This window comes from Cryobacterium sp. TMT2-18-2 (assembly GCF_004402245.1).
Taxonomy (GTDB): Bacteria; Actinomycetota; Actinomycetes; order Actinomycetales; family Microbacteriaceae; genus Cryobacterium; species Cryobacterium sandaracinum.
Genome location: NZ_SOFU01000018.1, coordinates 1 through 57,671, shown reverse-complemented (window position 1 = coordinate 57,671; position 57,671 = coordinate 1). Strand labels below are relative to the sequence as shown.

General features: G+C 70.1%; 51 protein-coding genes (1 of these 51 running past the window's edge). 21 read left to right on the top strand and 30 right to left on the bottom strand.

The features are described from left to right. Window positions 1–1,070 carry the 5' portion of a peptide MFS transporter gene (locus E3O22_RS05910; RefSeq protein ID WP_134394408.1) on the bottom strand. 397 nt of this gene lie to the left of the window's left edge, so 1,070 of the gene's 1,467 nt are visible here — the first part of the coding sequence; its start codon is at window positions 1,068–1,070; its stop codon lies off the left edge, out of view. Between the two features lie 115 nt (window positions 1,071–1,185). On the opposite strand from E3O22_RS05910, the gene E3O22_RS05905 reads away from it, so the two are divergent. The 4 genes from E3O22_RS05905 (at window position 1,186) to E3O22_RS05890 (ending at window position 4,850) form a co-directional block, all read left to right on the top strand. Further along, window positions 1,186–1,581: a sortase gene (locus E3O22_RS05905; RefSeq protein ID WP_134394409.1), complete on the top strand. Its 396-nt coding sequence runs from the start codon at window positions 1,186–1,188 to the stop codon at window positions 1,579–1,581. A gap of 96 nt (window positions 1,582–1,677) precedes the next feature. Continuing rightward, complete coding sequence (locus tag E3O22_RS05900) at window positions 1,678–2,649, top strand: glycerophosphodiester phosphodiesterase family protein (protein WP_347232321.1); 972 nt, start codon at window positions 1,678–1,680, stop codon at window positions 2,647–2,649. Between the two features lie 124 nt (window positions 2,650–2,773). Further along, entirely contained in the window at window positions 2,774–3,574 is an 801-nt protein-coding gene (locus tag E3O22_RS05895; RefSeq protein ID WP_134394411.1) for a FadR/GntR family transcriptional regulator, read from the top strand. A gap of 16 nt (window positions 3,575–3,590) precedes the next feature. Continuing rightward, on the top strand, window positions 3,591–4,850 hold the full coding sequence (locus E3O22_RS05890) for an alpha-hydroxy acid oxidase (protein ID WP_134394412.1): 1,260 nt from the start codon (window positions 3,591–3,593) through the stop codon (window positions 4,848–4,850). A gap of 108 nt (window positions 4,851–4,958) precedes the next feature. Here E3O22_RS05890 and rocD read toward each other — a convergent pair whose 3' ends face one another. Beyond that, window positions 4,959–6,203 (bottom strand): ornithine--oxo-acid transaminase, encoded by a 1,245-nt coding sequence (rocD, locus tag E3O22_RS05885; RefSeq protein WP_166784578.1) that lies wholly within the window; start codon window positions 6,201–6,203, stop codon window positions 4,959–4,961. Between the two features lie 20 nt (window positions 6,204–6,223). Further along, window positions 6,224–7,102: a dimethylargininase gene (gene ddaH / locus E3O22_RS05880; protein WP_134394413.1), complete on the bottom strand. Its 879-nt coding sequence runs from the start codon at window positions 7,100–7,102 to the stop codon at window positions 6,224–6,226. Window positions 7,103–7,449: 347 nt separating this feature from the next. Between ddaH and E3O22_RS05875 the strand changes: the two genes are divergently transcribed. Next, window positions 7,450–7,887, top strand: coding sequence for an Lrp/AsnC family transcriptional regulator (locus E3O22_RS05875; RefSeq protein ID WP_104099917.1), 438 nt, complete (start codon window positions 7,450–7,452; stop codon window positions 7,885–7,887). Between the two features lie 62 nt (window positions 7,888–7,949). On the opposite strand, the gene E3O22_RS05870 is transcribed toward E3O22_RS05875, so the two are convergent. The 5 genes from E3O22_RS05870 to E3O22_RS05850 form a co-directional block, all read right to left on the bottom strand. After that, window positions 7,950–8,693 carry an ABC transporter permease gene (locus E3O22_RS05870; RefSeq protein WP_134394451.1) on the bottom strand — a complete coding sequence of 248 codons (744 nt, stop codon included), beginning with the start codon at window positions 8,691–8,693 and terminating at the stop codon, window positions 7,950–7,952. Between the two features lie 176 nt (window positions 8,694–8,869). After that, window positions 8,870–9,838, bottom strand: coding sequence for an NAD(P)-dependent oxidoreductase (locus E3O22_RS05865; protein WP_134394414.1), 969 nt, complete (start codon window positions 9,836–9,838; stop codon window positions 8,870–8,872). A gap of 103 nt (window positions 9,839–9,941) precedes the next feature. After that, on the bottom strand, window positions 9,942–12,692 hold the full coding sequence (locus E3O22_RS05860; RefSeq protein ID WP_241976534.1) for an alpha/beta fold hydrolase: 2,751 nt from the start codon (window positions 12,690–12,692) through the stop codon (window positions 9,942–9,944). Further along, on the bottom strand, window positions 12,689–13,711 hold the full coding sequence (locus E3O22_RS05855; protein ID WP_134394415.1) for a 3-oxoacyl-ACP synthase III: 1,023 nt from the start codon (window positions 13,709–13,711) through the stop codon (window positions 12,689–12,691). Before E3O22_RS05855 ends, E3O22_RS05860 begins: the two co-directional genes overlap by 4 nt. A gap of 173 nt (window positions 13,712–13,884) precedes the next feature. Then, a complete protein-coding gene (locus E3O22_RS05850) occupies window positions 13,885–17,505 on the bottom strand; it encodes a bifunctional proline dehydrogenase/L-glutamate gamma-semialdehyde dehydrogenase (protein ID WP_134394416.1) in 3,621 nt (1,206 codons plus the stop codon). Window positions 17,506–17,646: 141 nt separating this feature from the next. Here E3O22_RS05850 and E3O22_RS05845 point away from each other — a divergent pair, with 141 nt between their 5' ends. The 3 genes from E3O22_RS05845 to E3O22_RS05835 all read left to right on the top strand — a co-directional run bounded on the left by E3O22_RS05845 (window position 17,647) and on the right by E3O22_RS05835 (window position 20,960). Further along, on the top strand, window positions 17,647–18,654 hold the full coding sequence (locus E3O22_RS05845) for a LysR family transcriptional regulator (protein ID WP_134394417.1): 1,008 nt from the start codon (window positions 17,647–17,649) through the stop codon (window positions 18,652–18,654). Between the two features lie 71 nt (window positions 18,655–18,725). Next, on the top strand, window positions 18,726–20,348 hold the full coding sequence (locus E3O22_RS05840; RefSeq protein ID WP_134394418.1) for an NAD(P)/FAD-dependent oxidoreductase: 1,623 nt from the start codon (window positions 18,726–18,728) through the stop codon (window positions 20,346–20,348). 99 nt (window positions 20,349–20,447) lie between these two features. Next, window positions 20,448–20,960 (top strand): hypothetical protein, encoded by a 513-nt coding sequence (locus E3O22_RS05835; RefSeq protein ID WP_134394419.1) that lies wholly within the window; start codon window positions 20,448–20,450, stop codon window positions 20,958–20,960. A 96-nt stretch (window positions 20,961–21,056) separates the two neighbouring features. Here E3O22_RS05835 and E3O22_RS05830 read toward each other — a convergent pair whose 3' ends face one another. Next, window positions 21,057–21,620 (bottom strand): thioesterase family protein, encoded by a 564-nt coding sequence (locus E3O22_RS05830; protein ID WP_134394420.1) that lies wholly within the window; start codon window positions 21,618–21,620, stop codon window positions 21,057–21,059. Between the two features lie 203 nt (window positions 21,621–21,823). Here E3O22_RS05830 and E3O22_RS05825 point away from each other — a divergent pair, with 203 nt between their 5' ends. Continuing rightward, on the top strand, window positions 21,824–22,462 hold the full coding sequence (locus E3O22_RS05825; protein ID WP_134394421.1) for a LysE family translocator: 639 nt from the start codon (window positions 21,824–21,826) through the stop codon (window positions 22,460–22,462). Window positions 22,463–22,584: 122 nt separating this feature from the next. Here E3O22_RS05825 and E3O22_RS05820 read toward each other — a convergent pair whose 3' ends face one another. After that, the gene (locus E3O22_RS05820) at window positions 22,585–23,031 is read right to left on the bottom strand and encodes an alpha/beta hydrolase (protein ID WP_134394422.1); all 447 of its coding nucleotides are present in this window, start codon (window positions 23,029–23,031) and stop codon (window positions 22,585–22,587) included. A gap of 168 nt (window positions 23,032–23,199) precedes the next feature. On the opposite strand from E3O22_RS05820, the gene E3O22_RS05815 reads away from it, so the two are divergent. Further along, window positions 23,200–24,171: an aldo/keto reductase gene (locus tag E3O22_RS05815; RefSeq protein ID WP_134394423.1), complete on the top strand. Its 972-nt coding sequence runs from the start codon at window positions 23,200–23,202 to the stop codon at window positions 24,169–24,171. Between the two features lie 118 nt (window positions 24,172–24,289). Next, entirely contained in the window at window positions 24,290–25,150 is an 861-nt protein-coding gene (locus E3O22_RS05810) for an aldo/keto reductase (protein ID WP_134394424.1), read from the top strand. Window positions 25,151–25,183: 33 nt separating this feature from the next. Here the strand turns inward: E3O22_RS05810 and E3O22_RS05805 are convergent, their stop codons facing one another. Next, entirely contained in the window at window positions 25,184–25,672 is a 489-nt protein-coding gene (locus tag E3O22_RS05805) for a YbhB/YbcL family Raf kinase inhibitor-like protein (RefSeq protein ID WP_134394453.1), read from the bottom strand. Between the two features lie 209 nt (window positions 25,673–25,881). Here E3O22_RS05805 and E3O22_RS05800 point away from each other — a divergent pair, with 209 nt between their 5' ends. From E3O22_RS05800 to E3O22_RS05780, 5 genes are all read left to right on the top strand, one after another. Then, a complete protein-coding gene (locus E3O22_RS05800) occupies window positions 25,882–26,808 on the top strand; it encodes a rhodanese-related sulfurtransferase (protein ID WP_134394425.1) in 927 nt (308 codons plus the stop codon). Window positions 26,809–26,900: 92 nt separating this feature from the next. Beyond that, the gene (locus tag E3O22_RS05795; protein WP_134394426.1) at window positions 26,901–28,115 is read left to right on the top strand and encodes a cysteine desulfurase-like protein; all 1,215 of its coding nucleotides are present in this window, start codon (window positions 26,901–26,903) and stop codon (window positions 28,113–28,115) included. Window positions 28,116–28,199: 84 nt separating this feature from the next. After that, entirely contained in the window at window positions 28,200–29,120 is a 921-nt protein-coding gene (locus tag E3O22_RS05790; RefSeq protein ID WP_134394427.1) for an ABC transporter ATP-binding protein, read from the top strand. Then, complete coding sequence (locus tag E3O22_RS05785; protein WP_134394428.1) at window positions 29,117–29,959, top strand: ABC transporter permease; 843 nt, start codon at window positions 29,117–29,119, stop codon at window positions 29,957–29,959. Before E3O22_RS05790 ends, E3O22_RS05785 begins: the two co-directional genes overlap by 4 nt. 34 nt (window positions 29,960–29,993) lie before the next feature. Continuing rightward, window positions 29,994–31,010, top strand: a complete 1,017-nt coding sequence (locus E3O22_RS05780) for an MDR family oxidoreductase (RefSeq protein ID WP_134394429.1) — start codon at window positions 29,994–29,996, stop codon at window positions 31,008–31,010. Between the two features lie 43 nt (window positions 31,011–31,053). On the opposite strand, the gene E3O22_RS05775 is transcribed toward E3O22_RS05780, so the two are convergent. From E3O22_RS05775 to hemE, 12 genes are all read right to left on the bottom strand, one after another. After that, window positions 31,054–31,404 carry a hypothetical protein gene (locus E3O22_RS05775; protein WP_134394430.1) on the bottom strand — a complete coding sequence of 117 codons (351 nt, stop codon included), beginning with the start codon at window positions 31,402–31,404 and terminating at the stop codon, window positions 31,054–31,056. A gap of 88 nt (window positions 31,405–31,492) precedes the next feature. Continuing rightward, entirely contained in the window at window positions 31,493–32,821 is a 1,329-nt protein-coding gene (gene hemL, locus E3O22_RS05770; RefSeq protein WP_134394454.1) for a glutamate-1-semialdehyde 2,1-aminomutase, read from the bottom strand. Then, complete coding sequence (hemB, locus tag E3O22_RS05765; protein WP_369828346.1) at window positions 32,821–33,807, bottom strand: porphobilinogen synthase; 987 nt, start codon at window positions 33,805–33,807, stop codon at window positions 32,821–32,823. Before hemB ends, hemL begins: the two co-directional genes overlap by 1 nt. 43 nt (window positions 33,808–33,850) lie before the next feature. Continuing rightward, complete coding sequence (locus E3O22_RS05760) at window positions 33,851–34,642, bottom strand: uroporphyrinogen-III synthase (RefSeq protein WP_134394455.1); 792 nt, start codon at window positions 34,640–34,642, stop codon at window positions 33,851–33,853. Continuing rightward, on the bottom strand, window positions 34,642–35,595 hold the full coding sequence (gene hemC, locus E3O22_RS05755) for a hydroxymethylbilane synthase (RefSeq protein WP_134394431.1): 954 nt from the start codon (window positions 35,593–35,595) through the stop codon (window positions 34,642–34,644). The genes E3O22_RS05760 and hemC overlap by 1 nt, the downstream gene beginning before the upstream one ends. Continuing rightward, on the bottom strand, window positions 35,592–36,686 hold the full coding sequence (locus E3O22_RS05750; protein WP_134394432.1) for a ferrochelatase: 1,095 nt from the start codon (window positions 36,684–36,686) through the stop codon (window positions 35,592–35,594). Before E3O22_RS05750 ends, hemC begins: the two co-directional genes overlap by 4 nt. Further along, window positions 36,686–37,372, bottom strand: a complete 687-nt coding sequence (gene hemQ, locus E3O22_RS05745; protein ID WP_241976533.1) for a hydrogen peroxide-dependent heme synthase — start codon at window positions 37,370–37,372, stop codon at window positions 36,686–36,688. Before hemQ ends, E3O22_RS05750 begins: the two co-directional genes overlap by 1 nt. A gap of 147 nt (window positions 37,373–37,519) precedes the next feature. Beyond that, complete coding sequence (locus tag E3O22_RS05740) at window positions 37,520–37,843, bottom strand: DUF3618 domain-containing protein (protein WP_134394434.1); 324 nt, start codon at window positions 37,841–37,843, stop codon at window positions 37,520–37,522. Beyond that, on the bottom strand, window positions 37,833–38,249 hold the full coding sequence (locus tag E3O22_RS05735; RefSeq protein WP_166784576.1) for a phage holin family protein: 417 nt from the start codon (window positions 38,247–38,249) through the stop codon (window positions 37,833–37,835). The genes E3O22_RS05740 and E3O22_RS05735 overlap by 11 nt, the downstream gene beginning before the upstream one ends. Before the next feature lie 31 nt (window positions 38,250–38,280). Next, window positions 38,281–38,610 (bottom strand): hypothetical protein, encoded by a 330-nt coding sequence (locus tag E3O22_RS15865; protein WP_166784575.1) that lies wholly within the window; start codon window positions 38,608–38,610, stop codon window positions 38,281–38,283. Window positions 38,611–38,698: 88 nt separating this feature from the next. Then, window positions 38,699–40,192, bottom strand: coding sequence for a protoporphyrinogen oxidase (gene hemG / locus E3O22_RS05730; RefSeq protein ID WP_134394436.1), 1,494 nt, complete (start codon window positions 40,190–40,192; stop codon window positions 38,699–38,701). A 28-nt stretch (window positions 40,193–40,220) separates the two neighbouring features. Next, the gene (gene hemE, locus E3O22_RS05725; RefSeq protein ID WP_134394437.1) at window positions 40,221–41,411 is read right to left on the bottom strand and encodes a uroporphyrinogen decarboxylase; all 1,191 of its coding nucleotides are present in this window, start codon (window positions 41,409–41,411) and stop codon (window positions 40,221–40,223) included. 71 nt (window positions 41,412–41,482) lie between these two features. On the opposite strand from hemE, the gene E3O22_RS05720 reads away from it, so the two are divergent. Continuing rightward, window positions 41,483–42,847 (top strand): glutamyl-tRNA reductase, encoded by a 1,365-nt coding sequence (locus tag E3O22_RS05720; protein WP_134394438.1) that lies wholly within the window; start codon window positions 41,483–41,485, stop codon window positions 42,845–42,847. A gap of 58 nt (window positions 42,848–42,905) precedes the next feature. Next, the gene (locus tag E3O22_RS05715; RefSeq protein ID WP_134394439.1) at window positions 42,906–43,970 is read left to right on the top strand and encodes an alcohol dehydrogenase catalytic domain-containing protein; all 1,065 of its coding nucleotides are present in this window, start codon (window positions 42,906–42,908) and stop codon (window positions 43,968–43,970) included. Window positions 43,971–44,182: 212 nt separating this feature from the next. On the opposite strand, the gene E3O22_RS05710 is transcribed toward E3O22_RS05715, so the two are convergent. Next, window positions 44,183–45,568, bottom strand: a complete 1,386-nt coding sequence (locus E3O22_RS05710; protein ID WP_134394440.1) for a glycine--tRNA ligase — start codon at window positions 45,566–45,568, stop codon at window positions 44,183–44,185. 164 nt (window positions 45,569–45,732) lie between these two features. Between E3O22_RS05710 and E3O22_RS05705 the strand changes: the two genes are divergently transcribed. Both E3O22_RS05705 and E3O22_RS05700 read left to right on the top strand, forming a co-directional pair. Then, window positions 45,733–48,027: a carbon starvation CstA family protein gene (locus E3O22_RS05705; RefSeq protein WP_134394441.1), complete on the top strand. Its 2,295-nt coding sequence runs from the start codon at window positions 45,733–45,735 to the stop codon at window positions 48,025–48,027. Continuing rightward, complete coding sequence (locus tag E3O22_RS05700) at window positions 48,024–48,257, top strand: YbdD/YjiX family protein (protein ID WP_134394442.1); 234 nt, start codon at window positions 48,024–48,026, stop codon at window positions 48,255–48,257. The genes E3O22_RS05705 and E3O22_RS05700 overlap by 4 nt, the downstream gene beginning before the upstream one ends. A gap of 90 nt (window positions 48,258–48,347) precedes the next feature. On the opposite strand, the gene E3O22_RS05695 is transcribed toward E3O22_RS05700, so the two are convergent. The 5 genes from E3O22_RS05695 to E3O22_RS05675 all read right to left on the bottom strand — a co-directional run bounded on the left by E3O22_RS05695 (window position 48,348) and on the right by E3O22_RS05675 (window position 55,017). After that, window positions 48,348–49,256 carry a serine hydrolase gene (locus E3O22_RS05695; protein ID WP_134394443.1) on the bottom strand — a complete coding sequence of 303 codons (909 nt, stop codon included), beginning with the start codon at window positions 49,254–49,256 and terminating at the stop codon, window positions 48,348–48,350. Window positions 49,257–49,325: 69 nt separating this feature from the next. After that, window positions 49,326–51,290: a M13 family metallopeptidase gene (locus E3O22_RS05690; protein WP_134394444.1), complete on the bottom strand. Its 1,965-nt coding sequence runs from the start codon at window positions 51,288–51,290 to the stop codon at window positions 49,326–49,328. Between the two features lie 66 nt (window positions 51,291–51,356). Continuing rightward, window positions 51,357–52,997 (bottom strand): ABC transporter permease, encoded by a 1,641-nt coding sequence (locus E3O22_RS05685; protein WP_134394445.1) that lies wholly within the window; start codon window positions 52,995–52,997, stop codon window positions 51,357–51,359. 31 nt (window positions 52,998–53,028) lie between these two features. Further along, on the bottom strand, window positions 53,029–54,030 hold the full coding sequence (locus E3O22_RS05680; RefSeq protein WP_134394446.1) for an ABC transporter ATP-binding protein: 1,002 nt from the start codon (window positions 54,028–54,030) through the stop codon (window positions 53,029–53,031). Window positions 54,031–54,135: 105 nt separating this feature from the next. After that, a complete protein-coding gene (locus E3O22_RS05675; protein ID WP_134397080.1) occupies window positions 54,136–55,017 on the bottom strand; it encodes a DUF222 domain-containing protein in 882 nt (293 codons plus the stop codon). Window positions 55,018–55,341: 324 nt separating this feature from the next. Between E3O22_RS05675 and E3O22_RS05670 the strand changes: the two genes are divergently transcribed. Then, window positions 55,342–56,673 carry an MATE family efflux transporter gene (locus E3O22_RS05670; RefSeq protein ID WP_241976537.1) on the top strand — a complete coding sequence of 444 codons (1,332 nt, stop codon included), beginning with the start codon at window positions 55,342–55,344 and terminating at the stop codon, window positions 56,671–56,673. Between the two features lie 117 nt (window positions 56,674–56,790). Here E3O22_RS05670 and E3O22_RS05665 read toward each other — a convergent pair whose 3' ends face one another. Then, entirely contained in the window at window positions 56,791–57,147 is a 357-nt protein-coding gene (locus E3O22_RS05665; protein WP_134396073.1) for an iron-sulfur cluster assembly accessory protein, read from the bottom strand. Window positions 57,148–57,671 lie beyond the last annotated feature (524 nt).

Here is a 57,671-nt window from a genome sequence, read left to right as displayed (position 1 = left end):
TGGCGGGAACCCCAGCGCGTCCACAGCGCGGCGAAGGCACCCGAGAGCAGGATGATGAAGACCGGGTTGAACGACTGCACCCACGAGACCGGCAGCTCCCAGCCGAACACGTCGCGGTTGAGCCGTTCGTCGGTGTAGATGGTCACCACCGTGAACTGCTGCTGGGAGAGGGACCAGAACGCGGCACTGGCCACGAACAGCGGCATGAACGCGTAGACGCGTCTGCGCTCGAGGGCGGTGATCTGACGGTTGCGCAGGATGACCACGAAGTAGCAGACCGTGGCGATCAGAGTCAGCGCGATAACAATGGTGACCAGGCCGGATGCCGTGATCACACCGAGCAGGACCAGCACCACGATCACGGCGGCCGTTGCGATCGCGGCCCAGAGGTAGCTGGCGTGGCGCGACGCCGGCAGCGGGTTCGGCACCTCGTGCACGATGGCCGGCAGGCGCTTGCGGCCGAAGGAGTACTGCACCAGGCCGATCGCCATCCCCACGGCGGCGAGCCCGAACCCGTAGTGAAAGCCGAGGGTCGTCTGCAGCAGGCCGGTCAGGACCGGCCCGAAGAAGGCACCCAGGTTGATGCCGAGGTAGAAGAGCGAGAAGCCCGCGTCGAGCCGAGGGTCGTCCTTGGCGTAGAGCGCGCCCACGACGCTGGTCGCATTGGCCTTGAGCCCGCCGCTGCCCAGCGCGATCAGGATGAGCCCGGTCGCCACGCCGCCGAGGCCCGGCAGGAGCGCGAGCGCCACATGCCCTACCGCGATCACGATGGCGCTGAAGAAGAGCACCCGCTCCGAGCCCACCAGGCGGTCGGCCACCCAGGCTCCCAGGATGGTCGACAGGTAAACGCCGCCGCCGTAGGCCCCCACGATGCCTGCCGCGGTGGCCTGCGGGATTCCGAGGCCGCCGTCGGCCGCGGAGTAGTACAAATAGAGCAGCAGGATGCCCTGCATCCCGTAGAACGAAAACCGCTCCCACATCTCGACGCCGAACACGTTGGCAAGGGCGCGAGGCTGTCCGAGGAAGCTTCGGTCGTCACGGGTGGGGGATTGTTCAACAACCGAGCTCATTGCTTGACCTTACCGTGTGCCCCCAGACCTGGGGGCATCGGCCGGGTCGCGGCATCCGGCCCGGTGGCGCGGTACGATTTTGCCCGTACCGTTACGACGACCGGGAAGGGGCATCGTGGACACCTACTCGCTCGTTTCCCTTCTCAGCGAGGTGCTGACCCTGGTCGGCCTGGCCGTCGGCGGGGCACTCTTCGCGGCCGGTCTCGTCGCGCGCGGCGTGAAGGGTCGCTGGGTGCTGACGGATGGCGTCATCGCGTCCTCCCGGGCCGGAACGGTCATCCGCTGGTTCGACCGTGACGGCGAGGTGCACGAGTGCCCGGCGAACACACACGAGACGCACGGGCTCGCGCCCGGCGACGACGTGCCGGTCTGGTTCAGCCTCCGCACCCCCTCCCGGTGCCGCACCCACACCCCGGAGGCCGAGGGTAGGGCGCTGCGCCTGACCGGCCTGATCCTGCTCGGCATCGGCGCCGCGTCCGGCGTGCTCGGCATCGTGCTGCTCTTCATCTGAGATCCTCTGCGTTCGCACGGAGCCCGCCGCCGTGACCAGGCCCGTTCATGTTGAGTACAGGCGACCTCTCCACCCCGGCCACCTCCGGTTCGTAGCGTGGAAAACCGGGGGCAGACTGCCGCCGGTTCACGCAACACCAGGGGGAACACGCAATGCGCACAATCCTGCTCTCGGTGGCCGCCGCCGCCATCCTCGCCGGGGCCGTCACCGGGACGTTCGGAGCCTCGCCGGCCCGGGCCGCTCCCTCCGATCCGGGCACGCCGGCCGCCACAACCGCCGATCCGCCAGGTGGTGGTGTGGCACGACGACGTGATGACGTCCAGCAAATGCGCCGACACCGCGCCCGCGTTCCCCGGCGACCCGGCCTTTCCCTATGCCGACGACCGGGTGCGCGACCTGAGCCTGGCCGAGATCCGCACCCTGGACTGCGGCTACCAGCAGTTGCCGGGTTTCCCTGAACAGGCGAACACCCCCGGTAGCCGGATCGCGACGCTGGGCGAGGTGTACCAGCTGGTGCGCGACTACGACGCCCGCAAAGTGCACCTCAATGTCGAAACCAAGGTGGAGGTCTCCGGTCCTGACGGAGCCGAGGAGATGGCGGCCCTCACCCGCGCCGTCGTCGGTGAGATCGAGGCTTCCGGCATGGCGGATCGGTCAGTCCTGCAGAGCTTCGACTGGGCGTCACTGAACCTCACCCGGCAAATCGCCCCGGACCTGACCCTGGGGGCCCTGTCGAGCGGGGATTCCTGGCTGGGCGTCGGGCAGCCCGGATCCAGCCCGAACCTGGGCGGCATCGACATCGACTCCTACAACGGCTCCCTGGCCCAAGCGGCTGCGGCCCTGGGCTATGACATTGTCTCCCCCGCTTTCGCATCGGTCACGCCCGCTATGATCGCCGACGCCCACGGCCTCGGCCTCCCGGTCGTCCCGTGGACGGTGAACGAGACCGCGGACTTGACCAGCCTGATGGAGGAGGGAGTGGACGGCATCATCACCGACTACCCCGACCGCCTCCGCACGGTCCTCGAGGAGCGCGGCCTGAAGGTGCCGGCGGCGTACACCCGGTGACGGATGCGCCCCGGGCGCTGGTGCGCACCGGGCGCGTCGTGTAGCGTGTGGTCAGACCACACCGTCCGACGCGTGATCCCCCGCCGGGCACACCGCATGCCACCCCAACGTCGAGGAGGACCCCGTGAGCATCGAACGCCGTGCCTGGGAAGTCGTGTTGCAGAGCATCGAGCGGGATCTCCTCAGTGGGCGACTAAGCCCGGGTGACCATCTTCCGCCCGAGCGGGCCCTCGCCGCAGAGCTGGGCGTCGGACGGTCCAGCGTGCGTGAGGCCATCCGGGTGCTCGAAGTACTCGGGCTGCTTCGCACGTCCGCCGGGTCGGGGCCCACGGCGGGTGCGATCATCGTGGCCCTGCCCGGCGGCGGCATGTCGGCGCTGATGCGTCTGCAGGTGGCGGCGCAGGGGTTTCCCGTCGCTGACGTGGTCAAGACCCGGCTGGTCCTCGAGGCCTCGGTCGTGACCGAGCTGGCGGAGGCATCCGCCCAGGCCAGTTCCACCATGGACGCCAACGCCTCCCTGCACCCCGACCTGACGACGCCCGAGCTGCTGCTCTGCGCCATGGAGTCTCCCGCGCTGACCGAGGGGGAATTCCTGGCCCTCGACGCCGCGTTCCACCTGGCCCTGGCCACCGCATCGGGTAACCAGGTCGTGACCGCCACGATGGCGGGGCTGCGCAGTGCCATCGAGGGCTATGTGCGGGCGGGGGCGACCAGCCTCGCTTCCTGGCCCGACACCTCCGCCCGGCTCCGCGCCGAACACCGCGCGATCCTCGGCGCGATCGTGGCCGGCGATCCCCCGGCCGCCCGCAGGCTCGTACAGTCCCATATCGCGGGTTACTACGCGGAAACCCACCTCGCCAACCACCTGCCCGACCTCTTCGCCAACGACCACACGGATGCCAACGGGCACCCGGTGGCCCGATAGAAAGGACCCTTCGACCATGGTTCAACGACGCATCCCGAAGATCAAAGACCTTGCCCCGCTGATGCACTTCAAGACCCCCGAGCTGAACGCGAAGAAGCGCCGCCTCGAGGGCGCGCTCACCATCTACGACCTCCGCGACATCGCCAAGAAGCGCACCCCCAAGGCCGCGTTCGACTACACCGACGGCGCCGCCGAGGCCGAGCTGTCGCTGGGCCGTGCCCGCCAGGCCTTCGAGGACATCGAGTTCAACCCGTCGATCCTGCGGGACGTGTCGGCCGTGTCGACCGGCTGGGACGTGCTCGGCGCCCCGGTGGCCCAGCCCTTCGGCATCGCCCCGACCGGGTTCACCCGGATGATGCAGACCGAGGGTGAGATCGCGGGCGCCCACGTCGCGGCCCGGGCCGGCATCCCCTTCTCCCTGTCGACCATGGGCACCACGTCGATCGAGGACGTCAAGGCCGCGAACCCCCACGGGCGCAACTGGTTCCAGCTCTACATGTGGAAGGACCGCGACCGCTCGATGGCGCTCGTGGACCGGGCCGCGAAGGCCGGCTACGACACCCTGCTGGTGACTGTGGACGTGCCCGTGGCCGGCGCGCGCCTGCGCGACAAGCGCAACGGTTTCTCGATCCCGCCGGCCCTGACCGCCGGAACGGTCATCAACGCACTGCCGCGGCCGGAGTGGTGGATCAACTTCCTCACCACCGAACCGCTCGCCTTCGCCAGCCTCGACCGCTGGAGCGGCACAGTCGCCGACCTGCTCGACACGATGTTCGACCCCACCGTCACCTTCGAGGACCTGGCCTGGATCAAGGCGCAGTGGCCGGGCAAGATCGTCGTCAAGGGCGTACAGAGCCTGGCGGATGCGCGCACGCTCGCCGACCTCGGCGTGGACGGCATCATCCTCTCCAACCACGGCGGGCGCCAGCTCGACCGCGCCCCGATCCCGTTCCACCTGCTGCCGCACGTCGTGCGCGAGGTCGGTAACGAATACGAGGTGCACCTGGACACGGGCATCATGAGCGGCGCCGACATCGTCGCGTCCGTCGCCCTCGGCGCCCGCTTCACCCTGGTCGGCCGCGCCTACCTCTACGGCCTGATGGCCGGCGGCGAGGCCGGCGTCGACCGGGCCGTCCAGATCCTCTCCGAGCAGGTCTCCCGCACCATGCGACTGCTCGGCGTGAACAGCCTGGAGGAGCTCGAGCCGGGCCACGTCACCCAGCTCGCACGCCTCGGCCGCATCGCGCAGCCGGTGGCGGCATCCGTCGGCGTGTAGCGCCGTGGCCGCCCGCCCGGCCGAACCTCGGCGAGTGTCGCCGTTTGTGCCGAGCTGACCCGTTCCCGCGGGTCGACTCGGCACAGGCGGGACAACTCGGCGGCTCGGCTACGCGGCGGCGAGCTCCGCGAGCACGGCGGCCAACTGCTCGACCGCCCAGTCGAGGTCGGCCTCGGAGACCACGATCGGCGGGGCCAGCCGGATGGTGAAGCCGTGGGTGTCCTTCGCGAGCAGGCCGCGGGCCAGGAGGGCCTCGCAGACCACCCGGCCGGAGGCCAGCGTCGGGTCGATATCGATGCCGGCCCAGAGGCCGGCGCCACGCACGGCCACGACGCCCTGGCCGATCAATCCGGTCAACCCGTCGTGCAGGCGGGCGCCGAGAACGCGCGCTCGCTCCTGCAGTTCGCCGGTGGCCAGCAGTTTCACCACGGCGAGGCCGACGGCCGCCGCCAGCGGGTTGCCGCCGAAGGTCGAACCGTGCTCGCCGGGGCGGAGCACGCCGAGGATGTCCCGATTGCCGACGACCGCCGAGACCGGCACGATGCCGCCGCCGAGTGCCTTGCCGAGCAGGTAGAGGTCAGGAACGACGCCCACCAGGTCGCAGGCGAAGGTCGCGCCCGTGCGGCCGAGGCCGGACTGGATCTCGTCGGCGATGAACAGCACATTGTGGCGGTTCGTGATTTCGCGCACGGCCGGCAGGTAGTCGGCCGGCGGCACGACGATGCCGGCCTCGCCCTGGATGGGTTCGAGCAGCACCGCGACCGTGTTCGCGTCGATCGCGGCCTCGAGGGCCGCGGCGTCCCCGTAGGGAACCGTGCGGAACCCCGGCGTGAACGGCCCGAAATCCTTACGGGCCGACTCGTCGTCAGAGAAGCTGATGATCGTGGTGGTGCGGCCGTGGAAGTTCTCCCCGGCCACGATGATGTTCGCCATCCCGGCGGCGACGCCCTTGACCCGGTAGCCCCAGGCGCGGGCCACCTTGATGCCGGACTCCACCGCCTCGGCGCCCGTGTTCATCGGCAGGACCATGTCCTTGCCGGAGAGCTCGGCGAGCGCGGTCACGAACGGGCCGAGCTGGTCGTTGTGGAAGGCGCGGCTGGTGAGCGTGATGCGGCCCAGTTGCTCGCGAGCGGCGTCCAACAGGAGCGGGTTGGAGTGGCCGAAGTTGACCGCGGAGTACGCGGCCAGGCAGTCCAGGTAGCGGCGGCCGTCGACATCCGTCACCCACGCGCCGTCGCCGGACGCGACGACCACGGGCAGCGGATGATAGTTGTGGGCCGCGTGCTCGTCTTCCAGCGCGATATACGCGGCCGGTCCGAGCGCGGCGGCCGGGGCGGTGGCCTGGTCGGTCATCTGGTCGGTGGCCTGGTCGGTCATCGGCGCAGCTCCAGGGTGCAGCACTTCACTCCTCCTCCACCGAGCAGCAGCTCGGACAGGTCGACCCCGATCGGGTTGAAGCCGCGGGCGCGCAGCTGGGCCTCGAAGCCCTTCGCCCGCGCGGCGATGACCACGTTGTAGCCGTCGGAATAGGAGTTGAGGCCGAGGATGGCCGCGTCCTCCTCGGCGACGATGATGGCGTCCGGGAATCGCTCGCGCAGGATGGCCAGGCTCGGCTCGTCGAACGCGCTCGGCAGGTAGGCGATCTCACCGTTGCCCGTGGCCGGCGACGCGTCGAGCACGGCGATGGCCGTGTCGAGGTGGTAGAAGCTCGGATTGATCAGGTTGAGCGTGATCACGGGGCGGCCGTAGATCGCCGACACCTCTTCATGGCTGTTCGAGGCGCTGCGGAACCCGGTGCCCGCGAGGATCACGTCGCCCACGAGCAGGAAGTCGCCCTCGCCCTCGTTGATCTCCGCCGGCACGCGCACGTCGAAGCCGTTGGCGCCGAACCAGTCCATGTAGGCCGAACCTTCCGGCTGGCGTTCGGCGTAGGTGAAGGCCGCGCCGTAGGCGATGTTGTCGATGACGAATCCACCATTGGCCGCGTAGACCATGTCCGGCAGGCCGTCGACGGGGTCGATCAGGTGCACGTCGAAGCCGAGGCCGACATAGGTGTCGTACAGCGTCTGCCACTGGGCGACGGCGAGCGCGGTGTCCGTCGGGATGGCGGGATCCATCCAGGGGTTGATGCGGTAGACGACGGAGAAGAAGTCGGGCTTGCACATCAGCACGGTGCGCTTGACGGGCGTGCGCACGGGCAGGGCCGGCGAGACGAGCTCGTCCAGGTTCGGGGCGGTGAGGTTGGTCGTCATGGTGACTCCTTCGGCGGCCATCCGCCCTCTTCGGGTGAGGTCGGCTGGCGGGGTGGATGGCGGACCAGGTCACTCACGAGAGCTCTGCCGGCACGAAACGCCTGGGCAGAGACGCCATGCTTAGTCTCACACAGCACGAATCGGATGTGCACCCCACTCTGCGCCGAAAACGTGCGCGCGTCCGGCCCCTCACGCAGTTTTCCGCCACACCGGGCGATGACGGATGCCGCACGTTCGCCCGTAGATCCGCTCGCCACGGCGCAGCTATCCAGTGAATTGCGCTATCGGGCGCGGGTTTTCTGCGTTCATGAGTGCGCCAGCGCAACGATGCCCCCTAGACTCTCGGCATGGACAACCTCGACCGTGGCATTCTCGACCTGCTCCGCCAGAACGCCCGGGCGGGCTACGGCGATATCGGCTCGGTCGTCGGACTCTCGGCGTCGGCCGTGAAACGCCGGGTCGACCGGCTCGTGGCCGACCGCGTCATCCGCGGTTTCACCATCCAGGTGGATCCGGCCATCGACGGCATGAGCACCGAGGCCTACGTCGAGCTGTTCTGCCGCGGCACCGTGGCGCCCGAGGAATTGTTGCGAATCCTGTCCGGGGTGCCGGAGGTCGTGGACGCCGGAACCGTCACGGGCAGCGCCGACGCCATCGTGCACATCCGGGCCCGGGACATCCCAGGTCTGGAGGCGGCGCTGGAAAAGGTGCGTCTGGCACCCAACGTGGACCACACCCGCAGCGCGATCGTGCTCTCCCGGCTGATCCACCGGTCCGCCGAGTAGCCGCGCGGCTCCCAGCAGGATCGGACCGGCCGGCGCCGAGGGCATCAGCGCGGCGCGTGTCGCTAGCCCGGCACCGGGACGGGGCGCCGGGTCACGGGGGCCAGCAGGTGGATCAGGGCGACCGCCGCGACCGATCCGGCGCAGAGGATGCCGGCAAGCACCACGATCTGGAACCGCCCGGCCTCGAGCGGCGAGGCGCCACCGAAAATCGCTCCCACGAAGGCCCCGGGCAGCGTGACCAGCCCGGTGGTCTTCGTCTGGTCGGTCGAGGGGATCAGAGCGAAGTACACCGCGCGGCGGGCCAGTTCCCGGGTGGACTGGCGCGGGGTGGCGCCGAGGGCCAGCCAGCCCTCGACCTCCTCCCAGTGCTCGGTCACGCCCTCGGTGAAGCGCCGGCCGGAGAGCGTGGCGATCGACATGGCGTTGCCGATGATGATGCCACCGAACGACAACACGTAGCGCGGCGTGAACTCGAGCGCGCCGGTGCCGAAGACCACGAGGAGGGTGACCATCACGCCCAGGCCCATCGAGGCGGCCACCCAGGCCGCGTGCCGCCGGGTGGCGCCGATCCGGCGGGTGACCGTGCCGACCGCCGCGGTGAACATGACCGCCAGACCCACGCCGACCCAGAACGGGTCGGAGATGATGCCGCTGAGGATCAGGCTGATCGCGGCGAGCTGCAGGGCGCCGCGCAGCACGGCGAGGGCCGGCGCGAACGGATGCGACACGCGGTAGCCGCGCAGCACCAGCGTGACGATCGCGATAAGCAGCGCGATCCCGAGCAGGGTCGGCGCGAGTCCGGCCATCTGGGCGGGGAGGTCGCGGGGCCAGGTCACGTGACGAGCCTAGCGAGCCGCCGCGCCCGGCAGGCCCCGGTGATCGGAACCCGCCAACGACTGGGCTCCGTCAGCGCGCAGGAGAGGCGCCGGCGATCGTGCGGACGGCCCTGGGCATCCGTTGAGGCCGCCAGTGCCCGAGAAAGCTAGCCGTCGTACGAGGCGGCGAGGCGGCGGAAGCCCTCATCGAGGCTCACCGCGGGCGTCCACTGCAGCTCGGACCGGGTGCGGCGCTGGTCGAACCAGTGCGCGGTCGAGAGTTGCTCGGCCAGGAACCGGGTCATCGGCGGCTCGTCGGCGCCCGGACGGATGCGCCAGGCCACCTCGATCAGCGCCCCCGCACCGCGGGCGACCCCGGCCGGGACCCGCCAGGCCGGCGCCGGCACGCCGGCGGCCCGGCACATGCCCGCGAGCAGTTCGGCGACCGGCCGCGGCTCCCCGTTCGTGATCACGTAGGAGCGGCCGTGCACGGCGTCGGCCCGATCGAGGGCTGCCGCGATGGCCGTGGCGGCGTTGTCGATGTAGGTGGTGTCGATCAGGGCGGCGCCGTGGCCGAGCAGCGGCAGGCGTCCGGCGCGGGCGCGCTCGACGATCCGGGCCACGAGCTGGGTGTCTCCCGGGCCCCAGACCAGGTGCGGCCGCACGGCGACCACGCGCAGGGCGGCCGAATCCGCGGCGAGGGCGACCAGTTCGGCCTCGGCCTTGGTGCGGGCGTAGGGACCGCGGGCCCGGGCCGGGTCGGCCGGCTCGGCGTCGCTGCCGACAATGGATGCCCCGGCGTGGGCGACCGAGGGCGACGACACGAAGACGAAGCGGGAGGCTCCGGCATCCGTGGCCGCGGCCAGCAGGGTGCGCGTGCCGCCCACGTTCACGGCGGCGAACTCGGCCGGGCTGCCGGCCAGGGACACCTTGGCGGCCAGGTGCACGACCGCGTCCATTCCGGCGACGGCGCGCCGGGCCTCGGCGGGGGCGGTGACCGAGCCGAGCAGGTCGGTCACGCCGGGCACGCCCGACGGGCGGCGCTGGAAGGCGCGCACCTCGTGTCCGGCGGCCGCGATCTCGGCCGCGACGGCCCGGCCGAGGAAGCCGCTGGCCCCGGTGACGAGCACCCTCACGGCAGCGCCGTCGGTGAAACTGCGCTGCGCGGGCGCTGCGCCGCTGCGCGCGCGGCGTGCCGGCAGCGCAGCGGCGCAGCCTGCGCGTGACGCGTGAGTGGCCTCACGGGCGGGTCATCCGCGCGCCGGAGAGGATGCCGCCGGCCCAGCGCCCCAGCCGAGTGCGGTCGATCTTCGAGTTGTGACGGATGTCCGTGGGCAGGTGCGGCACGACCAGCACCGCGGCCAGCGGCAGCCCCGCGACGGCACGAACGGCGGCGGCCAGCCCGGGGTCGGCCAGCGCGACCCGGCGGGTCGGCGTGCGGGTCTCGACCACGGCGACCACCTGCTGGGTGCCGGCCGGCCCGACCCCGACGACGGCGGCCCGGGCCACCGCTGCGACGGACTCGATACGCTGCTCGGGACCGACCGGGGTCACGACGCCGGTCGCCGTCGTGATCACATGCGGCAGGCGCCCTTCCACCCAGAGGCGTCCGGCGGCGTCGAAGTGTCCGACGTCGCCTGTGCGGTGCCAGCGTTCACCGGGCACGGCGCCGCTGCGGGCGGCCCGGTCGGTCAGCCACAGGCGGTCGTAGTGGTCCTCGACGTGTGGCGCGGAGACCACGATCTCGCCGGTGACCCCGGCGGCCTCCAACAGCTCGCCGGTGGCGTGCCCCCGGGCGTCGAGGGCACTCGTGCGGATGCGCGTGGTCGCCGTCGCGCGGCCGACGCAGACCCCGCCGGGGCCGGCCGGGGCATCCGTCGCCGTGGCCATCGCCGTCGCCTCGCGGATGCCGTCGAGCGAAATGTCGGCCATCAGCAGCCCCTCGGTCATGCCGTAGGGCGTGTGTGCGGAGGCCGACGGCATCAGCCGGGCCGCGGCCGCGAGCAGCGGCTCGGAGACGGGGGCACCGGCGGAGAGAAAGCTCGTCACGCCGGCGAGGCTGACCTGGTCGGCGGCGGTCAGGCTGCCGGCGGTGGCCACGACATTGGCCAGCGCGGCCGGTGACAGGAACACCACGGCCGCGTCGATGGCGGCGACCGCGGCGGCGACGGATGCGGCGGTCAGGGTCTTCGGCTTCGTCACGTCCATGTCCGGGGTCACCGAGCGGGCGCCGAGGGCCGGGCCGAGCAGCGCGAACGGGGCGAAGCCGGCCACCAGGCCGGTACCGCGGCCCACGCCGTACTGCGCGAACAGCGCGTGGCTGACCGCGGCGAGCTGGCCGTGCGTGTAGACGACGCCCTTGGCCGGCCCGGTCGAGCCGGAGGTGAACAGCACGGCGGCAGTGTCTCCGGGTTCCGGCGGCGGCGGAAGCTGCTCGTCCACGCCGAGCGCGATCAGCTCGGCGAGGGTGGCGGAGATGTCGAGGGCGCGCATGGCGGCGCGGGGAAACCGCGCCACGGAGATCTTCTGGCCGGGCCAGTCGAGGGCCCGGGCGGCGAGCAGCCCGGGGGCGGCGCCGATCACGTGGTCGGGGCGCGCGCCGCGCACGGCGCGGGTCAGCCCGCGTAGGCCGAGGCCGGCATCCGCGACTATCACGATCGCGCCGATCCGCACGCAGGCGTAGAGCACCGCGGTCAGGTCGGCGCCGGGCGGGACGAGCAGCGAAACCCGGTCGCCTTTCCGCACGCCGATCCGGTCGAGGCCGCAGGCGAGCTGCCGCACCCGCCGGGAGAGCAGTCGCCAGCTGACGACGCGGGGTGCACCGCCCCCGGGCGGGGCCATGTCGATCAGCGCGGTCTCGTCGCTGTTCTGCAGTTCGTCCAGGTAGTGCCAGAGCGGATGCCGCTCGCCGGCCGCCCAGCCGCCCACACCCGGTTCGACCGGAACGTCAACCTGAGGGGCAGCGGAGGCGATTGCAGCGGCAGGCACGGCACGGTCGCCGAGCCAGGTCAGGGCGGCCGCGGCGTAGTCGACGTCTTCCATGACGAGATGCCCGGCGCCCTCGAAGCGATGCACGTCCGCGTGCGGCAGGCGGTCCACGAGGTCGTCGAGGTAGCGATCGCTGAAGATCGGGTCGGTCGGGCCCCAGAGCATCAGGGCCGGTACGGTCAGGTCCCGGATGCCGCCGGAGATGCGGGCGAGTTCGGCCGCGCTTTCGTGTGAGCCATGCACCGGGATGTCGGCGACGAACGCGCCGATCCCGCCGCGGCGGGCCGCGCCGCGGTAGGGCGCGCGATACGCCTGCTTCACCGCGGCCGGAAGCGGCGGGTGCGCCAGTGCCAGGGTCGTCTCCAGAAACGCCGGCGTGGCCACGGTGCCGGAGCCGAGCACGCTGCTCCGCAGGGCCAGCCGCAGCGGGGCCGGCACCGGCGCATCGCCCGGCTGGTGCACGGCCGTGTTGAGCAGCATGACCCCGGCGAGCACGTCCGGGTGGTCGACGGCCCAGCCGAGCGAGATCGACCCGCCCCAGTCGTGACCGAAGGTGACCACCGGGCCGGCCAGGCCGAGGGTGTCGGTCAGCTCGCCCAGGTCCCGCACGCGGGTGGCGAGCGGGCGCACCGCGCCGCTCCGCTCGGAGAAGCCCATCTCGAGCTGGTCGGCGGCGATGACGCGCCAAACCTCGCCGCCGTGCCCGGCCGCATCCGTCGCCGCCGTGATGAACTCGCGCCACAGGTAGGACCAGGTGGGGTTACCGTGCACGCAGAGCACCGTGCCCACGGGGGTCACGCCCAGCTCGGCGAGACGCTCCGCGTTGTCGAGCAGGTGCCAGGTGCGGGTGACCGGATGCCCGGAGGCGGTCGACACGACCGGCACCAGGCGCGAGAACGCGGCATCGAGCCCCGCCAGGCCGGCCGGCGGCAGGGAAGCGGGCGCCGGCGTCGCGGCGGCGCGCGGGAGACGGTAGGACACGGGCGCAGAGCCGCGCTTCACCAGGCGAGTTCCATCATGGCCGTGTTCAGGCCACTGCCGACGCCCATCAGCAGCACCCGATCGCCGGTCCTGAGCCGCGCGGCCTCCTCGGCCAGGGTGATCGGGATCGACGCGGGCCCCACATTGCCGTACAGCGGGTAGGTGAGCGGCACCCGGCTGCGGTCCAGCCCGGTCGCCTTCACGATCGCGTCAGTGTGCACATCCGAGACCTGGTGCAGGATGTACCGGTCCATGCCCGACCAGTTCCAGTCGCGTTTGGCCTCGGTCCAGGCCGAAACGACGAGCTCCATGCCGCCCTTGAGCAGCGCCTTGGCGTCGGTGAACATGCCGTCGACGCTGCCGACGCAGAGGCCGTTGAACTCGGTGGCGGCGCGGGCCACGCCGCCGAGGATGCGGTGCCCTTCCGGATGCGCGTCGGCCCGACCGAGCACGGCCGCGGCCGCGCCGGAGCCGAGCGTCAGGCTCGCGAACTCGCTCATGAAGTCCTTGCGGTTGATGTCCGGGCGGCCGAGGCGCTCGATCGTGTTGGTCTGGATCTCGTCGGCGTCCTCCCCGTCGATGATCACGGCGTACTGCACCTGGCCGGAGTCGATCAGCTGTGCGGCCAGGGTCATGCCGTTGACGAAACCGAGGCAGGCGTTCGCGATGTCGAAGTTCGTGGCCGAGGAGGGCAGGCCGAGGCCGTGGTGGATGCGCACGGCGACCGAGGGCTCGAGGTGCTTGCGGGTCACCGAGGTGTTGATCATCAGACCGACCTGGCCCGGCTGGATGCCGGCGGCGGCCAGGGCGCGCTTGCCGGCCGTGACGGCCGCGTCGTCGAAGGCCTGGCCGGGCGCCCAGTTACGGCGCTCGTGCACGCCCGCCACCCGCTGGAGCAGGCCGCTCGGCAGCTTCAGCCGTTTGAGGGCCGGCTGCAGGCGACGATCGATGTCCACCGAGGTCGTGACCTGCGGGGCGAGCTCGGTCGCCACCGACAGCAGGGCGACATTGCGGTGCGTCGTCGTTGCGTTACCGTCCAACTGTGGATCCCCTGTCGAATTGCAGCAGTGGTCAGCCACGCCTCGATCATTGTGCACCAGAAGCCTGATCGTTGTCCGCACTCCTGCTGGTGCAGTCGACCGCAGACTGCGGCCATCACAGACCTATTTTAGCCTTGTGGTCGGCCGTCGTCGCACGGGCCGCAGCCCGGCCCCTAGATGATCCCCTCGGAGAGCGTGCTCGGGTTGCCGAAGCGGTGCGCCGTGATCGAGATCGCCTGCTCGCGCAGGAACGGGAGCAGCTCGACCCGGCCGGCCTGGGTGACGGGGTGTGCGTACACCGCGATGTCCGGGCTGCCGCCGAGCGCGTGGGCCAGGCGGGAGGCCTCCGCCTGCGCCCCTGTCAGGCGGTCCCCGCCGATCAGGCGCACCCGGCTGGTGCGGATGCCACCGGCCTGGGCCCGCTCCAGCCATTCGTCGTCGCTCTCGACCGCGACCGCGATCTCGCGCTCGGCGAGTACGTTGCGCACCATCGGCGGCACCGGGATGGCGCTGGAGACCTCGAACGACGCCGTCGACAGGGTCGCGGCAATGATCACGCGCAGCAGGTCGGCGAGGGTGCCGGCCTCGGTCAGGCGCACGGTGACGGGCAGCGGGCGGTAGCGGAACAGGTTGCGTTCGAGACCGAGGTCTGAGACGTCCCTGACCGCGCCGAACTCGTCGCGCCAGGCCAGCGCGTCACTCAGCGCCGACCGGCGCAGCACGTCGAAGTCCGCGTAGTCGAGCACGGTCTGCGCCGCCTCTATCAGGGCGGTGACGGTCTGGTCGAGGCCGCGCAGGTGGAGTGTCGAGCTGTTGCGGCCGGCTTCGCTCACCCAGCTGCCGAACCCGTACAGGTAGTTCGGTCCGCCGGCCTTGGTTCCCGGGCCCACGGCCGAGCGCTTCCAGCCGCCGAAGGGCTGGCGCTGCACGATCGCGCCGGTGATGCCGCGATTCACGTAGAGGTTTCCGGCCTCGATCGTGTCCAGCCATTCGGTCAGCTCGGCCGGGTCGAGCGAGTGCAGCCCCGAGGTGAGGCCGTAGTCGACCGCGTTCTGGAAACGGATGGCCTCCGCCAGGTTGCGGGCGTGCATCACCCCGAGCACGGGCCCGAAGAACTCGGTCAGGTGCACGTAGGAGCCGGGCAGCACCCCGGTGCGGATGCCCGGCGACCAGAGGGCGCCGGACTCGTCGAGCTGCTGGGGCTCGACCAGCCACTTTTCACCGACGCCGAGCGTGGTGAGGGCGTGGCGCAGCTTGCCCTCGGCCGGCTCGATCAGGGGGCCCATCTGGGTGACCGGGTCGGAGGGGCGGCCGACGCGCAGGGAGGTCGCGGCATCCGTCAACTGACTGATGAAGCGCTCCGATTTGGCGACCGATCCGACCAGGATGACCAGGCTCGCAGCCGAGCACTTCTGCCCGGCGTGCCCGAAGGCGCTCTTGATGACATCGGCGGCGGCGAGGTCGAGGTCGGCGGAGGGAGTGACGATAATGGCGTTCTTGCCGCTTGTCTCGGCCAGGAGGGGCAGGTCCTCGCGGAAACTGCGGAACAGCTGCGCGGTCTCGTAGCCCCCGGTCAGGATGACGCGGTCGACAGCCGGGTGCGAGATCAGGCGGGTACCCAGTTCCCGGTCGGCGAGGTCCACGAGCACGAGCAGGTCGCGCGGCACGCCGGCTTCCCAGAGCGCCTCGACCATGACCGCGCCGGAACGCTGGGCAAGCTTGGCGGGCTTGACGATGACGCCGGAGCCGGCCGCGAGGGCGGCGAGCACGCCGCCGGCGGAGATGGCTACCGGGAAATTCCACGGCGGGGTGACTACGGTCAGCTTCGAGGGCACGAAGATCGCGCCTTGCACGGCGTCGAGGTCGCGGGCCCGTTCGGCGTAGTAGTGGGCGAAGTCGATCGCTTCGCTGACCTCGGGGTCACCCTCGGCGATGGTCTTACCGGTTTCGGCGGCCATCACCTCGACCAGGCGGTCGCGGTTCGCGGCGAGCGCGAGCCCGGCCCGGTGCAGCACTGCGGCGCGCTCCGCTCCGGTGCGCTGCCCCCAGGCGGCGCCGCAGACCGCCGCGGCCTCGATCAGGCGGTCCAGCTCGGCCGGGTCGCTGACCCGGGCGTCACGGATGGCGTCCAGCCCCAGCGTGGATGTCTCGACCCGGCTCAGGATGTGACGACCCCAGGCCCGGTTCGCGGGCAGGGACGGGTCCGTGTCGGGTTCGTTGTGGAAACCGGCGTGCGGCAGGCTCTCGATCGAGCCGCGGGTGAGCCCGAGCACGGCTGCGGTGAGCCCGATGCCGGACTCGTCTCCGAATTCATCCTCGTCATCGCCGGATTCGCTTGCGGGGACCTCGCCGCGGCCGGCCGCATCGAGCTGGGTGACCTGGGTGCGGTCCTGGCGGCGGTTCGGCTGCGGGACGACCGCGTCGAGGCCCGCGAGAGAGGCCAGGAACCGCTCCTTCTCGCGGTCGAAGAGCTGCGGGGAACTCGTCAGCTCGAACACCGCCGACATGAAGTTGTCCTGGCTGGCGTTCTCCTCGAGGCGGCGGATCAGGTAGCTGATGGCCACGTCGAATTCGGCCGGGTTCACGACGGGCGTGTAGAGCAGGAGGCGGCCGACGTCGCGGCTCACGGCCTCGGCCTGGCTGGTGGCCATGCCCAGCAGCATCTCGAACTCGACCCGGTCGTCCACGCCGCGCTTCGTGGCCAGGAGGTGAGCCCAGGCCACGTCGAAGAGGTTGTGGCCGGCGACGCCGATCTTGACGGCATCCGTGTTCTGCGGGGTGAAGGCCCAGTCGAGCACGCGCTTGTAGTTCGTGTCGCTGTCCTGTTTGGTGGAGTAGGTCGCCAGCGGCCAGTCGTGCACGGCGGAGTCGACGTGTTCCATGGCCAGGTTGGCGCCCTTGACGACGCGCACCTTGATCGGGGCTCCGCCCGCGGCCCGGCGGCCCTGTGCCCAGTGGGTGAGTCCCTGCAGGGCCCCGAGGGCGTCGGGCAGGTAGGCCTGCAGCACGATGCCGGCCTCCAGGTGGCGCAGCTGGGGTTGGTCGAGGATGCGCTCGAACACCGCGATGGTGAGATCGAGGTCGCGGTACTCCTCCATGTCGAGATTGATGAACTTGGCCCCGGTGGTGGAGCCGCCCCCGGTGGTCGAACCGCCCCCCGCCGCCAGCTCGTAGAGCGGGGTCAGGCGTTCGACGACGCGGTCGACGGCCTCGTCGAAGGACCACATCGACAGCTGGCTGGCGATGGAGGAGACCTTGATCGAGACGTAGTCCACGTCGTCGCGGGCCAGCAGGGCACGGGTTCCCTCGAGGCGGCGCAGCGCCTCCTTCTCCCCGAGAACGGCCTCGCCGAGCAGGTTGATGTTGAGCCGGTTGCCGGACTCGCGCAGGTGGGCGATCGCCGGACCGAGCTTCTCGGGCGTGGCGTCCACGACCAGGTGCCCGACCATCTGGCGCAGCACCTTCCGCGCGGCGGGGATGACCACCCAGGGCACCACCGGGCCGAGCACGCCGCCGAGGCCGATGGCCCCGCGCAGGTAGGAGGGCAGGAAGCCGGGCGCCTGTCTCGCAACCTTCTGCAGGTTGTAGCCGGCGACCATGAGGTCTTCCGGACGCATGACGCCGTCGACGAAGCCCACGGTGAAGTCGAGCCCGTTCGGGTCTTTCAGCACACCGGCGAGGCGCTGGGCCGACAGGTCGGCGGGGATCGTGGCGCTCTCGGCGAGCCACTTCTGCACGAGGGCGACCACATCGGCGCTGAGATCGTGCTGCACGGATGGAGTGGAGTTGGTCATGGTCACGAGGCTAGTTCTTTCGTTCACGGCGGACGGCTAATTTCAGTGTGAGGTTTTCGTTCCTTTAGCAAAAGCGAATCTTTATGATCGATATTGATTAGCATTTATGATCAGTATTGAGACGATCGAGGAGAGTGACGGATGCTGGATGTGCGCCGACTGCGTCTGCTGCACGAGCTCAAGATCCGCGGCACCCTGGCGGGAGTCGCCGAGGCCCTCGCTTACAGCCCGTCCGCCGTGTCGCAGCAGCTCGCGCTACTGGAGAAAGAGGCCGGGGTTCCCCTGTTGCAGAAGGTCGGGCGCCGGGTGCGGCTCACCCCACAGGCCGAGGTTCTGGTGCTGCACACGACCTACCTGCTCGAACGGCTGGAACTGGCCGAGGCGGAGATGACCGCGTCGCTGACGACCGTGTCCGGCACGGTGCGCGTGGCCCTGTTCCAGTCCGCGGCGCACGCCCTCATCCCTCAGGCCCTCACGTTGCTCGCCGAGGAGTTCCCCGAGCTGCGGGTCGAAGTCACCGAGCGCGAGCCGGAGCGCGGCCTGTTCGAGGTGTCTGCGCGCGATTTCGACCTCGTGCTCGCCGAACAGTATCCCGGGCACACCCGGGTGCACTGGCCTGACCTGGACCGCGTGAACCTGGCGACGGATGCGCTCCGGCTGGCCGTTCCGCCCTCGCGCGGCGGCCGCGCGGCGGCAGCGTCGCTTGCCGACGCCGCCGATCTGCCCTGGGTGATGGAGCCGGAGGGAACCGCCTCGCGGCACTGGGCAACCCAGCTCTGCCGGTCGGCGGGATTCGAGCCCGACGTGAGGTTCGAGACGGCCGACCTGATCGCACACATCCGCCTGATCGAATCCGGCAATGCCGTCGGCATCCTGCCGGACCTGATCTGGGCCGGGGAGACGCCGACCGTCCGCGGTGTCGAGCTTCCCGGCGGGCCGCTCCGCACCGTCTTCTCCTCGGCCCGGCGCTCGAGTGCCAGCCGACCGGGCGTGCTCGCCGTGCGCGACGCCCTGGCCCGCGCCGTGGAACTGGTCGCCGCCCCCCCCGACTCGTCCGTGACCGGCACCGACGGCTGCAACCGGCTCGTCGGCACCTGGTCGATGAGCGGCGACACCGTCGAGTTCGGCACGTTCGAACGTGCCGACTGACCCGGCCGCGCCGGCAGGCTGCGCGGGCCCGACGCCCCGGGCTGGTCTCGGTTCCTGAGTAGTCTCGGTGCATGAGCGAACCCACACACGATGTCGTGATCATCGGCGGCGGCCACAACGGCCTGACCGCCGCCGCCTATCTGGCCCTGGCCGGTAAGAGCGTTCTCCTACTCGAGCAGGGCGAACTCGTCGGAGGCGCGGCCATCTCAGCCCAGGCCTTCCCCGGCGTCGACGCGCGGCTCTCGCGCTACTCCTACCTGGTCAGCCTGCTGCCGCAGCGGATCATCGACGAGCTCGGTCTCGAGATCGGGCTGGCCCGGCGCCGGTACTCCTCATACACCCCCGATCCGGCCGACACCCGAACCGGACTCCTGGTCGACCGCGGCGACGAGCCGGCCACCCGCGCCAGCTTCGACCGGGTCGGCGCGGCCGCGGATTTTTCCGCCTGGAATGCCTTCTACCGTGACACGGAGAGCGTTGCCCGGGCGATCTTCCCCACCGTCTGCGAGCCGCTGCCCACCCGCTCGGAGGCCAGGACCCTGCTCGGAGACGACAGGCTCTGGGAGCAGTTCTTCGAGCGGCCGCTCGGCGGTGCGCTCCGTGATCGCTTCCAGAACGACCTCGTGCGCGGGGTGGTCGCCACCGACGGCCTGATCGGCACCTTCACGTCGCTGGACAGTCCGGAGCTCAACGCGAACCGCTGCTTCCTCTACCACGTCATCGGCAACGGCACCGGGGACTGGGACGTGCCGGTCGGCGGCATGGGCGCCGTCTCCGGCGAGCTGGAGAAGGCCGCCCGGCAGGCCGGCGCCCGGATCGTGACGGAGGCCGAGGTCACCGGCGTCACGCCGGAGGGCGAGGTGAGCTACCGGCACCGCGGCGTCCTGCGGGTCGTTCAGGGTGCGCACGTGCTTGCCAACGTGGCCCCGTGGGTGCTGCGGGGTCTCCTCGGCGAGGCCGCGCCGGCATCCGTGCGCCTCGACGTCGAGCCGGGTGCCGGCCCGGGCGCCGGCTGGAGCGCGGGGCCCGACGCCAAACCGGAGGGCGCGCAGGTCAAGGTGAACCTGCTGCTCCGCCGACTGCCGCTGCTGCGCGACGAGGCCGTGTCCCCCGAGGCCGCGTTCGGCGGCACCTTCCACATCAATGAGACCCTGACCCAGCTGGAGAGCGCCTACGACCAGGCCGACCACGACGGCTTCCCCGAGTTGCTGCCCTGCGAGATCTACTGCCACTCGCTCAGTGACCCGAGCATCCTCTCCCCCGAGCTCGTCGCCGCCGGCGCGCAGACCCTCACGGTGTTCGCGCTGCACGCCCCGCACCGCTGGCTCACCGAGGAGAACAACGACGTCAGCCGCGACCGGCTGCAAGCCGCCGTTCTGGCGTCGCTGAATTCCGTTCTGGCCGAACCCATCGAGGACCTCTTGCTGACCGATGCCGACGGCCGGCCCTGCATCGAGACGAAGACCACGCTCGACCTGGAGCACGCCCTCAACCTCCCCGGCGGCAACATCTTCCACGGTCCTCTGGAATGGCCGTTCCTCGAGGATGACGCGCCGCGATCCACCGCGGCCGAGCGGTGGGGGGTGGCGACGGAGCATCCGCGGATTCTGATCTGTGGGGCGGGTGCCAGACGCGGCGGCGGCGTCAGCGGCATCGGTGGTCACAATGCGGCGATGGCGGTGCTCGAGGGGTAGGCGCCGGGTCCCGGCCCGAGGGCGTGGCTGTTGGTCCCCGCCCGGAGAAGGGCATAGTTTTGGACTGAGGCCCGTGCCTCACTCACCGTGGAGGTTCGCATGTCATTCAAGCCAACCGGACGCCTTGCCTATCGCGAAGACGGTCTGTACCTCATGCTCGACCGGCTCTTCAGCGCGTCGAAGGAAGACGTGTGGGCGAGCGTGAGCCGGTCCGCCGGCCTCCACGGCTGGATCGGAACCTACACGGGTGCTCCCGAGACCGGCGCCGTGCGCTTCAAGTTGGACGAAGCGGATGCCGAGTGGGAATACGTGAGCATCATCAAGTGCATCCCGCCGAAGCGGTTCACCGCCGACATCGGCGAGGGTGCCGCCGCCCGGCACGTGATCCTGCACCTCGTCGAGGGGGCGGGGATGACCACCCTCACCTTCGGCCAGCGCCTGCACTCCGCCGCCGAGGCCGCCACCGTCGGCCCGTTCTGGGACTACTACTTCGACCGCCTCGTGGCGGCGCGCACCGGCCAGCCGATACCCGCCCGGACCCACTACAAGCCCCACGTCGAGTACTACAGTGAGCTCATCCCGCCCAAGAAGGCCACCGAACCCACCGTCTAGTCCTGATCAATTGGTTGTGTCGCTCGCGGAGGTTCAAAGCTGATCCCCCGCGTGGACGCTGACACGGCAGGCACGGCGCGTGGACCGCGCTCCCACTCAGGTCCAGTGGCTGGGGGCGGCGGCGCGGGTGGCGGGCATCGCGACATCCGCGCTCCACTCGAGCAGCCAGGCCGGCACCGTCACGTCCTCGGGCACCGCGCCCACGGCGTCGACGAGCTCGTCGATGCCCACGACCCCACCGCTGCGCTTCAGGAACCGTCCGCGGATGAAGCCCTGCGCGTAGACCTCCGGGGTGCCGTCGGCGTCGGGCCGCACGAACCGTTGCTCCACGTAGACGGCCTTCTCGTCGAAGCCCAGGATGCGCGACTCCACCGTGAACTTCTGGCCGAGGGTCAGCGACTTGCGGAAACTGATCGTCTCCGACACCACCACCGGGTACCAGCCGCGCTTCAGGAAGATCGCCCAGATGCCGGTACGGTGCAGCATATCGAAGCGGGCGATGTCCATGATCGACAGGTAGACGCCGTTGTTCATGTGCCGAAGGATGTCTTGGTCGGTCGGCACAGTGATGAACCGGGTGCTGGCCACGTCGTAGTGGCCCAGGCGCGGGCCGAAGCGGGAGAGGACGGAGTGCAGGAGGGTGCGCCAGAGCATGTGCATCTTGAGAGGCTAGCCACCGGCGGTGCCGGGGCGCATTCTGCTGCCGCGAGCCACAAGCATCCGGGCCCGCACGACCGGAACCTGCACGATTACCACAGTGCCTCCGGTTCAGCGTGCCCGTTCCGCGGGTCACTCTCGACCGGACTCGGCGCACTCGCGACAGCGGATGCCCCGGACGCCCAGCCGGGTCTAACCTTTCGTATATGGTCCCGTTGCCCAACCTGCTGACGTTCGCGCTGGCATCCGTCGCCCTGATCATGCTGCCCGGACCCACCGTGCTGTTCGTGATCGGGCGGTCCCTGGCGCTCGGACGCCTCGGCGGTCTGCTGAGCGTGCTCGGCAACGCCCTCGGACTGATCCCGGTGGTCGCGGCCGTCGCGCTGGGCCTCGGCGCAATCGTGACCGGGTCCATCGTGGTGTTCACGACGATCAAGTTCGCCGGCGCCGCGTACATCGTCTACCTAGGCGTGCAGGCCATCCGACACCGGCACGCGGCCGCCCGGAGCCTCGGACTGAGCAGTGTGCCGAAGACGAAGTGGCGCCTGCTGGCCGAGGGATCGGTCGTGGGGATCAGCAACCCCAAGTCGATCGTGTTCTTCGTGGCCGTGCTGCCCCAGTTCGTGGACTACTCGGCCGGGGCCGTCCCGCTGCAGCTGCTGACCCTGGGCCTCGTGTTCGTGCTCCTGGCCCTGCTCGGCGACAGCGTGTGGGCCCTCGCGGCAGGCTCGGCCCGCGACTGGTTCGCCTCGTCCCCCCGCCGCATGGAGCACCTCTCCGCGGGCGGCGGCGTCATGATGATCGGCCTCGGCGGCGTGCTCGCCGCGACGGGCGCCCAAGCCTGACCTTGCCCCCCGGTGGTCGACCCCGGTTCCGGTATCGGCCCCGATGGTCGGGCCTGTCAGACCCGGTGAGCCGATGGCCGATGTCCGATGTCCGATGTCCGAAGGTTTCCCTGCGGCCCCATCTAGGCGACGGTTGCGACGGCCGCGAGCGGCACCCCGGCGACGCGGCGCACGTCGGCACCCAGGCGGCGGTAGACCTCTTGCAATTCCGGATGTGCGCCGTCCTGCTGCCAGGTGTGGCGCGTGTTGGTCTGCCTCCGGTCGTGGATCAGCGTGTCGACCGCGATGTGGCCGCCGGCGGAATCCCCGCCGAGCACGATCCGGTGGGGATCCCCGCCGAACTCCTCGATGTTGCGGGCCACCCAACGCAACACCTCGTTGCCGTCGTCCACGTAGTCGAGATCGAAATGGTAGTCGACGGCGTCGAGGGGTTCCGCGTTGAAGCGATGCAGCTCGCCGGGCGAGATGCGGTGCATCAGCGCCCGCCAGGCCCACACCGGGACGCGAGACAGGCTGGTTTCGCGGTGCTTCTTGGGGCGGGGCGGTTCGGGGCGGGTCTGGTGGCTCATCTGGCGGAGCTGCGGATCTGGTTCACCCCTGAACTGTAAGTGGTCCGCGAGCAAGCTGAGAAAGCCTCAGCTGCCGCTGCCCCTCCCGCGATTGCGAGATCGCGCGCCGGCGGCCGCACCCAACCCTCGGTTGGACAGGCCGCTCGTCGCGGGAGGATGCTGGGTACCATGGACTACACACAGCTCGGCCGCTCCGGCCTCGAGGTATCACGCCTCTGCCTCGGCACCATGAACTTCGGCCAGTGGACCCCGGAAGACGAGGCCCACGCGATCATGGACTCGGCCCGCGGCCACGGAATCAACTACCTCGACACTGCGAACGTCTACGGCGACAGCGCCGGCAAGGGCGGCACCGAGAAGATCATCGGCAACTGGTTCGCCCAGGGCGGTGCGCGCCGTGAGGGAACCGTGCTCGCGACCAAGCTCTACGGCGACATGAGCGGGTTGCCCAACGAAGGCAAGCTCTCCGCACTCAACATCAGGCGCGCGCTCGACGCCAGCCTCACCCGGTTGCAGACGGACTACATCGACGTCTACCAGTTCCACCACATTGACCGGAACACTCCGTGGGACGAGATCTGGCAGGCGATGGAGACGGCCGTCGCGCAGGGCAAGATCCTCTACGCCGGCAGCAGCAACTTCGCCGGCTGGCACATCGCCACCGCCCAGGCCGAGGCGACGCGGCGCAACTTCACCGGGCTGGTCAGCGAGCAGTCGATCTACAACCTGCTGACCCGTGACATCGAGCTCGAGGTCATTCCCTCCGCCGTCAGCAACGGCCTGGGCATCATCCCCTGGTCGCCGCTGCAGGGCGGGCTGCTGGCCGGGGTGCTTCGCAAGGAGCAGGAGGGCAAGCGCCGCCTGGAGGGCAAGGTCAGCGAGCTGCTCGAGAAGAACCGCGCCGCGATCGGGCAGTACGAGGACTTCTGCGCGGAGCTCGGCCATGAGCCGGGAGACGTCGGACTGGCCTGGTTGCTGCACCAGCCGGCGGTGACCGCCCCGATCGTGGGCCCGCGCACCCTGGGCCAGTTGGATGCCGCGGTGCGCGCACTCACGGTGAGCCTCGATTCCGCCTCCCTCACCCGGCTGGACGAGATCTTCCCCGGCCGACGGCCGGCGCCGGAGCACTACGCCTGGTGATGCCACCAGCCGACCGCCCTCAACCGGGGCCGGGCGACGCTCCGCCCCTCCCCCTCACCCTCACCCTCACCGTGGCCGCAAGGCCGGACACCGGCCTCGCCCGGGGATCGAAGGACTCATGAAGACCAGACTCATCGCCCAACACGAAGTCAGCGCCATCGGGCTCGGCGGCATGCCGATGTCGATAGAGGGGCGACCGGATGCCGCACGCTCCGTGGCCACGATTCACGCCGCCCTCGAGGCGGGCGTCACGCTCTTCGATACGGCGGATTCGTACCACGTGCACAGCGACGAGGTCGGCCACAACGAAACCCTCATTGCCGGCGCGATCGCGTCGTGGGGCGGCGACACGTCGAACGTGCTCGTGGCGACGAAGGGCGGGCACCTCCGGCCGGGGGACGGCACCTGGGCCGTGGACGGCCGTCCCGACCACCTGAAGCGGGCCGCCGAAGCGTCGCTGAAGCGCCTCGGCGGCGACGCCATCGGGCTCTACCAGTTCCACAGACCCGACCCGGCCGTGCCCTACGCCGACTCGATCGGGGCCCTGAGCGAGCTGCTCGATGCCGGCACGATCGAACTGGCCGGCATCTCCAACGTGAACCCGGAGCAGATCCTGATGGCCAGCGAGATCCTGGGCGGCCGCCTGACGTCCGTGCAGAACCAGTTCTCCCCGGCGTTCCGCAGCAGCGAGCCCGAGCTGAGGCTCTGCGACGAGCTCGGGATCGCGTTCATCCCCTGGAGTCCGCTCGGCGGCATCCGATCCGCCGAGTCACTCGGGGCTCGGTTCCCCGCGTTCGCGTCCGTCGCCGCCGAACGCGGAGTGAGTCCGCAGGTGGTCTGCCTCGCCTGGCACCTGTCGAAGTCGCCTCACGTGATCCCGATCCCGGGAGCCTCCCGCCCGGAGAGTATCCGCGATTCGGTTCAGGCGACCGAGTTCACGCTCACAGCGGAGGAGTCGGCGACGCTCGACGCCGCCTGAGCGCGCACGGCCGGCACGGCGTTCCGGGGGTGCCTAGTGGTGTTTCAGGTCGGCGGGGGCTCCGCCGAACACGCCCGTGGCCTCCAGCACGGCCCGGCCCAGCGTGTGGGAGTGCAGGGTGAACCCGAGTACGGCCGGGGTCGAGTCCGGGTCGACGTCGAGTCTGGCCACGTCGACCGCGTACACGATGAACTGGTACCGGTGCGTGCCGGTGCCGGCCGGCGGTCCCGCGCCGACGAAGGCCGGCCGCCGGGCCTCATTGGGCAGGGTGACCGCGCCAGGGGGCAGCAGGCGCCCGCCCGACGCTCCGGCCCCGGCCGGCAGGGAGGTGCAGGTCGCCGGCAGGTTGAAGACCGCCCAGTGCCAGTACCCGGAACCGGTCGGCGCGTCGGGGTCGTACACGGTCACGGCGAAACTCTTCGTCCCGGCCGGGAACCCCGACCAGGACAGCTGCGGCGACATGTTCCGGCCACCGGACCCCAGGCCGAACTGCGCCGCGGCGAGCGGGGCCCCGTCGGTCATGTCGGTGCTGGTCAGGGTGAAGAGCGGGACCTCGCAGAAGCGGGCGAGGGGGTCATTCCGGGCCACGTTGCCTCCAATGGTTGCCAACAGTTTAGACGACCGTCCCGCACGGCGCCCTGCTGGAGCGAACCGGCGTGCACGGAGCGGACCCGGCGTTTGGCTTGCGGGACTCGGCGTGAACCACGCGTCAAGCTCGGTAAAATGGCGTGGTGGCCATTCCGAAGATCCTGCTCTACTACGTCTTCACCCCGCTGGCCGACCCCGAGGCCGTGCGCCTCTGGCAGCGAGACCTGTGCGAATCGCTGGGCCTGCGCGGGCGAATCCTGATCTCCACCGACGGCCTCAACGGCACCGTCGGCGGCGATCTTCCCGCGATCAAGCGCTATCTGCGCAAGACTCGGGACTACGCCCCGTTCAAGAATCTTGACGTCAAGTGGAGCGAGGGCACCGGGCTCGATGAGCAGGGCTTGAGCCTCGACTTCCCCCGGCTGGTCGTGAAGGTGCGGGATGAGATCGTGAGCTTCGGCGCACCCGGCGAGTTGCGCGTCGACGCCGGCGGCGTGGTCGGCGGCGGCGCCAAGCTCTCCCCGGCTGAGCTGCACGCCCTCGTCGGTGAGCGCGGCGACGAGGTCGTTCTCTTTGACGGCCGCAACGCGTTCGAGGCCGAGATCGGCCGCTTCCAGAACGCGATCGTGCCGGATGTCGCCAACACCCGCGAGTTCGTGGCTCTGCTGGAGAGCGGCACGTACGACCACCTCAAGGACCAGCCCGTCGTCACCTACTGCACCGGCGGCATCCGCTGCGAGGTGCTCAGTTCTCTGATGAAGGAGCGCGGCTTCGGCGAGGTCTACCAGCTTGACGGCGGCGTCGTGCGCTACGGCGAGGCCTTCGGCGACGACGGCCTCTGGAACGGTTCGCTCTACGTCTTCGACCAGCGGATGTCGCTGAACTTCAGCGACCACACCGCCGTGATCGGGCGCTGCTCGGTGTGCGGCGAACCGACGAAGAATCTGCTCAACTGCCGGGATGCCTCCTGCCGGGAACAGCTCGTCGTCTGCCCGGGCTGCGTCGCCGCCACGGCCCCGGCGTGCGCGGCCCACGCCACCGCCCACGCTGACGCGCACGCCGGGGCCTGACCGGTCGCGGTGCGCCCTCTCGCCGATGCCGACCTGCTCCTTGCCCGAGGCAGGAGGCGGTGCCGTGATTGGAGGCCGTGATTGGATGCACTGTGACCTTTGATGCGCAGACGATCCGACCCAGCTTTCCCGCCCTCTCCACCGGCACGGCCTTCTTCGATGGCCCGGGCGGCACCCAGACCCCGTTGGCGGTCGGTTCCGCGATCGCGTCGACCCTGACCGGGCCACTCTCGATCCGGGGAACGGGCAGCGCTTCCCAGCAGAACGCGGAGGACGCCGTCACCGGATTCCGGAGCGCCATGGCGGATCTGCTCGGCGCCGAAGAACGCGGAATCGTCTACGGGCGCAGCGCCACGCAGCTGACCTACGACCTGGCGAACGCCCTGTCATCCGGATGGGGCCCGGGCGACGAGGTCGTGGTCACCCGGCTCGACCACGACGCGAACATCCGCCCATGGATGCAGGCCGCCGACCGGGCCGGCGCCACGGTGCGTTGGGCGGACTTCGACCCGGCCACCGGTGAGCTGAGCGTCCCGGACATCGCCGCGGTCCTCAGCGAGCGCACCCGGCTGGTAGCCGTGACCGCCGCCTCCAACCTGATCGGCACCCGCCCTCCGGTGGCGGCGATCGCCCGGCTCGCACATTCCGTCGGCGCGCTCCTGTACGTCGACGGCGTGCACTACACGCCGCACGCGTCGGTGGACGTCGCGGCGCTGGGAGCGGACTTCTTCGTCTGCTCGGCCTACAAGTTCTTCGGTCCGCACTGCGGGATTCTCGCTGCCGCGCCCGCGCTGCTCGAATCGATCCATCCCGACAAGCTGGTGCCCTCGAGCGACCAGGTGCCCGAGCGTTTCGAGTTGGGCACGCTCCCCTATGAGACGATGGCGGGGGTCACGGCCGCCGTCGAATTCCTCGCCGGCCTCGGCGGCGCCGCGCCGGCCGGGGCCTCTCGGCGGGAGCGCCTGATCCGCTCGTCCCAGGCTCTCGAACACCACGAGGAGACCCTGCGCAGCGAACTGGAGGCCGGCCTGGCGGAGCTGCCGGGGGCACGACTGCACTCGAGGGCTGCCGTGCGCACACCCACCGTGCTGGTCACGTTCGCCGGCCACGACACCGCGGATGCGTCCCGCCACCTGTGCAAGCAGGGTATCCTCGCCCCCGCCGGCTCGTTCTACGCCCTCGAAGCCTCCCGGCACCTCGGACTCGGCGACCGTGGCGGCCTGCGGATCGGCCTGGCCCCGTACAACACCGTCGACGAGGTGGGCCGGCTGCTCGCCGCGCTGCGCGTCTTCCTCCGCATTACCTGACCCGACCGTCTCCGCCCCTAGGCTGGAACCAGATCCCAGCGAACGACTACCAGCGCGGGACTACCAGCAACGAAGGGGGAACGGATGCCGGTCGGCGCGGTCATCGAGTTCAGCAACATCACCAAGACGTTCGGCAGCGTCACCGCGGTGGACAACCTGTCGTTCACCGTGGAGCCCGGCCGGGTCACCGGCTTTCTCGGCCCCAACGGCGCCGGAAAGACCACCACGCTGCGCATGCTGCTCGGGCTGGTCGCGCCCACGTCCGGCACGGCCACCATCGACGGCATCCGCTACCGTGACCTGCCCCGCCCGCTGCAGACCGTCGGGGCCGCCCTGGAGGCAGCCAGCTTCCATCCCGGCCGCAGTGCCCGGAACCACCTGGCGGTCTACGCCATCGCGGCGGGGCTGCCCTCCGCCCGCATCGACGCGGTGCTGCACACGGTCGGCCTCGGCGCACACGGCGCCCAGCGTGTCGGCGGCTTCTCGCTGGGCATGCGGCAGCGGCTCGGCCTGGCCTTCACCCTGCTCGGCGACCCCGGCGTGCTCGTGTTGGACGAGCCGATCAACGGGCTCGACCCGGAGGGGATCAAATGGATCCGCGGCTTCCTCCGCACCATGGCCGACGAGGGGCGCACTGTCCTGGTCAGCTCCCACCTGCTCTCCGAGGTGCAGCAGAGCGTCGACGACGTGATCATCATCGCCGACGGAGCCCTCGTGCACCGAGGCACCCTGTCGAGCCTCGAGACCGAGGCGGCGCCGCGCATCCTGGTCGACTCCCCCGACCGCACGGCTCTCGAGGCCGCCCTCAGCCAAGCCGGCATCGAGTTTTCCACCGGGCGCACCGGGTTGTTCGCCGCTGCACCCGACCCGGCCCTGATCGGCCACATCGCGTTCTCGGCCGGCGTGGAACTCAGCGCTTTGCACCGGGAGAGGAAGGGGCTCGAGGATGCCTTCCTCGCCCTCGTGAACGGCAACGCAAACGGAAACGGAGGCGAGTCGCGATGACGTCCTTCATCCGCGCCCTCGGCGCCGAGTTCGCCAAGCTCGGCACAACGCGCCTGTGGTGGGTCCTCGCCGCGGTCATGTTCGGTTATATCGCCCTGCTCGCCGGCGGCCTCTCGGCGCTGTTCGCGGGGATCGAGAGCGGCGCGATCAGCCCGGATGCCGCCGGTGCCGGATCCCAGGGACTCGCCGGGTTCGGCAGCCTCCCACCCCTGATCTACAGCTTCGCGTCATCCGTCGGCTATGTCTTCCCGGTTCTGCTCGGGGCCCTCGCCACCACGGGCGAATTCCGGCACCAGACCCTCACCCCCACATTCCTCGCCAATCCCCGGCGGGCCCAGGTGCTCGGGGCCAAGACGATCACTCTCTTCGTGGTCGGCGCGGTCTTCGGGGTCGTCGCGCTGCTCGCATCCGTCGGCGTCGGCGCGCTCGTCATCAGCGCGTTCGACGTCGACCCGCTGCTGGCCGATAGCGCCACCTGGGCACTGATCGGCCGCACGGTGCTCGCCATGGCCATCTGGTCGACCATCGGTGTGGGCCTCGGCGTGCTCGTGCCCAGCCAGGTGGCGTCGATCGTCATCGTGCTCGCCTTCACCCAGTTCGTCGAACCGCTGTTGCGCTTCGCGTCCCTGTTCACCGACGTGACGCGAGGAATCGGCAACTATCTGCCGGGGGCCGCCTCCGATGCCCTGGTCGGCGCGAGCTTTTTCACCCTCGCCGCGCCGGGCGGCACCACGGCGGCGCTGCTCGAGTGGTGGCAGGGCGGGCTCGTCCTCCTGGCCTACATGCTCGCCGCGACCGTGATCGGCTATGCGGTCAGCTGGAAGCGCGACGTCACCTGACCACCTGACTCGAACGCCCGCGTAGTCTCGACGCATGGGTATTGAGACTGAGTTCCGGGCCATCGTCGTCGACCGCACCGTAGATGCCGAGGGCCGGAAGACGCAGAGCGCGGCACTCCGCGTGGTCGACGACGGCTTCCTGATGGCCGGCGACGTCACCATCGCTGTCGAGTACTCAAGCATCAACTACAAGGACGGGCTCGCCCTGATGGGCCGCCCCGGGGTCGTGCGCGCCTGGCCCCTGATCGCCGGGATCGACCTGGTCGGAACGGTCGAGCAGAGCGCCGACCCGCGCTGGTCGGCCGGAGACCAGGTCATCCTCAACGGGGCCGGTCTGAGCGAAACGCACCACGGCGGGTTGGCCGAACGGGCCCGCGTGTCGGGGGCCTCCCTGGTGCGGCTGCCGAACGGTATCAGCGCCGTGCGGGCCGCTGCGATCGGCACGGCGGGGTTCACCGCCATGCTGTCCGTACTCGGCCTCGAACGGGGTGGAGTCACACCGGAATCCGGTGCCGTGCTGGTGACCGGCGCGGCCGGCGGGGTCGGCAGCATTGCCGTGGCACTGCTCGCCGCCCGCGGCTTCCAGGTGCACGCGTCAACCGGCCGCATCGACGAGCTCGGGGACTACCTGCGCGGGCTCGGCGCCGTCGAGCTCGTCGATCGCGGCACCCTCAGCGAGGCCGGCAAACCGCTGCAGGGCCAGCGCTGGGCCGGGGCCGTCGACTCGGTCGGCAGCGCCACCCTCGCCAACGTCCTCGCCCAGACGAACTACGGCGGAGTGGTCACCTCCTGCGGCCTGGCCCAGGGAGCCGACCTTCCGGCCACGGTCATGCCCTTCATCCTGCGCGCCGTCAGCCTGATCGGGATCAATTCGGTCGAGGCCCCGCTCGCCCAGCGCGAGGAGGCCTGGCAGCGCCTCGCCACGGACCTCGACCTGGGCCTGCTCGACCAGCTCACCCAGGTGATCCCGCTGGAGGCGAGCTTCACTGCCGCCGCGGGCATCCTGGCGGGCACCATGCACGGTCGCACCGTCGTCGACGTGCGCCGCTAGCGCGCTTCGGTTCGACAGCGGACATGCTCGACCAGCGGGACGGTCAACCGCCGAGCTTGAGCGACGCGATCAGGTCCGGGGCGTGGTTGGTGGTCAGGATCACCCGGGAGAACTCATCGTCGATGAGGTCGATCACGACCGCCTGGCGCTTGCGCTTGATCGCCAGGAAGTCCTTGCCGCCGCGGAACTTCCAGGTGCCCACCGCGACCACCTGCGGCAGGCCCACCCCGGGAGAACGGATCCCGCGGATCCAGATCCACGGGTCATCCGTGATCGTCACCGAACGGATGTTCCCGCGCGGTACGACGATGTCCTCGCGCCGCAGGGCGAGGGTCTTCTCCGCTTTCGTGAGGTGGATCTCAAGCCGGTCAGAGTGAACGCGGAGGGAAGCCATGCGTCTAGTCTGCCTGTTCCGAGGCAAAATCCACCTGTCGGAACCTCACAAAGGAATAACTCCCGGGTGTACGGGTCACACCTACGGGTCACACCTGCGGGGTCGCGGCGGCCGCGGCCTTCGCTGCGGCAGGGAGGGCATCAAGGATCCAGCCGACCGCGCTCTCGTCGTGGGCGTTGGAGACGAACCAGGCCTCGAACACGGACGGCGGCAGCGAAACTCCCTGATCCAGCATGGAGTGGAAGAACGGACCGTAGCGGAACGTCTCCTGGCGCTGCACCTGCGCGTAATCCCGAGGCGCGCTGGCCGCTGCTTCCGCACCGAATACGAAGCTGAACAGGTTACCGGCCCGCTGCACGCTGTGCGCGACGCCCTCGGCCGAGAAGGCGGCGGAGACGGCCTCGGAGAGCAGCAGCGCGGTCGCGTCGATGCGCTCGTAGACGCTCTCGTCCAGGGCCCGCAGGGTGGCGATGCCGGCGGCGACCGCCACCGGGTTCCCGGAGAGCGTGCCGGCCTGGTAGACCGGGCCGTTCGGAGCCAGGAAGTCCATCACGTCGGCGCGACCGCCGAGGGCCGCCACCGGCAGGCCTCCGCCGATGACCTTGCCGTAGGTGAACAGGTCCGGCGTGTAGTCCGCCTGCCCCTGGCCCATGGTGTCCAGTCCCCAGTAGCCGGCCGGATGCACGCGGAAGCCGGTGAGGACCTCGTCGATGATCAGGAGCGCGCCATGCTCGTGCGCGAGGGCGGTGAGCGCGGCGTTGAAGCCGGCGTCGGGAGCCACGACACCCATGTTCGCCGCCGCCGCCTCGGTGATCACGGCGGCGATCCGGCCAGGGTGCGCCTCGAAGGCGACTCGTACGGCATCCAGGTCGTTGTACGGCAGCACGAGGGTCTGCGCGGCCGTCGCCGCCGTGACCCCGGCCGAGCCGGGCAGGGCCAGCGTGGCCAGGCCGGACCCTGCCTGAGCCAGCAGTCCGTCCGAGTGACCGTGGTAGTGCCCGGCGAACTTGATCAGCAGGTCACGACCGGTGAAACCGCGAGCCAGACGGATGGCCGTCATGGTGGCCTCGGTGCCGGTCGAGACCAGGCGCAGCTTCTCGACCGCGCCGACGCGTTCCTCGATCAGTTCGGCCAGGATGGTCTCGCCGGGCGTGGAGGCACCGAAGGACAGGCCGAGCGCGGCGGCATCCTGCACGGCCTGCACGACCTCCGGGTGGGCGTGGCCGAGGATGGCCGGGCCCCAGGAGCTGACCAGGTCGACGTATTCGCGCCCGTCCGAGTCGGTGACGTAGGCGCCCTTCGCTTTCACCAGGAACAGCGGGGTACCCCCGACCGACCGGAAGGCCCGAACGGGTGAGTTCACTCCGCCGGGGATGGCGCGCTGCGCGCGGGCGAAGAGATCGTCGTTGCGGGACATCATCGGGCCTGTCTTTCGTTGAACCAGGTGGCCAGTTCGACCGCCCAGTAGGTGAGCACGGCGTCCGCTCCGGCGCGACGGATGCTGAGCACGGACTCCTCGACGGCCCGGCGGCGGTCGATCCAGCCGTGGGCGGCGGCGGCCTCAATCATCGCGTATTCACCGGACACCTGGTAGGCCCAGACCGGAACGTCACTGACGGCGGCGACCTCGGCGAGCACGTCGAGATAGCTGCCGGCGGGCTTCACCATCACGATGTCGGCGCCCTCCTGGATGTCGAGCCGGGCCTCACGCACGCCCTCCCGGCGGTTCGCCGGGTCGAGCTGGTAGCTGCGCCGGTCACCGTCGAGGGTTGACTCCACCGCGTCGCGGAAGGGACCGTAGAAGGCCGAGGCGTACTTGGCCGAGTAGGCGAGCACGGCCGTATCGACGTAGCCGTTCTGGTCGAGCGCCTGGCGCACGGCGGCAACCTGGCCGTCCATCATTCCGCTCAGGCCGAGCAGCTGCGAGCCGGAGGCCGCCTGCACGAGCGCCATGTCGCAGTAGCGCTCGAGGGTGGAATCGTTGTCGACGCTGCCGTCTGCGCCGACCAATCCGCAGTGGCCGTGGTCGGTGAACTCGTCGAGGCAGAGGTCGGTCTGCACGACGAGGGCGTCGCCGACCTCGTCGGCCAGCGCGCGGGTGGCGGCGTTGAGGATGCCGTCGGGATCGGTCGCCCCGGAGCCGACGGCGTCGCGCACGGTCGGCACCCCGAAGAGCATGACGCCGCCGATGCCCGCTTCCGCGGCCTCGGTCACCGCCCGCCGGGCGCTGTCAATGGTGTGCTGAACCACCCCGGGCATCGACTGGATCGGCATCGGGTCGCCGCTGCCCTCCCGCACGAACATCGGAAGAACCAATTCGGAGGGGTGCAGACGGATTTCGCTGGCCAGGCGACGGAGCGCGGGAGTGGTGCGCAACCGTCGCGGGCGGATGACGGGGTTTATCACCCGTCAACCCTACGTCGCCGGGCCGGGCGTGCGCGAACCGTCAGCGGGACTGGGCGACGTGCACCAGGGCCTGGATCAGAGACTCGGCGCTGGGCGAGTCGGCCACGACGTCGACACGCAGGCCGATGGCCGCCGCATCCCGCGCCGTCCGCGGCCCGATGCAGGCCACCACGGTCGATTCGGGGATCGGCCCGAGTTGATCCTGCACCTGCTGCGCCACGCTTCCGGAGGTGACGAGCAGGGCCTGGACGGTGCCGGCCGCGACGTCCGCGACGACGCGCTGGTCGACCGGGACGCCGATGGTACGGTATGCGACGACCGATTCGACGTCGTGGCCGATCCGGCGCAGCCCCTCGGTCAGCAGTGGCTTGGCGATTTCCGAGCGGAGGGTGAGGATGCGCAGCGGCACCTGGCCCGAGGTGGCCGTTTCCCACTCCTCGAGGAGTCCCCGGGCCGAGTTGTCTTCGGAGGGGACGATGTCGACCCGGTAACCGGCCGCGATCAGGGCCGCGGCCGTCGTCTCGCCGACCGCCGCGATGCGCGTGGACGCGGCCACGACGGCACGGTGCGACGACAGAACGTCGACGGTCGTGGCGCTGGTCACGGTCATCCAGTCGAAGTCGCCCGCCGCGAGACGTGCCAGGGCGGCCTCGAGCGCGGGGGCGTCGTCGGTCGGGGCGAAGTTGATCATGGGGGCCACGATCGGCTGGGCGCCCTTGGAGCGCAGGTCGGCGGCGACGTGGTCGCCCCACGGGCCGCCGCGCGGCACGAGAACCCGCCAGCCGGTGAGCGGCTTGGCGAGGCTGGTTTTTGTCTTGTAGCGCGAGTTCATCACGAAGTCACCTTCATCGGGGCGAAGTCGGCAGCGCCGCCGGCGAGCAGGTCACACGAAACACGGTTGGACACGTCTTGCGCGGCCTCGGCCAGGTGCGCAAGGGAGTGGGAGTCGGGGGTCGCGGCATGGGAGCTCACGACGCTTCGGGAGCCGTCCGGGCTGTACACCGTGGCGGTGAGGAACAGGAGTCCATCGTCGATCGCGGCCATGGCGCCGATGGGCGCGGCGCAGCCGGCTTCGAGCCGCTCCAGCACCAGACGCTCGGCCATGACGGTGGTCTGGCTGGTCGAGTGGTTGATCGCAGTGAGGGCCGTGGCGAGAGTACGGTCGAGCTTCCCGTCGCGCACCTCGAGCGCGAGCGCTCCCTGGCCGGGTGCGGTCGGCCAATCCGACAGTTCCAGGTATTCGCCGTCCACGGACTCGAGCAGCGCCAGCCGGCTGAGGCCCGCGGCGGCGAGCACGACGGCGTCGAGGTCGCCCACGGCCACACGGTTCAGACGGGTCTCCACGTTGCCACGGATGTCCACGACGTCCAGATCCGGGCGCAGCGATCGCAGCTGAGCGGCCCGGCGCGGTGACCCTGTGCCGACTCGCGCGCCCTCGGGCAGGGTGGTCAGGTTCAGCCCATCGCGGGCGCACAGCACGTCGCGCGCATCCGCACGCTTCGGGGTGGCGCCGATCCGGAGACCCGGGTAGGCGGCCGTCGGCAGGTCCTTGAAGGAGTGCACGACGACGTCGCATTCTTCGGCCAGGAGCGACTCCCGCAGGGCGCTGGCGAAGACGCCCGTGCCGCCCAGGCTCGACAGAGACTCACGGGAGGTGTCGCCGTGCGTCGTGACCGTGACGATTTCGACCTCGGAGCCGGACGCGGTCGCGATGCGGTTCGCAATCGCAGTGGTCTGCGCCAGGGCGAGCGCGCTGCCACGGGTTCCGACGCGGATCAGGCTCACGGAGCCATCCCGGCGACGGCCGGCTTGAATCCCAGGCGCACGTTCTCGCAGCAACCGGGGCGGCAGACGTCGTACCAGGGTCCGAGGTCGGTCTCGTGCGGACGAGCGTCGGCGGGCGTGTCGTTCATACGCTCCTCAACCAGGTCGATGAGCCCGCTCACGAAGGCCGGGTCGACGCCGGGCGTCGGCACGCGCACGGACACCAGGCCGAGGTCCCCGGCGGTCTCGGTGGCCTCGTTGTCGAGGTCCCACATGACCTCCATGTGGTCACTGACGAAGCCGAGCGGCACGATGACGATGGCACGGATGCCCCGCTCCGGCAGCAACGCGATGGCGTCGTTGATGTCGGGCTCGAGCCACGGCATGGTGGGCGGCCCGCTGCGGGACTGGAAGACCAGCTGCCACGGGGTGTCCACCCCGACCATGACCTTCTGGGCGACGGCGAGGTGCTGCGCCGCATAGGCGCCACCCTCGCCGAAGCCGCGCTCGGCCGGGCCGCTCTTGTTGGCGTCGGTCATCGGGATCGAGTGGGTCGAGAACAGGATTTCGACCTCGGTGGCCAGGTCGATTTCGGGGACCTGGGCCGCGACATCCGCGAGCCCCTTCTGGAGGGCGGTCACGAACGGGGTGACGAATCCGGGGTGGTCGAAGAACTGGCGCACCTTGTCGATGTGCACCACGCCCTCCAACCCGGTCGCGGTCAGCGCGGCCGCGAAGTCCTCACGGTACTGGCGGCAGCCGGAGTAGGAGCTGTAGGCGCTGGTGGCGATGGCCAGGAGCCGGGTCTGGCCGTTGTCGTTGGCCTCGCTGATGGTGTCGCGCAGGTAGGGTGCCCAGTTGCGGTTGCCCCAGAGCACGGGCAGGTCGATGCCGCGACGTTCCAGTTCGGCCTGGAGCGCGGCGCGCAGCACACGGTTCTGGTCGTTGATCGGGCTGACCCCGCCGAAGTGGCGGTAGTGCTTGGCGACCTCTTCGAGGCGCTCCTCGGGGATGCCGCGCCCACCGGTGACGTTGCGCAGGAACGGGATCACATCGTCCTGACCCTCGGGGCCGCCGAAGCCGGCGAGCAGGATGGCATCGTAGGTAGTCATTACTGCAGAACCTCCACCAGTTCGGCCGTCGAGATGCGGCGGCCGGTGTAGAACGGGACCTCTTCGCGCACGTGGCGGCGCGCCTCGGTGTTGCGCAGTTCGCGCATCAGGTCGACGAGCTCGGTGAGCTCGTCGCTTTCGATCGGCAGCAGCCACTCGTAGTCGCCGAGGGCGAACGAGGAGACGGTGTTGGCGATGGCTCCGCGGAAGGCCGCGCCCTTGCGTCCGTGGTCGGCGAGCATGGCGCTGCGCTCGGCCTCCGGCAGCAGGTACCACTCGTAGCTGCGCACGAACGGGTAGAGGGTCAGCCAGCCCTTCGGCTCCACTCCGCGCAGGAACCCAGGCACATGGCTCTTGTTGAACTCGGCGTCGCGGTGCACGCCCATGGCGTTCCAGGTCGGCAGGAGGCTCTTGAGGAGGCGGCTACGACGCAGCTGGCGGTGGGCCCACTGCAGGGTCTCGGCGTCCGGTGCGTGGGTCCAGATCATCACGTCGGCGTCGGCGCGGAGCCCGGAGACGTCGTAGAAGCCGCGGACGGTGACGCCCTCGGCCTCAACCAGACCGATGACGTCGTCGAGCTCCAGTACGGCTCGGGGCACATCGTGGCCGTCGAGGTCGTCCGGGTTGCTCGGATCCTTGCGCAGCACAGCGAAGAGCGTGAAACCCTGCGGCGACGCGTCTGGCACGTCAGTCGTTCCGTGGGTCTCGGCAGAGGTGGTGGAGTGAGGTGGGTTTACTGCCTCTCCGGCAGCCGGGTGAGTCATAACTACTAGTCTCTACTCCTTTGCCGCGAGAGCCAAAACTGCGCGGTCGGGTACCGGCTTCCGTTGGCCTCAGCGGCGCTGCACGCCCCTGACACCGAGCCAGACGGCGCCCACCGCGACCGTGGCCGCGCCCAAGACGATGCCGGCCAGTGCGAGGGGATTCTTTTCGCCGAGTTCCCGCAGGCGCACGTTGACCAGGCGCGAGCGCACGCGCAACTGCCTCGGCACGTTGAGCCGGTACTCGATCGCGTCGAGCGTTTGCGCGAGTTCGACGCGGGCACGGGCGACCTCGGCGCGCAACTCGGTCTTGGTGCGCGGAACGGCCTCAACCGTGACAGCTTCGACGCTCCCGCGGACGGCCTCATGTGTCGTCGTGTTCACTTCAGTGCTCATATTTGCCAATTCCCTTGAGGGCGTCGACGTCGCGACGGATGCTCTCCGTCACGCCGTCCGGATCCGATGACGTTCCCGCCTGCAGCCGGTTTCTGCCGATCAGCCCCAACAGGAGCGCGAGCAGCAACAGGGCGACCGCCACGATCAGGGTCGCGAGCCAGAGCGGCAGGACGAGGGCGAGCGCGATGACCGCGAGGGCGACCAGCACCAGGGCCGCGAAGAACGCGAACAGGGCCGCCCCGACGAAGAGCCCGATGCCCAGCCCGATGTTTTTGGCCTTACCGGCGAACTCCGCCTTGGCCGCGTCGAGTTCGGCCTTGACCAGGGCGACGATCTGACCGGGCAACTCACCGAGAAGGTCGAACGTCGATTTCCGGCTCTTCGGGTTGAATTCGCTGTTTCTCACAGTTTCCCCTTCGTTCGGAGTGTCGCGGTGATTATTTCGTGGCGGTGTCGCCGGCGGCCGTCGTCGGTGCGGGCGGCGTCGGCGTCGGCGTCGGCACGGTGTAACTGGTTCCGGACGTCTTGGACGTCTTGGACTGCAGGACCGAGGCGATCTTCTTGCCGGTCTCGAGGAGTGCCGACGGCACACCCCCGACCCGCTCGAGCGCGAAGTCGCGGGCCTCGTTCACCCGGCGCTGAACGGGCGGCGCGTTCCACAGGTTGTCTGCCGCGGCCACGATCTGGTCGTAGCGCTTGCGCCCGGCGCGCGCGCCGAGGACGTATCCGACGAGTCCACCCGTGATGAACAGAAGCTTTCCCCGCATTGTGACTCCATTCATCAAGGTGCACGTGTCCCTCAGAGTATCCCCCATTAGGGATAGCAGCAGGTCGGCGCGGCCGGTGACCCGGTGATCAGATGCCGAGGGCCGCGTGCCGGGTGCGGGAGGCCGCGGCGACGGCATCCGGGATCACCGAGGCCAGGCCGGTGCCGGCGAGCCACGCACCCGTGAGTTCGAGCCCCGGGGTGGCGGCCACGACCTCGCGCACCTGGTCGACTCGCTCGGGCGCGCCGACGGTCGCGGGCGAGAGGGCATCGCCCCAGACCGTGCGCGCGAAACCGCGCACGGCGGTCGCGTCGAGGTCGACGCCCAGGATCGTGCGGGCGTCCGCCAGGGACAGCGCGAGGAGCTCGTCATCGCGGAGAACGGCGGTGGGGCTGTCCTGGCCGGCGCGACCGTAGGACAGACGGATGACGTGTCGGCCCGGTCCGGCGGCCTCGGCCAGCCACTCCCACTTTGCGGTCACGTGGGTGAGCGCCTTGGCGGTGACCCCGGGGGTCGCGGCCGCGACCAGCACGCCGGTGCCGCGCGGGTGCACGTCGAGCTCCGGGGCGTCGATGACGATCGTGGCCAGCTCGATCGCCGTCGGCTGCGGCCAGTCGAGTTCGGCGAGCGCCGCATGGGCCGGGCTCAGGCCGGCCAGTAGGCCGAGCGCCTGCGCGCCTGGAGTCGCGATGATCACGAAGCGGGCGTCCAGGGTGGTCTCCGCCGCCGCGGCTGCCGGCGCGTCTGCGTCCGCCGCCGTGTCCGGTGCCACGCAGGTGGCCGTCCAGGTGGCCGTCCAGGTGGGCGCGTCCTCGGTGCCGGAGCGCTGCAGGGCGGTGACCGGGGCATCCGTCACGATCTCGGCGCCGAAGTGCACGAGGTCGGCCACCAGAGCGGTCACGAGCCGGAACATGCCGCCGCGGAGCCCGGACACGTTCGAGCCGGCCGGGGCGCCGGAGCGCAAAGACAGCACGGCCCCGGAGAGCGAACCCGTCACCGTGAGGGCGGAGTTGAGGCCCGGGGCCACGACGTTGATCTCGAGATCGTCGGCAGCGGACGAGTACACCCCGGCGGTCACGGGTTCGACGAGCCGTTCGAGCACGCGGCGCCCCATCCGCTTGCGCACGAGTTCACCCAGGCTGTGTTCCCGGCCGATCGTCAACACCGGCATCAGCCGGTCCGCGTAGGCGCGCCAGGCGCCACTCCAGCCGATCACGCGGCGCACGTCGTCGGCGAGCGGAGAACCGGGGATGCCGAGCACGCCGGCCTTGGGCAGCGGAACGCTGACCGAACCATTCGGCACGCGGTCGTCGGGCAGGTGCAGCCAGGCGCCGGCGGGGTTCGGCGCGACAACCTCGTCGGACAGGCCGAGGTCGGCGATGAACTCGGCCACCACGTCCCGCCGCACGGCGAAGCTCTCGGCACCGCTGTCGAGGGTGAGGCCGGCCACCTGGTGGCTGCCGAGTGCTCCGCCCGGCACACCGGTGGCTTCGAGCACGGTCACGCTGAGTCCGACCCGGGCGCAGGCTCGGGCGGCGATCAGGCCCGCCACCCCTCCACCGATGACGATGACGTCTTTCATTCGCGCCCCCTGAGCCTGCGTGCGATTGTCAGGACGCGGACGGCGCGGCGGCCGGGGCTTCCGGGCCGGCGCCGGCCGGGTTGGCGGAGACCGCGGTGACCTCGTGCACGAAGGCCACCAGGCGAGTCAGCACGTTCGGGTCGGTCATCGGCGGAACGCCGTGTCCCAGGTTCAGCACGTGGGACGGTGCCGTGCGCCCACGCTCGAGCACGTCAAGGACATGCGCTTCGAGCACCGGCCACGGTGCCGCGAGGAGTGCCGGATCGACGTTGCCCTGCACCGGGACCAGTCCGCCGAGGCGACGGTTGGCTTCATCGAGCGGCACCCGGTAGTCGACTCCGACGACGTCGGCGCCCACCCCGTGCATCTCCCGAAGCAGCTCGCCCGTGCCCACTCCGAAGTGCACGACGGGCACGTTGCGGCGCACGGACGCGACGCCGTCGGCATCCGTGCCCGCGGCGCCCTCGTCATAGGTGAGGTCGCGCACGTGGGCGATCGCCGCGGTGGAGGCAGGAGCGACGAAGCGCGTGTAGTCGGCCAGCGAGAGCGCGCCGGCCCAGGAGTCGAATAGCTGGGCGGCGCTGGCGCCGGCCAAAACCTGCGCGCGCAGGAATCGTCCGGTGACCTCGGCCGTCCACTCCATCAGGGTGGCCCAGGCGTCGGGGTCCGCATGCATGAGCGTGCGGGCGTTGATGTGGTCTTTCGACGGGCCGCCCTCCACGAGATAGGCCGCCAGCGTGAACGGGGCCCCGGCGAATCCGATCAGCGGCGTCGAGCCGAGCTCGGCGACGGTGCGCGCGACCGCCGCGGTGATCGGGGCGAGGTTCCCCTCAAGCACGGCCGGGTCGAGAGCAGTGAGCTCCGCGACATCCTTCGCCGTGCGCACGGCCGTGCCGAGGACGGGGCCGGTGCCTGCGACGATCTCGACGTCGACGCCCACGAGCTTGAGAGGGATGACGATGTCGCTGAAGAGGATGCCGGCGTCGACGTTGTGGCGGCGCACCGGCTGCAGCGTGATTTCGCTCGCCATCTCCGGGTCGAGGCAGGCGTCGAGCATGCGCGTACCGACCCGCAGCGAGCGGTATTCGGGCAGCGAACGGCCGGCCTGGCGCATGAACCAGACGGGGGTGACGTCTGGCCTGGTGCCCTGGTAGGCGCGGATGAGGCGTGAATCGGCTGTGAGTCCGGTTGCGAGTGGGTGTTGCGCATCGAGTTTCATTATCTTGATTCTGTCAAACTTCCGACACTCGGGCGATTCGGACCCTCAGCCACAGGTCGTAGACTCATCAAGTGTTGATCTGCCTGTCCGCCAGCCATAAGAACTCCAGCTTTGACGTGCTGGAGAAATTGTCTGTCGGTGCGAACGACACGGCGGGTGGCATTCTCGAGCGGCATCCGGCCCTGGTCGGTGCCGTGGTCGTGGCCACCTGCAACCGGTTCGAGGCCTACCTCGACCTCGACGAACCGTTGGGCTCCTCCCCCCTTTCGGCCGTGCACGCCGCCATCGACGGCGTCAGTGCGAGCACCGGCGTGGCCGTCGACGTTCTGCGGAACACCCTGGACCTGGTGCACGGCAGCGGCGTCGCCGAACACCTCTTCGCCGTGACGAGCGGCCTCGAATCGGTGGTCGTCGGCGAGGGCGAAATCGCCGGCCAGGTTCGCCGCTCCCTCGAGCAGGCCCGGCTCTTCCGCACCACCAGCCCCGAACTCGAACGCCTCTTCCAGCGTGCGTCGCAGACCTCGCGGGGCGTCAAGAACCGCACCGGCATCGGAGCCGCGGGGCGTTCACTCGTGCGCCTGGCCCTCGAACTGGCCGAAAGCCGCGTCACGGACTGGGCCCAGACCCGCGTGCTCCTGGTCGGCACCGGCCGGTACGCGGGGGCCTCCCTCGCCGCGCTGCGGGACCTCGGCGCCGAGGACGTGCGGGTGTACTCCCCTTCGGGCCGCGCTCAGAAGTTCGCCACCTCGCATCAGATCACCGCCGTCGCCGAGTCGGCGTTCGCCATCGAAGCCGCCGAGGCCGACCTGATCCTCACCTGCACGACCGCCGACACCCACGTGATCGACGCGGCCCTGCTCCACTCGGGCCGCGCACTCTCCCTGCAGCTCCCGGCCGCCGAAGCGCGCACACTCCCCTCCTGCCCGATGACGGATGCCCCGACCGAGATTCCGCGCCGGCTCATCATCGACCTGGGTCTGCCGCGCAACGTCGACCCGGACGTCACCGACCTGGCCGGCGTCGAGCTGCTCGACCTCGAGACCATCCGCATCCACGCGCCGCTCGAGGAGCTCAACGCCACCAGCGACGCCCGACTGCTCGTGGGTCGCGCCGCCCGCAAGTTCTCCGCGGTCGCCGAGGAGCAGAGCCTCGCCCCGGCCGTCGTGGCCCTCCGCAGCTATGTCTTCGACCTGCTCGACGGTGAGATCGACCGGGCGCGCAACCGCGGCGACAACAGCGAGCAGACCGAGGCGGCCCTGCGCCACTTGGCCGGCGTGCTTCTGCACACCCCGATGGTGCGATCCCGCGAGCTGGCCCGAGCGGGCGAGCAGGCCGCATTCCTGACCGGACTCGATGCCCTGTTCGGCATCCAGGTTGAGCTGCCCGCCGCCGGGACCGCAGCCACGGCCGCCGATATCGGCCCCGCGGCATCCTGACGGTGGGCGGCCTGGCCCTGCACGGTGCGAGCGTGCTCGGCACGGCCGGGATCTGCGGGTGAGAGCCGTCTGGTTCGACGCGTTCGGTGCCGTACCCGAGTTGAGGGAGGTTCCAGACCCGGTGCCGTCCGCGTCCGGGGTCGTCGTGCGAGTGGAGGCCACCGGCCTCTGTCGCAGCGACTGGCACGGCTGGCTCGGGCACGACGCCGGCATCGCCCTGCCGCACGTTCCGGGCCACGAGCTCGTCGGTGTGATCGACGCCGTGGGGCCCGAGGTGCGCCGCTTCGCCGTGGGCCAGCGCGTCACCGTGCCGTTCGTCTGCGCCTGCGGCGACTGCCCGGAGTGCCGGGGCGGCAACGGCCAGGTCTGCCGCAATCAGACCCAGCCCGGCTTCACCCACTGGGGCTCCTATGCGGAGCGGGTGGCCCTGCACAACGCCGACGTCAATCTGATCGCGATTCCCGTGGGACTGGATGCCGGCGCCGCCGCACTGCTCGGCTGCCGCTTCGCCACCTCCTATCGCGGCCTCGTGCATCAGGCCCGGTTGCAAGCGGGCGAGTCCCTCGTCGTGGTCGGCTGCGGCGGCGTCGGTCTCTCCGCGGTCATGATCGGCGCGGCGCTCGGTGCGACCGTGATCGCCGTGGACATCAGTGCCGCGGCCCGTGAGACGGCCGCGCGAGTGGGCGCGACCTTCACGGTGGACTCCGCCGGGCTCTCGAACGATGAGGTGGTGGCGCGGATCCGCTCGGTGACGGGAAGGGGCGCGGATGCGGGTTCGGGCGCGCAGGTCAGCGTCGAGGCGCTCGGCCGGGAGAGCACGGTGGGCATCGCCATCCGTTCTCTGGCAACCCGGGGGCGTCACGTCCAGATCGGATTGCTGGCGGAAGACCCACGGCTTCCGCTCGGCGACGTCATCGCCCGAGAACTGACCGTGATGGGCAGCCACGGGATGCCCGCGGGGGACTATCCGGCCCTGCTGGCCCTGGTCACCTCCGGCCGGCTGCGCCCGCAGGACCTGATCGGCCGCCGTCTCAGTCTGGCCGAGGCGCCCGCCGCCCTCGCCGCCATGAGCGACCCGGCCGCGCCGGGCGGCGTCACCCTGATCGAGCTCGCCCGCCCCTGAACTCGTGCGGCGGCTGCGGCAGCGGCGGCTCGCCAGGTATCCGTCTCCCTCCCCCTGTGGGGCCAACTCAGGAAAACCGGTGTGTCCGGGCGCCGCGGTGCCGCCGTTCCGGGACCGCCGAGGCTCGCCCGCGAGACTTCTCCTGAGTTAGCACCCCACCGGCACCGGCACCCCACCGGCCCCAGCCCGCAGCGCGCGGCCGGCAGACTCGGCTACGCGCCGCGGAGCCGCTCGGCCAGGTAGGCGTCGAGCCTGTCGAGCGGCACGCGCTCCTGCGCCATGGTGTCGCGGTCACGCACGGTGACGGCCTGGTCCTCGAGCGAATCGAAGTCGACCGTGACGCAGTACGGGGTGCCGATCTCGTCCTGGCGGCGGTAGCGGCGGCCGATGGCGCCGGCGTCGTCGAAGTCCACGTTCCAGGACTCGCGCAGCCGCGCGGCGAGGGACTTGGCCATCGGCGAGAGCGCCTCGTTGCGGGACAACGGCAGCACGGCGACCTTGATCGGCGCCAGGCGCGGGTCGAGTTTCAGCACGGTGCGCTTGTCGACGCCGCCTTTCGCGTTGGGCACTTCCTCCTCGTGGTACGCGTCGACCAGGAACGCCATCAGCGAGCGGGTCAGTCCGGCCGCCGGCTCGATCACGTAGGGAACCCAGCGCTCGTTCTTCGTCTGGTCGAAGTAGGACAGATCCTTGCCGGATGCCTCCGCGTGCGTCCTGAGGTCGAAGTCGGTTCGGTTGGCAACACCCTCGAGCTCGCCGAATTCGCTGCCGCTGAAACCGAAGCGGTACTCGATGTCCACGGTGCGCTTGGAATAGTGCGAGAGCTTCTCGGCCGGGTGCTCGAACAGGCGCAGGTTGTCGACGTTGATGCCGAGGCCGGTGTACCACGTCAGGCGCTGGTCGATCCAGTACTGGTGCCACGTCTCATCCGTGCCCGGCTCGACGAAGAATTCCATCTCCATCTGCTCGAACTCGCGGGTACGGAAGATGAAATTTCCCGGGGTGATCTCGTTGCGGAAGCTCTTGCCGATCTGGCCGATTCCGAACGGCGGCTTCATGCGCGCAGCCTGCAGCACGTTGGCGAAGTTCACGAAGATGCCTTGCGCGGTCTCGGGGCGCAGGTAGTGCATGCCGGCCTCGTCGTCGACCGGGCCGAGGTAGGTCTTGAGCAGGCCGGAAAAAGCGCGCGGTTCGGTCCAGATATGCCGGTTGCCGCAGTTCGGGCAGGGGATGCCGTCGATGCCGCCCTCGGGCGGGCGGCCCTTCTTCTCCTCGAATTCTTCCTCGAGGTGATCTGCGCGGAATCGCTTGTGGCAGCTCGTGCACTCGACCAGCGGGTCGCTGAAGACCTCGACGTGACCGGATGCCTCCCACACCTTGCGGGGAAGGATCACCGAGGAGTCGAGGCCCACCACGTCGTCGCGGCTGGTGACCATGAAGCGCCACCACTGCTTCTTGATGTTCTCCTTGAGCTCCACGCCCAGCGGCCCGTAGTCCCAGGCGGACCGGGACCCACCGTAGATTTCACCGGCCTGGAACACGAACCCGCGGTGGCGGGCAAGGGCGATGACGGAATCGAGGCGGGAGAGGGCGGCCACGGGGCTCCAATGGTCGAGAGGGCGGGGGATCTGGAAAGCACACAGGACAGGCAGAAGCCGCCCGGCGCTCCGTCCATTTTAGGCGTCCGTCCGGAAGGTGCCGCCAAGCTGTTAGCCTTGCTAAGGATTTCCGCAGTCCTTGCGGGTACCTCAAAGGAGAGATCATGGGCACCAAGCCCCGCACGCCACACGAATCAGCCAAGCGGGGTGAGGAGCTGGACCGGGATCCCCTCCTGTTGCCCGTTGCTCTCGACCAGATCACCCACGACGCCGAGGAAGCGCACTGGACCCCCCTGAAGGTCGGGATCTGGGGCGGCATCTCGCTGCTCGGCGGGCTGAGCTGGGTGATGCTCGCCGTTGTTCGCGGCGAGACCGTCAACGCCATCTGGTTCGTCTTCGCCGCCGTCTGCACGTACCTGATCGGTTACCGTTTCTACTCCAACTACATCCAGAAGCACCTGCTGCACCCCGATGACCGGCGCGCGACGCCGGCCGAGTACAAGGCCGATGGCAAAGACTTCGCGGCCACGGACCGCCGGGTTCTCTTCGGTCACCACTTCGCCGCTATCGCCGGCGCCGGACCGCTCGTCGGCCCCGTGCTGGCCGCCCAGATGGGCTACCTGCCCGGCACGATCTGGATCATCGTCGGTGTCGTGCTTGCCGGCGCGGTGCAGGACTACATGGTGCTGTTCTTCTCAATGCGCCGCGGCGGACGCTCCCTGGGTCAGATGGCCAGGGACGAACTCGGCAAGGTGGGCGGCACGGCCGCCCTCGTCGCGACTCTGGCGATCATGGTCATCATCGTGGCCATCCTCGCCCTCGTCGTCGTCAACGCCCTCGCGGACAGCCCCTGGGGCGTCTTCTCGGTCTCGATGACCATTCCGATCGCCCTGTTCATGGGCGTCTACCTGCGCTTCTTCCGCCCGGGCCAGGTCACCGAGGTCTCGATCATCGGCTTCATCCTGCTGCTGGCCGCCATCATCGGTGGTGGCATGATCGCGGACACCGAGTGGGGCTCGACCTTCTTCGCCATTGAACCGCTGCCCCTCGCGATCGGCATCATCGTCTATGGCTTCGTGGCTGCCATCCTTCCGGTCTGGCTGCTGCTGGCCCCCCGGGACTACCTGTCCACCTTCATGAAAATCGGCACGATCGGGATGCTGGCAATCGCCATCATCATCGTCCGCCCCGAGATCTCGGCCCCGGCCGCCAGCGAGTTCGTGAACGGCGGCGGCCCCGTGGTGAGCGGCTCGCTCTTCCCGTTCCTCTTCGTCACCATCGCCTGCGGCGCCCTGTCCGGCTTCCACGCCCTGATCGCCTCCGGAACGACGCCGAAGCTGATCGAGAAGGAACGCCAGACCCGGTTCATCGGTTACGGCGGAATGCTGATGGAATCATTCGTCGCCATCATGGCGCTCGTCGCCGCGCTGTCGATCGACCGCGGCATCTACTTCGCCATGAACTCCTCGCCGGCCCTGACCGGCGGCACCGTTGAGGGTGCTGTCACATTCGTGAACAGCCTCGGCCTGACCGGCGTCAACCTGACCCCCGAGATGCTCACCGAGACCGCGAAGAACGTGGGCGAGGAGACCATCGTGTCCCGCACCGGCGGCGCCCCGACCCTGTCGGTCGGCCTCGCCAACATCATGCACCAGCTTGTGGGCGGCTCGGGGATGATGGCGTTCTGGTACCACTTCGCCATCATGTTCGAGGCGCTGTTCATCCTGACCGCCGTCGATGCCGGAACCCGCGTGGCCCGGTTCATGCTGCAGGACAGCCTCGGCAACTTCTTCCCGAAGTTCAAGAACACGTCCTGGCGCCTGGGCGCCTGGGTCACGACCGGGATCATGGTCGCCGCCTGGGGTGCCGTGCTCGTGATGGGCGTCACCGACCCGCTCGGTGGCATCAACACCCTGTTCCCGCTGTTCGGAATCGCGAACCAGCTGCTGGCGGCCATCGCCCTGGCCGTCTGCCTGGCGATCGTGGCCAAGCGAGGGCTGTTCACGTACCTCTGGGTTGTGGCGCTGCCGCTGACCTTCGCCGCCGTCGTGACCATCTACGCGTCGTTCCTGAAGATCTTCTCGACCGTTCCCGGCGTGGGCTATTTCGCCCAGAATCGAGCGTTTTCCAACGCTCTGGATGAGGGACTCACCAGCTTCGGCACGGCGAAGACCGTCGAGGCGATGGAGGCGGTCGTGCGCAACACGATGGTGCAGGGCATCCTTTCGATCCTGTTCGTCGTGCTGGCCATCATCGTGATGGTCACCGCCGTGCAAGCCACCTGGAGGTCCTACAAGACCCGCAGCTTCGGCACCAACGAGGATGACGCGGTGGCGTCGCAGATGTTCGCCCCGTCCGGCTTCGTGGCCACTCCGGAAGAGAAGAGGCTGGCCGCACGTTGGGACGCCCAGATCGCCCAGGCCAAGCTGGTCAAGGCAGGGAGGACGACCCGCCGATGAATCTGCTCGCCAGTGTTCGCCGCGGCGCGAAGAGCTTCGCCTGGTTCATGAGGGGGGTCATGGGTGAAGACGCCTACGACAAGTACAAGGCCCACCATGAGGCCCACGACGAATCGATTCATGACCCGGATGCCGCCGCCTGCTCCGGACCAGTGATGATGACGGAGCGCGAATTCTGGCGCGACCAGACCGACCGCCAGGACATCAACCCCCAGGGTCGGTGCTGCTGAGCGGTTGCGCCACCATCACCCAGGGCTGCCCCCGCGAAGGATTGCTTCGCGGGGGCAGCCCCGTTTTCCTGTTTTCGCCGGCGACGCCGGTCAGTGCACGTATTCCAGCAGGTCGAGGCCGACCGCGCGCATCCCGTCGAGCACCGCGAGCCGGGACGAGAGGCGGGTGTCCGCGAAGGACATCGAGACCATGTAGGTCACCCCGGCGCGCGGGCCGCGCAGAATGCCGATCTCACTGCGCACGCCGGCATCCGTTCCGGTCTTGTTGACCAGCAGGAGGCCGTGATCGCCGGACCGATGCGCGAGCGGGTCGAGCCCGAACGCGCTGGCGACCATGGACAGGTCGGCGCCGAGCGACAGCCAGCCGAGCACGCGCTCGCTCGCCTCCGCATCGACGACCTCCCCCCGGGCCAGCGCCGTGAACAGCCAGGTGAGCTCCTTGGCGCTGCCGACCGAGAGCTGCGGCGCGTCATCGGGCCCGCGCCGGTCGCGCACAAGGTCGAGCAGGGCGGTGCGGCTGAGTCCGAGCTGCTCGGCGCGGGACCGCACCGCGTCCAGGCCGACTGCGCGGAGCAGCACATTGGTGGCCAGGTTGTCGTTGGTGGCACCGATCAGCGCAGCGAGGTCGGCGATCGGCAGCGAGGGAGCCTGCAGGTGCTGCCAGAGGCCGGATCCGGCGACCGAATCGGACACGGTGCGATCGAGGATCGTGTACGCGCCGAAGTCGGCGTCGCGGAGCCGGGCGGCGACCTCGGTCAGCAGAAGCACCATGCCGATGCCGGCGGTGGGCATGACCACGTGGTCGTCCACGGAGAACAGCACCCGGCCGGTGACCAGATCGGTGGCGCGGGCCGAAACCTGCACCCCGTCGACCGCGAGGTCACCGAGCGCCTGGAACCCGCGGCCGAAGTTCGCCGTGGCGTCCACGCCGCCGTGCCTGCCGCGGCGCGCCGATGAGTGGCGAGACCGGCGCTCTGAGTCCTGGGATGGCATGGCCACAGTGGGCAGGTCCTTACGTAGATTCGGGCTGCTCGACCCCCGTGACACGGACTGACGGTCGCGCTGAGGTCACCAGATCGTAACGCGCTTCTCCGGGTCCAGCCAGAGAGCATCGTCCGGGGTGACGCCGAACGCCGTATAGAACTCGTCGATGTTACGCACGATCTGGTTGCAGCGAAATTCGTTGGGCGAGTGCGGGTCGATCGAGAGCAGGCGGACGGCCTCCTCGTCACGCATCTTGAGCTGCCAGGCCTGTGCCCAGGAGAGGAAGAAACGCTGGGTGCCGGTGAGTCCGTCGATCACGGGTGGTTCCTGGCCGTCCAGCGAGATCAGGTAGGCCTTCCAAGCGATGGAGAGCCCGCCGAGGTCGCCGATATTCTCGCCGATGGTGAGTGCGCCGTTCACGTGGTGGTCGGGAACCTGGTTCGGGGCGAGCCCGTTGAACTGCTCGATCAGGGAGCTGGTGCGCTCGTCGAAGGCCGTGCGGTCTTCTTCGGTCCACCAGTCGGTGAGCAGCCCGGTGCCGTCGTATTTCGAGCCCTGGTCGTCGAAGCCGTGGCCGATCTCGTGGCCGATAACGGCGCCGATCGCGCCGTAGTTGGCGGCGGAATCGCGGGCATCGTCGAAGAACGGCGGCTGCAGGATGGCGGCCGGGAAGACGATCTCGTTGAAGCCCGGGTTGTAGTACGCGTTGATCGTCTGCGGGGTCATGAACCACTCGTCGCGGTCGAGGGGGTTGCCGATCTTGCCCAATTCCCGCTGGAACTCGAACTCGCTTGTGGCGCGAACGTTCTTGATCAGGTCGGCCGGGTCGATCGAAAGGGCCGAATAGTCACGCCACTTGACCGGGTAGCCGATCTTGGGGGTGAACTTCTCGAGCTTGTCGAGCGCACGGGCGCGCGTCTCCGCGGTCATCCAGTCGAGTTCGGTGATGCTACGGCGGTAGGCCTCGACCAGGTTGGCCACGAGTATGTCCATGCTCGCCTTCGCGCTGGGCTTGAAGTGCCGCTCGACGTAGATGCGCCCGACGGCCTCGCCGAGCGCCCCCTCGACGAGCGAGACGCCACGCTTCCAGCGCTCGCGCAGTTGGGGCGTGCCAGTCAGGGTGCGACCGTAGAAGTCAAAGCTGGACTCGACGAAATCGCTCGACAGGAACGCGGCGCTGGAACGGATGATCTGCCACCGCAGCCAGTCCTTCCAACCCTCGAGCTGGTCCTCGGTGAGCATCTCCGCCAGACCGGTCACGAAGCTGGGCTGGCGCACGACAACCTCGTCGAGAGCACCGGCCGGGCCGTCGAGCCCGTCAAGCCAGAGGTGCAGGTCGGCGCCGGCGGCCAGCGCGGTGACCTGACCCCAGGTCTTGAGGTTGTAGGTCTTCTCGCTGTCGCGCGAGCGCACCTTGTCCCAGTGGTGGGTGGCGAGCTCGGTTTCGAGAAGGAACACGCGCTCGGCGCGACCGGCGGCGTCCGCGGTACCGACGAGGCCGAACATCCGGGTCAGAAACGCCTGGTATGCCTCCCGGATCGCGGCAAACTTCTCGTCGCGGTAGTAGGACTCGTCGGGGAGGCCGAGCCCGCCCTGCTCGACGAAGACGAGGTAGCGCTCGGGGTCCCCCGGATCGTTGTCGACGAAGAGACCGAAGGCGCCGGACACGCCCGCGCGCTCGAGACGGCCGAGGGTGCCGAGCAGCTCGGGGATGGAGGTGACGGCGTCGACGGTGGCGAGATCGGCCGCGAGCGGGGTCGCTCCGAGCTCTTCGACGCGGTCCTCGTCCAGGAAGCTGGCATAGAGATCACCGAATTTGCGCTCCTCGGTGCCGGGGGCGGCGGTCTGGGCTTCGAGGATGATCTCCCGGACGGCCTTCTCCGATTCCTCGGCGAGCAGGTAGAACGAGCCCCAGCGGGCCTTATCGGCCGGGATCTCACTGCGGGCGATCCACTTGCCGTTCACATGGCGGAAGAGGTCGTCCTGCGGACGCACCTCGAGGTCAAGTTCGTCGCGGTCGATTCCGGATGCGGTCCCCTGGTCAGTCATGCCTCCACCCTATTCGCACTTGCCGGTGATCGAGCCTGTCGAGACCCGGTCGAGGCCCGCTCGAAACTAGAGCGCAAGATCGCGGCGACGGATGCCCACGCCGGCCAGCACCGCGCCGGCCAGGGCGAGGCCCAGCATCCACCAGGCGCCGCTCCAGTCGACGTCGGCGGCGCCGATCGTCGGCGTGTGGGTGAACGGAGACAGGTTGAGCAGCCAGTCGGGCAGGCCGAACAGCTCGCCAAACTCGCCGATGAACGCCGCGCCCAACAGCACACCCCAGCTCAGGCCACTGCTGAGCCGCGGCACGAAGGCGAAGAGCAACGCGGCGATCGTCAGGACGAGCAGCGCGGCCGGCGCCTGGGCCACCCCGGAGGCCACGGCGCTGGCCACCCGGTCGGCCGTGTCGGTGGTGCCGGCGGCACCTGCCTCGGGCGACGAGGCGAGCCCGGCCGCGGCGCCCCCGGCGGCCACGAGCAGCACCAGCGCGATGGCGACGGTGCCCACGAGGAGGTAGTCGACGAACCAACGGCCGCGGCGAAGCGGCAGGGCGAGCAAAAGCTCGGCGGAACCGTTGACCTCCTCCTGGCGCATGCGGATCATCGCCTGGGTTGCCGCCGCAGCAGCGATCACGCCCACCAGACCGAAGATGGTGTCCGTGAACAGGTCGATGATCGACGCCCGGCCGCCCGCCATCCGGGCCAGCGTATCGCCGATCTGCGAGCTCGACTCGACCAGTTCGACCACGGTTTCGCCCAGGGTTCCGGCGAGGACGCCGAGAACCAGGCCGGCAAGGGCCCAGCCGATCGTCGGCGCCCGCTGCAACCGCCAGGCCAGGCCGAGCGAACCGCCGAGTGTGCCCGATGCGTGCTGGGGGCCGGGCCGCTCTCCGATCAGGCTCGAGCCGAGGTCGCGCCGATGCTGCAGCAGCACGACCATCGCCACGAGCACGGCCGCGAGGGCCAGATCGAGCAGGAGCGGAGCCGGCCGATTCGTGCTGAACGCCTCCGTCTGCTGACCCCAGCCGATGGGTGACAGCCAGCTCGGCCAGGCACTGGTCATGCTCAGCCCGTCGGCGGATGCGGTGCCGCCGGCGTCGCCGAAGGCCCGCAGGGTGTAAGCGAGACCGATGAGCGCCGCCCCCAGGCCGTTCGCGCCACGGGAGGTGGGCATCACCTGGCCGGCCAGAAGCCCGACCCCGAGGAAGGTGATCCCGGTGGCGGCGACCGCGGCTCCGGTGGTGATCGCACCGGCGGCATCCAGCCCGGAGGTAAGCAGACCCAGCGTGACGGCCACCCCCGCGGCCAGGGCCGCGGCGATGCCGTGCAGCGCCGTCGCCAGCAGCGGGACCAGTCGGCCGGCGGGCGTCGCGGCGATCAACTCGGAGCGGCCCGACTCCTCCTCGGCGCGGGTGTGGCGTACGGCAAGGAACGTGCTCATGAAGGCCACGAGCGTGGCGAGGAAGGCGAAGATGAGGAAGAAGGTGACCGCGTCGGTATCCGCTCCCTGCGGCTCTCCGCGGAAGATGAGGATGGTCGGTGAGCCAACCGCGATCCGCATCAGCGCCTGGCGGTCGAGACTCGTTCCGAAGCTCGAGTCGACCGCGACGACGACGAAGGCGGCGAGCCCGAAGAACACGGCGATCCAGATCGGCAGCTGCACCCGGTCGCGGCGGATGTGCAGTCCCAGCAGTGGCCAGAGGGTGTTCACGCGGCCCTCGTCGGGACAGTCAGGACGAGGCTCACCGTCGTGGTCCGGTCGACGGCTCCGACGCCGGGGCATCCTCGCGGTAGTGGCGCAGGAACAGGGTCTCCAGGGACGGCGGAGCGATGGTCAGACCCTGCACGCGCAGCTCGGCCAGAACGGGCAGAACCTCGGGCAGCGCGTCGCTGTCAGCCGTGAAGCTCACCCGGTCGATGCCGGCCCGCTCGGTGCCGACCTGCGGTTCGGCGGCGTGCCAGGCGCCGTTTCCGACGACGAGGTCGTGGGCGGCCGGGATGCGCGCGGCCAACCCGGCCAGGTCGGCCTCGGTCAGGCCGGTGCTCGCGAAGGCGACATCGGTGCGGGTGAGGTGGCGGAGCTGGGCCAGCGTTCCGGTCTCGACGGTGCGGCCGGCCCGGATGATGCTCACCCGGTCGCAGAGGTGTTCCACCTCGGAGAGAATATGGCTCGAGAGCAGAACGCCGGCGCCATCCGCCGTCGCGGCCTGCAGCTCCCGGCGGAAGACGGCTTCCATCAGCGGGTCGAGGCCCGAGGTCGGCTCGTCGAGGATGAACAGGTCGGCCGGGGCTGCCAGGGCCGCGATCAGCGCGACCTTCTGCCGGTTGCCCTTCGAGTAGGTGCGGCCCTTCTTGGTCGGGTCGAGCTGGAAGGCGTCGACGAGGTGCGCCCGGCGCGCACGATAGGCCGCGGCGTCCGCCGTTCCACCACGCAGCCGGCAGAGCAGGTCGATCGCCTCACCGCCGGACAGGTTGGGCCACAGGCTGACGTCGCCGGGGACGTAGGCGATGCGGCGGTGGAGGGCGACGGCATCCGTCCACGGATTCCGGCCGAAAACCGTGGCGGCTCCTCCGCTCGGGCGGTAGAGGCCCAGCAGCACGCGGATGGTGGTGGACTTGCCGGCCCCGTTCGGGCCGAGGAAGCCGTGCACCTCGCCGGGGGCGACCGTGAGGTCGAGTCCGTCGAGGGCCCGAACCCGGCCGAATCGCTTCTCCAGTCCTCGGGTCTCAATGACGCTGCTCATGCTGCCCAAGTTACGCCCCTCCGTCGCCCGTCAGTGGAGCGGCCTGCTCCAAAGGTTCCCACCCCGGCGGTCGAGCCCGTCGATACCAGAGGCCGAACTCCCGCCTCAGATCCGCTTGCTCGGCAGTGCGATCAGTGTCTGCTTCGGGTCGTTCTCGACCGGTGGTCGGAGCCAGTACTGGTTTCCGGTGCGGGTGATCTTCCAGTGCTGGTTGTGTAGCAGCAGGTGGTGCGGGTGGCAGAGCAGTACTCCGTTGGCGAGGTTGGTGTTCCCGGTGTCCTTCAGCCACTCGTTGATGTGGTGGGCCTCGGACCAGGCCGGTGACCGGTCGCAGCCGCCCCAGAGGCATCCGCCGTCACGTACCCCCATTGCGGTCCGCTGTGCCTCGGTGAAGAGTCGTTCGTCGCGGCCGACGTCGATGATCTGGGCTTCCGCGTCGAACTTGATGCCGCGGGTGCCGGTGTCGCAGAGCAGTCGGTCGATGGTTTCCTGCGAGATCGGCACCGGGTTGCCCTCGATCTGCCCGTGAGCGGCGGGTTCGGTCGTTCCCGGCTCTTCGCCCGGGACCGCCGTGAGCGCCTTTTCGGTCACGATGACCCGCACCGAGGGTCGCGACCGCCGAAGACCCGGCCGGGGTCGGCCTCCCCGGCGATCTTCAGCAGCTGCAGCAGAGAGTCCGCGGCGATCTGGTCGGTGCTGCGGGGGTCGTCCTGCATCTTCTTCGCCCAGGCGGTAGATCTTCAGGTAGCGGTCGTCGTGGGCTTGCTTCTCGCGGGCGGCGATGCCGGCCTCGTCGAGCCGGTCGCGCATCCGGCGGGCCCGTTTGAAGACCTCGTCGGCATTCACCGTTGACGCCTCGGTGAGGAGCGCCGCGAGGGCCGCCGCGAGCTTCTCCGCGGTGACCGAGGCGTCGATCTGGCCGAGTCCGGCCCGGATCGACTCGGCCGCGTCGACGGAGAGGGCGCCGGCGGTCACGGCCCGGGCGATCGGCGTCGGGCGTCGAGAGCGTCGAGAGCGCCTCGTCGACCAGCTTGTCGGCCGCCTCGGTGTCGGCCATCATCGTGCCGACCGCGACGAGCTTGTACGCATCGCCCTTCGAGGTGCCGGTCCAGTTCTGGATGAGGGCCTCCGGCGAGAGGAACCCCTGCTGCGCGGCCAGCCCCGACTGGCCGAGCTCCGGGCGGGACGGACGGACGGGAGCGACGGGACGGGAACCGTCGGAGGTCGGGTCGCCGGGTCTCGACAGGCTCGACCACCGGGCGGGATCGACGACGGTGTTCGGAACGGCTGAACTAGAGTCTTGGGATCACCATCACCGTGCTTCGCCCGCAGCCCATCGACCGCGAGATCCTGCGCCTCGCCATTCCCGCCGTCGGCGCGCTCATTGCCGAACCGCTCTTCCTCCTCGCCGACTCCGCCATGGTCGGGCACCTCGGCGCCGTTCCTCTGGCGGGACTCGGCCTGGCCAGCGCCGTGCTTCAGACGATCATCGGCCTGATGGTCTTCCTGGCCTACAGCACCACGCCCGCCGTGGCCCGGTGGCTCGGGGCCGGCGACCGCCGCCGTGCGGTCGCCGTCGGCATCGACGGGCTCTGGCTGGCCCTCGGCCTCGGCGTGCTGCTCGCCATCGCGGGCTGGTTCGCCACTCCCCTGCTGGTCGGCGCCTTCGGAGCCGAGCCCGCCGTCACCGCCGCGGCCGCCAGCTATCTGGGCCTCTCAATGTTCGGCTTGCCGGCCATGTTGCTCGTCTTCGCGGCGACCGGCCTGCTCCGTGGGCTGCAGGACACCCGCACCCCACTGTGGGTGGCGGGGATCGGGTTCTCGGCCAACATCCTGCTGAATTCGGTGTTCATCTACGGCCTGGGTCTCGGCATCGTCGGGTCCGCCCTCGGTACGGTCGTCGCCCAGTGGGCGATGGTCGCCGTCTACCTGGCCGTCGTCGGCCGCCACGCTCGCCGCGAGGGCGCGCCGCTGCGCCCGCATCGGGCCGGGATGCTGCGGGGCGCGACATCCGGTGGCTGGCTGTTCCTGCGCACGGTGAGCCTGCGTGCGGCGATGCTGCTCGCGGTGTTCGTGGCCACAAACCTCGGTTCTCCCGAGCTGGCCGCCTTCCAGATCGCGATGACCCTGTTCGCCACGCTGGCGTTCGCCCTTGACGCGCTCGCGATCGCGGCACAGGCGCTGGTGGGCCGTGGCCTCGGCGCCGGCAACCTGGCCGAGGTGCGCGCTGTGCTCAGGCGCTGCCTCGAATGGGGTGTGCTGAGCGGGGCAGCCCTCGGGCTGCTGGTGATCGCCGCGAGCGGCGTGCTCGGCCGAGCGTTCACGAACGCGACCGAGGTCAGCGGCCTGCTGCCGGCGACCCTGATCGTGCTCGGGCTATCCGTTCCGCTCGGCGGGATGGTCTTTGTGCTCGACGGAGTGCTGATCGGCGCCGGCGACGCGCGCTACCTGGCCCTGACCGGGCTGGTGAACCTGGCCGCCTTCGTGCCGCTGGCGATCGCGGTGCTGGTGCTGGCACCGTCGGGGGCCGCGGGGCTGGCCTGGCTGATGGCCGCTTTCACGTTCGGCTACCTGGGTGCCCGCGCGGTCACCCTCGGGCTGCGCGCCCGGGCGGCGAAGTGGATGGTCGTCGGCGCACGCTGACACCGGGGCATCCCGGGCCGCTAACGGTCGCGGCGCAGCTCGGAAAGCGGGCGCAGGTTCTCCCGTGCGTCGGCCTCCGCGACCTGCGCCGGAAGGCCAGGCGAGGCGACGGCGGTTCTAGCTGAAGGAGTCGCCGCAGGCGCAGCTGCTGCCGGCGTTCGGGTTGTCGATCGTGAAGCCCTGCTTCGCGATGGTGTCCTCGAAGTCGATCGAGGCACCCTCGAGGTACGGCACGCTCATCTTGTCGAGCACGACCCCGACGCCGTCGAAGTCCACGACGACGTCGCCCTCGAGAATGCGCTCGTCGAAGTAGAGCTGGTAGATCAGGCCGGAACAGCCTCCGGGCTGCACGGCGACGCGCAGGTTCAGGTCTTCGCGACCCTCCTGGCTGAGCAGGCTGCGCACCTTCAGCGCGGCGGCGGCGGTCAGACCGACGCCGTGGGCCGGTGCGATGGGGGCAATGGTGTCGGTCATGGGACTCCTCGGACTTCACGTTGCATGGACGCGTCGGGACCGCTCCGCTTGAGCGTTTCGCCTGCGCGAGTATCCAGACACTCTAAGCTCCCGCGGCCGTTCTGCGAACCCCGGAGGCTGCCGCCGGCATCCGCTGCGCGCCCGCGCCTCCCCGACGACCCCGCGACAACCTGCCGGTGACCCGCCAAAGCGAGCCGAAGTGTAGCCAGATGAAATCCTGAAGCCTAGGGTGAAGTGTTCTCGTTTTTTTTATGCGCGTGGTCCAGATGACCGCGACGCAGCACGGCGTGGCCCTGATTGTCTTTGATCTCTCAGCGGTGCGCACCTGAGCCGTCCTCACAACTCGTTCTCAGCCGGTCTCCTCACGGAGTCCGGCTCGGGATGACCGGACTAATATCCGGGTTGCCGGGATGGCAGAAGAGGTAAATATGTCTGACGTCCTGCTTGACCGCCCCGAACTTGCGGGGCTTGGTGTCTACGAATTCGGGTGGTCCGACTCCGATGCTGCTGGTGCCTCCGCCCGC

Coding starts and splice junctions, on each gene's coding strand:
- E3O22_RS05815 (WP_134394423.1), top strand. CDS start 23,200: ATGGACTACACACAGCTCGGCCGCTCCGGCCTCGAGGTATCACGCCTC.
- E3O22_RS05680 (WP_134394446.1), bottom strand. CDS start 54,030: ATGAGCAGCGTCATTGAGACCCGAGGACTGGAGAAGCGATTCGGCCGG.
- E3O22_RS05740 (WP_134394434.1), bottom strand. CDS start 37,843: ATGAGCACTGAAGTGAACACGACGACACATGAGGCCGTCCGCGGGAGC.
- E3O22_RS05665 (WP_134396073.1), bottom strand. CDS start 57,147: ATGACCGACACCATTGCCCCCATCGCACCGGCCCACGGCGTCGGTCTG.
- E3O22_RS05690 (WP_134394444.1), bottom strand. CDS start 51,290: ATGACTGACCAGGGGACCGCATCCGGAATCGACCGCGACGAACTTGAC.
- E3O22_RS15865 (WP_166784575.1), bottom strand. CDS start 38,610: ATGCGGGGAAAGCTTCTGTTCATCACGGGTGGACTCGTCGGATACGTC.
- hemL (WP_134394454.1), bottom strand. CDS start 32,821: ATGTCCCGCAACGACGATCTCTTCGCCCGCGCGCAGCGCGCCATCCCC.
- hemE (WP_134394437.1), bottom strand. CDS start 41,411: ATGAAACTCGATGCGCAACACCCACTCGCAACCGGACTCACAGCCGAT.
- E3O22_RS05785 (WP_134394428.1), top strand. CDS start 29,117: ATGACGTCCTTCATCCGCGCCCTCGGCGCCGAGTTCGCCAAGCTCGGC.
- E3O22_RS05775 (WP_134394430.1), bottom strand. CDS start 31,404: ATGGCTTCCCTCCGCGTTCACTCTGACCGGCTTGAGATCCACCTCACG.
- rocD (WP_166784578.1), bottom strand. CDS start 6,203: ATGACCGACCAGGCCACCGCCCCGGCCGCCGCGCTCGGACCGGCCGCG.
- E3O22_RS05870 (WP_134394451.1), bottom strand. CDS start 8,693: ATGGCCGGACTCGCGCCGACCCTGCTCGGGATCGCGCTGCTTATCGCG.
- E3O22_RS05760 (WP_134394455.1), bottom strand. CDS start 34,642: ATGAACTCGCGCTACAAGACAAAAACCAGCCTCGCCAAGCCGCTCACC.
- E3O22_RS05830 (WP_134394420.1), bottom strand. CDS start 21,620: ATGCACATGCTCTGGCGCACCCTCCTGCACTCCGTCCTCTCCCGCTTC.
- E3O22_RS05845 (WP_134394417.1), top strand. CDS start 17,647: ATGCTGGATGTGCGCCGACTGCGTCTGCTGCACGAGCTCAAGATCCGC.
- E3O22_RS05825 (WP_134394421.1), top strand. CDS start 21,824: ATGGTCCCGTTGCCCAACCTGCTGACGTTCGCGCTGGCATCCGTCGCC.
- E3O22_RS05850 (WP_134394416.1), bottom strand. CDS start 17,505: ATGACCAACTCCACTCCATCCGTGCAGCACGATCTCAGCGCCGATGTG.
- E3O22_RS05810 (WP_134394424.1), top strand. CDS start 24,290: ATGAAGACCAGACTCATCGCCCAACACGAAGTCAGCGCCATCGGGCTC.
- E3O22_RS05835 (WP_134394419.1), top strand. CDS start 20,448: ATGTCATTCAAGCCAACCGGACGCCTTGCCTATCGCGAAGACGGTCTG.
- E3O22_RS05700 (WP_134394442.1), top strand. CDS start 48,024: ATGAATCTGCTCGCCAGTGTTCGCCGCGGCGCGAAGAGCTTCGCCTGG.
- E3O22_RS05750 (WP_134394432.1), bottom strand. CDS start 36,686: ATGACTACCTACGATGCCATCCTGCTCGCCGGCTTCGGCGGCCCCGAG.
- E3O22_RS05840 (WP_134394418.1), top strand. CDS start 18,726: ATGAGCGAACCCACACACGATGTCGTGATCATCGGCGGCGGCCACAAC.
- ddaH (WP_134394413.1), bottom strand. CDS start 7,102: ATGACGACCAACCTCACCGCCCCGAACCTGGACGAGCTCGTCTCGCCG.
- E3O22_RS05875 (WP_104099917.1), top strand. CDS start 7,450: ATGGACAACCTCGACCGTGGCATTCTCGACCTGCTCCGCCAGAACGCC.
- E3O22_RS05820 (WP_134394422.1), bottom strand. CDS start 23,031: ATGAGCCACCAGACCCGCCCCGAACCGCCCCGCCCCAAGAAGCACCGC.
- E3O22_RS05790 (WP_134394427.1), top strand. CDS start 28,200: ATGCCGGTCGGCGCGGTCATCGAGTTCAGCAACATCACCAAGACGTTC.
- E3O22_RS05805 (WP_134394453.1), bottom strand. CDS start 25,672: ATGACCGACGGGGCCCCGCTCGCCGCGGCGCAGTTCGGCCTGGGGTCC.
- hemG (WP_134394436.1), bottom strand. CDS start 40,192: ATGAAAGACGTCATCGTCATCGGTGGAGGGGTGGCGGGCCTGATCGCC.
- E3O22_RS05890 (WP_134394412.1), top strand. CDS start 3,591: ATGGTTCAACGACGCATCCCGAAGATCAAAGACCTTGCCCCGCTGATG.
- E3O22_RS05705 (WP_134394441.1), top strand. CDS start 45,733: ATGGGCACCAAGCCCCGCACGCCACACGAATCAGCCAAGCGGGGTGAG.
- E3O22_RS05780 (WP_134394429.1), top strand. CDS start 29,994: ATGGGTATTGAGACTGAGTTCCGGGCCATCGTCGTCGACCGCACCGTA.